Here is a 57,671-nt window from a genome sequence, read left to right as displayed (position 1 = left end):
CGATCCTCGCCGTAGCAAACTCGGCGATTCGCTACATTGCTGGCAGAACGTGGGAACATGATCAGGGGCTGGCGACCATCGGAGCACGTGAAATCGATGGCCCCGGAGACGACGCCAGCGCCAAGGAAACCCGTCTGCCGGACACGGGAGCCACATCCGCCAAAGGAGAATAGTTCGTGAATAACCCTGAGAGTCTGCCTGTCACGCTGGACGATGTCCTGGAGGCACAGACCCTGCTCGAAGGGATTATTACGCGGACCCCGGTGGAGTCTTCGCGCGCTTTGGGCGCCATGGTGGGCGGCGAGGTTTTTTTCAAATGCGAGAACCTCCAGCGGGCCGGATCGTTTAAGGTCCGCGGTGCATACGTGCGGATGGCCCGCCTCTCTGACGAAGAGAAAAAGCGTGGAGTTGTGGCGGCCTCGGCCGGCAACCACGCGCAGGGGGTCGCCGTAGCCGCCAAGAGCCTGGGCATCACCGCCCGGATCTATATGCCGCTGGGCGTGGCGCTTCCCAAGCTTGCTGCCACCCGCAGCCACGGCGCCGAGGTAATCCTTCACGGCCACAACGTTGACGAAGCACTCGCCGAAGCCCAGCGCTACGCCAATGAGACCGGGGCTGTTTTTGTACACCCCTTCGACAACGTGGATGTGGTGGCGGGCCAGGGCACTGTGGGGCTGGAAATCCTGGAACAGATTCCACATGTGGACACCATCCTGATGGGCGTCGGCGGAGGTGGCCTGCTGGCCGGTGTGGCCGTGGCCATCAAGGCCCGGGCCAAGGAACTCGGCCGCGAGATCCGCATCATCGGGGTCCAGGCCGAAAACGCGGCCGCCTACCCGCCGTCGCTCGCCGCCGATGCGCTGGTGCCCCTCAAGAAGGTTTCCACCATGGCCGACGGCATCGCCGTGGGGCGTCCTGGCCAGTTGCCCTTCAGTATCATCCGCGAACTGGTGGATGACGTTGTCACCGTCAGCGAGGACTCGCTGGCACGGGCACTGATCTTCCTGCTGGAACGCGCCAAGCTGGTGGTGGAGCCTGCCGGAGCAGTTGGCGTTGCCGCTCTGATGGACGGCAAGATCGAGAATCCCGGAACCACCGCCGTTATTCTTTCCGGCGGCAACATCGATCCCATGCTGATGCTCAAGGTCATCCAGCGGGGGCTGTCCGCAGCCGGCCGCTACATGACCGTGCGTATGATGCTTGATGACCGTCCGGGTTCGCTGGCCACCATAGCCCGCATCATCGCGGAAAACGACGCCAACGTCACAGGCCTGGACCACACAAGGGTGGGCGGGTCCATCAGCATGGGCGACGTCTCCATCACCGTCAACCTGGAAACCAAGGGCCACGAGCACTGCGAACAGGTGCTGGGTGCGCTTCGTGCTGAAGGTTTCCAGCCGATCGTGGTCCACTAGGAGCCAGAATGCTGGAATCATCCGGGGGACAGGGACAGGCCGCCAGGGACACCACGGCCTCGCGGGCCAAGGGCGGACTGCTGGTGGTGGGCTCGTTTGTGCTACTGCTGTTTGTCATCGAGCTGGTCAACGTGCTCACCCTCCACTCGCTGAACAGGACGTTCGGCCTGCGTCCGCGCAGCCTGGACGGCTTTCTGGACATCTTTACGTTCCCGCTGCTGCACGCCAACCTCAACCACCTGCTTTCGAACACCCTGCCGCTGATCGTCTTCGGTTTCCTGGTGTTCCTGTCCGGGCTCCGGGTCTTTATCACCGCCTTGGCCTCCAGCTGGCTGGGTTCCGGGCTCGTGGTCTGGCTGATCGGCGGCGGCATCACGGTGGGCGCATCAGGGCTTGTCTTCGGGTTGTTCGCGTTCCTGCTGGTCCGTGGCTTCTTCAACCGCAGCTGGTGGCAGATCCTGCTCTCCATTGTGCTGTTTATGGTCTACGGCGGCATTCTTTTCGGTGTGCTTCCTACCCTGGCCGGTTTCGTTTCGTGGCAGGCCCACCTCGGCGGTGCCGTGGGCGGCGTCTTCGCCGCAGTGCTGCTCCGGCCCCGGGGGAGCAAAACGCCGGCCGCCCCGTAAACGGGACGGCCGGCGTCGGACAATAATTCCTGTGTTGCTGCCTAGGCGGCGTAGGGCTTGGCGGAGAGGATCTCCACCGTGATTTCCTTGCCGTTCGGGGCGGTGTAGCTGAGCTGGTCGCCCTCTTTATGACTTACGATGGCGGCGCCCAGCGGAGACTTCTCGCTGAAGACGTCAAGATCGGAGTCGCCGGCGATTTCGCGGGATCCGAGCAGGAAGGTCACTTTGTCGCCGGCGATCCTGGCCACTACGATCATTCCCGCTTCCACGATGCCGTCATCAGCCGGGGCAGCACCGACCTGGGCATCACGAAGCAACGCGGTGAGCTGGCGGATGCGGGCTTCGATCTTGCCCTGCTCCTCCTTGGCGGCGTGGTAGCCGCCGTTCTCCTTGAGGTCGCCCTCCTGACGCGCAGCTTCGATCTTCTGAACGATTTCCGCCCGGCCCGGGCCGGAAAGGTGGTCCAGTTCTGCCTTCAGGCGGTCAAAAGCTTCCTGGGTAAGCCAGGCTGCAGGCGCGCTGTTGGTGGTAGACACGGACATCTCCTCTTGTGGGTCAAACAATCTGGTCAAACAAATAAAGACCCCGCCACGGTGGCCACTTGTGGAGCTCAGTAACCAACTCAGCGGGGTAAAGGTATTGATCCATTGTAGTCAATCCTGTGGATAAACCCAACAACGAAGCGGTGTGGGTCACATGCAGCTATTTGGCGGTGTCCGGAATCCAGCAGTTGTCCACCACGCCGGAGACGGAGAGGGATTCGGTGCGGAGTACCTCGCGCCGGGCCGTGGTGCGGCCGCCGTCGGCAGTCTGCTCCGGCCGGCCGGGCGGAATGTCCACAACTTTCCAGCCCACCACAGCGAATTTGGAGTCAAGCGCCTTAACCGCACACTTCACGGCGGTGCCGGGTTCCCGGGTGACCTGGAAATCGACCTCGACCTGCGTGGCATCAGTGGTGCTGTAGCCGATGTCCTTGAACGTGACGGAGTCCGTGGCGGCAGATGTGGAAACCCACGCCATAAAGCCGATTCCGGCAACCAGTGCAACGATTCCGACGGTGCGTTTGGTTTTCCCTTGCAGCGCACGCTTTTGGCCGCCGTAGCGATTGGCTAGGCTGGTGTCTGCTGGCAGGGAAGCGGCCGGCTGATCCTCGGAAGTCACCAGTCCAGTTTAGTGTGGTTCGGGAAGGTAATTTTCCGCGCCCTGGAATCCGACAGTAGAAAGAGGAGCCGTCCCAGATGACAGCGTCCACCAGCCCGTCAACTCCGCTACGCCTGCTGGCCGTCCACGCCCATCCCGACGACGAATCGAGCAAGGGCGCGGCCACGATGGCCATGTATGCCACTGCCGGCGTGGAAGTCATGGTTGCTACCTGCACCGATGGTTCCCGGGGCGACATCCAGAATCCGGCGATGGAAACAGAGCCGCACCCCAAGAGGGACATGGCAGGCGCCCGGCGGCTCGAGATGAACCTGGCTGCCAAGGTGCTCGGTGTGAAGCAGCGGTGGCTGGGATTTGTTGATTCCGGGCTGCCGGAAGGGGACCCGCTGCCTGCGCTGCCTGCCGGTTCCTTTGCCGTCCAGCCGCTGGAGCGTGCCGCCGCGCCGCTGGTGCGGCTGGTCCGGGACTTCAAGCCGCAGGTAATAGTCAGCTACGACGAGAACGGCGGGTACCCGCATCCGGACCACATCATGGCGCACCGGGTGGCCGTTGAAGCATTCGAGGCGGCAGGGGATCCTGACCGCTACCCGGGTACGGGCGAAGCATGGGAGCCCAGCAAGCTTTACTACGACCGTGCCTTCAGCCCTGACCGCTTCAGGGCCCTTCACTTCGCGCTGGAGGAAGCGGGCCTGCAATCTCCCTATGCTGAGCGGCTTGCTGCGTGGCTTGAGACAGATGCCGAAGGGCACACCCCGCCACCGGCCACGCACCAGACCACAACCCAGGTGGACTGCGGCGATTATTTCGAGGCCCGCGACGACGCACTCCGGGCGCACCGCACCCAGGTGGACCCGCTGGGGTTCTTCTTTGCTGTCTCTCCGGAAATGCAGCGGCGTGCCTGGCCCTGGGAGGACTACACGCTGATCCACTCCAGGGTGCCTGCCGAACTGCCGGAGAAGGACCTCTTCGCCGGGCTAAGATAGAGGCAGCAGGCAAATTCTATGCCGTGTAGAAGAAGATTGCCCTGAAGTTGATAGACCTGTAGAAGATTGCCGCGCAGAAGTTTGCCGGCAATGCCTGAACGGCCGTCCTGAACGCCCCACACGCCGGCCCGCAAGCTCCCATAGAAGGTTTGAACCGTGCATCATTTGCTCCTCGCCCTGGCAACCACGCCTACCCCCAACCCCACACCGTCACTGCGCCCCGGCGTTTCCCAGGACCAGGTGACTCCCGGGTTGCTGGGCTTTCTGCTAACGGCGTTTATCGTGGTGCTTACCGCACTGCTGATCGTGGACATGGTGCGCCGAATCCGGCGGGTGCGGTACCGCGCCCAGGTTGAAGAAGAGCGCATGGCCGCGGCAGAAGCCGCCGACATGGAAGCCGAGGATGCCGCAAACGGTGCCGTTGATCCCGAACCCGAACCGAATGCTGTAGGGCCAGACGCCCTCGCACCTGATCCCGACGTGCCCACGGAATCCAACGGCGATGCAGGCCGCCCAGAACGCTGACACCGGTTCCCAGGGGGGCCGGCCCGGAGCCGAAAACGCGCTGGGCCACGAGCCCTCTGCCTACCTGCGTCAACATGCGCACAATCCCGTCCACTGGCGGCCCTTCGGCGACGAAGCCTTCGCTTTCGCGGCGACACGTGACGTCCCCGTATTTCTCTCGATCGGTTATGCGGCGTGCCACTGGTGCCACGTCATGGCCCACGAATCCTTTGAAGACCAGGAAACCGCTGACTATCTGAACGCCCATTTCGTGGCAGTCAAGGTGGACCGGGAGGAACGCCCCGATGTCGATTCCGTGTACATGGCCGCCACGCAGGCCATCAGCGGCGAGGGCGGCTGGCCCATGTCCGTTTTCCTCACTCCTGACGGGCAGGCGTTCCATGCCGGGACGTACTTTCCGCCGGCCCCGATGCCCGGCCGGCCGTCGTTCCGTCAGGTTCTCGAGGCAGTCCAGGACGCCTGGCTGGGACGCCGGAACGCCGTCGAACAAAATGCGCGCTCGCTTGCGCAGGGCATGGCGGAGGCGCAGCTTTCCGCTGCGGTGATGCTGACGGGCCCGCCGCCGCTGATTGACGACGGACTGCTCCCGGAGGCCGTGCAGTCGCTGGCGCGTTCGGAGGATGACGACGGCGGCTTCGGCGCCGCCCCCAAGTTCCCGCCGTCGGCGGTGCTTGAGTTCCTGATCCGCCACGCCGCAGTTACGTCGGACACAGCGGACGCGGCCCGGGACATGGCAGGACGCACGCTCGCGGCGATGTCGCGCTCGGCGCTTTTCGACCAGCTCGACGGCGGCTTTGCCCGGTATTCCGTCACCCGTGACTGGTCCGTTCCGCACTTCGAGAAAATGTTGTACGACAACGCCCAGCTGTTGCGCGTCTACCTCCACTGGGTGCGACTCGGCGGCAATGAGGTGTACCCGGCCGCGGAGGCCGCTGAGATGGCGGGCCGGACTGCTGACTGGATGCTGGACTCGCTGGGCCTCCCGGCATCGGCATCTCCGGAAGACGACGAGGGCTACGCCAGCGGGGGCGTCGTCAGCGACGATGTTGTGGCCCTGGCGTCATCGCTGGATGCTGACTCCGTGGTGGACGGCGAACATCACGAGGGGGCAACGTACCTCTGGACCGTGGCCGAACTGGAGGAGCTGCTGGGCAGTGACCGGGGCGCCGCCGTCGCACGCCTGATGAACGTGGCTGCAGAGGGAACGGTCTCCCGGTTCGGCTCGCCGCCGCATCCGGCCCGGGTCTTCGACGCCGGAGAATCTGCCCTGTGGGCCGTGGCAAGGCCCCTGCTGCTGGCCGCGCGGTCCGCGCGCGTCCAGCCTGCACGGGACAACAAGGTGGTGGCCGGGTGGAACGGGCTGGCCGTGGCGGCCCTGGCCGAAGCAGGTGCCCTCCTGCAGCGGCCGGAGCTGGTAGTGGCGGCCGAGAGGATAGCTGCCTACCTTGAACGGGTCCACTGGAGCGCGGCAACGGCGGACACAGACGGCCAGCTGCGGCGGGTTTCGCATGCGGGCACAGCACGCGGGATCGGCGGGCTGCTGGAGGACTACGCATTCTGCGCCGAGGGATTGTTTGCGCTTTATTCAGTGACGGGCAGGGTGCACTGGTACGGACTCGCGGAAGATCTGGTGAATGCCGCCGTCCGGAGATTCGTGGTTGACGGCCGGCTGGTGGATTCCGCCGGTGAGTCAGGGCAGGTGCTGAATGCCCAGGGCCGGCAGCCAGGGCTCGATCCCTTCGACAACGCCACACCAAGCGGTGCTGCAGCTTTCGCGGGCGTTCTGCTCAGCTATTCGGCGCTGTCCGGATCATCGGACCACCGGATCATGGCCGGCAACATCCTCGCGCTTCTGCCGCCGATCGCAGGCAGGGCACCCCGCGTTGCGGGCTGGCTACTGGCCACGGCGCAGGCCGCGCTGGCAGGCCCGGTCGAAGCCGCCGTCGTGGGACCTGACAGTCCCGGGAGGACCGCACTCCATCGGGCGCTGCTCACGTCCGGCAGTCCGGGGCTGGTGATCGCGGTGGGGCACGACGGCGGGACGTCAGGACAGTCGTCGCCGGTACCGCTGCTGCACGGCAGGCCGGCGGCCGCAGACGGTTCCCCGCTCGCATACCTTTGCCGGGATATGGTGTGCGGGCGTCCCGTGGGCACCGTGCCTGAGCTGCTGGAGCGACTGGTTTCAATGGCGGGATGAATCAGCCCCATTCGGCCGGGCACCCTGGCATGACGAAGCGGCCCTTCGGGCTGCGATCTTCGACTGCGACTGCCCGGGTTCAGCTCAGTCCAGGACAGCGATGGCAATCGCGGCGAAGTGGGCTGCGAAGGCGAGCACGGTGAACGCGTGGAACAGCTCATGGAAGCCGAAATGCTCGTAACTGAAGTTCGGCTTCTTGAGGGCGTAGAACACTGCGCCGGCAATGTAAAGGCCGCCGCCCACGCAGATCAGGATGGCGGCCGGAAGGCTGGCCGCGAAGAACTCCGGCAGGTAGAAGAGCGAACCGCAACCCAGGGCGATGTAGATGGGCACATAGAGCCACCGGGGCGCATGTGTCCACAGGAGCCGGAAGAGCACGCCGAGGATGGCCCCGGACCAGATGATCCAGAGCAGCAGCACAGCATTGGGGCGCTCCAGGAGCGACCAGGCCAAGGGTGTGTAACTGCCGGCGATCACCAGCATGATGTTGGTGTGGTCCAGGCGTTTGAGGACAATCTTGACGCCGGGGGACCAGTTCCCGCGATGGTAGACGGCGCTCACGCCGAACAGCAGGACGCCGGTCAGTGCGTAGATGGCGGAGGTGATTTTGCGGTCCGCCGTCGGCGCCAGAACAACCAGCACGACTCCCGCTGCCAGGGCAAGCGGGGCGGTCACTGTGTGGATCCAGCCGCGCCACATCGGTTTGATCATGAGGAGTTCGGCGATCCGCACCGCGGCGTCGTCCACAGCGCTCGGCAGCGGCTCTCCGGCCGGTCCGGGACGGGGCTCCGGGGTGTTCCTGTTCATGCCCCCAGAATAACCTACGCATCAGTAAGTTACCCACGGGTAACATTCTGATGCGGGCAAAATTCTGTCCGGGTGCGCATCCTGCCGCGTTCCGGACGGTAGCCTAGGATTTGCACTCCCCGCCGTACATCAAGGAAGCCAGGTGAATCCCCGGATGGAAATGCCCGGATTCCTCTATGGCTTCTACGAGCGCAAGCTCCTCCGTTCGCTGGAGGCGGACCGCATCCCCAAACATATCGGCGTGATGGTGGACGGCAACCGGCGCTGGGCCAAGCAGTTCAACGCACCCACCAGTCAGGGCCACCAGGCCGGTGCGGACAAAATCCATGAGTTCCTTGGCTGGTGCCAGGAACTTGGCGTCAAAGTGGTGACGCTTTACATGCTCTCCACAGACAATATGAGCCGCTCTGGCGAAGAGCTGGACCTCCTGATGGGAATCATCGCCAACACACTGGACCGTCTGGACGGGGACGCGGACATCTCGGTGCATGCCATGGGTGCTCCGGAGCTCCTTCCGGACTATCTCGCAGACCGGCTGAACAAGCTGACTGCCCGCACCCCGGCGCACGAGAAAATCCATGTCAACGTGGCCGTGGGATACGGTGGCCGCCGTGAAATCGTTGACGCCGTGCGTGAGCTCCTGCACGACGCCGTGGCCCGGAACGTGGACATCGGCCAGCTGGCCGACGACCTCTGTGTGGATGATATTTCCCGGTTCCTGTACACGCGCGGCCAGCCCGATCCGGACCTCGTGATCCGCACCTCCGGCGAACAGAGGCTGTCAGGCTTCCTGATGTGGCAGAGCGCCTACAGCGAGTTCTATTTCTGCGAAGCGCTGTGGCCGGCCTTCCGGAAAGTGGACTTCCTCCGCGCCCTGCGCGACTACGCCGGCAGGCAGCGGCGCTTCGGTTCGTAGATGTGCGCGGAGGTGAACTCCGGTTCATCGGGAATTCACGCCGTCGCAATAAGAATCGCCGACGGATAACACGGGAAATTACCTCCGGCGGATTTACGTTATACCCATCAGCAGGCAAACCGCCGGCTGATCGGGGAGGCCAGTACATGGAGCGGATGTTCGCACCGGTGGTATGGGAGGCCGCGCCCGGCCTCCAGGCCGAGCCGCCTCACCAATACTAATTCCGGGCGTGCGCCCCGGGACTGGAGTCGATGTGGCTATTTCTGAACAACTGCCCGAAGTCATTTCCGACCAGGGAGAGAAAGCTACCTCTCGCGCCAAGCGAGCTACCTCAAAGACCGGTGCAGCGAAGAAAGACGCTGCAGCCGGTCTTGCTGTTTCCGGAGCCAAACCCGGAAAGGACACCGCCGTCCGGAGCTACGTGATTGACACTTCGGTGCTGCTCTCGGACCCCCACGCCCTGCTGCGCTTCGCAGAGCACGAGGTCATTGTGCCGATCGTTGTCATCACCGAGCTTGAAGCCAAGCGCCATGACCCCGAGCTGGGCTACTTTGCCCGCAAGGCGCTGAGGCTCCTTGACGATCTGCGGATCAAGCACGGCGGCCTGAACCGGCCCCTTCCGATAGGCAACGACGGCGGCACCCTGCAGGTGGAGATGAACCACATCTCCGCGGAGGTGCTTCCGGCAGGCTTCCGGGGCGGTGACAACGACAGCCGCATCCTGGCCGTCGCCAAGAACCTCTCCAACGAGGGCCGCGACGTCACCGTGGTGTCCAAGGACCTGCCCATGCGCGTCAAAGCCTCGGCCATGGGGCTGCTGGCCGATGAGTACCGCAATGAACTGGTCCAGGATTCCGGCTGGACTGGCATCGCCGAAGTGGACGCCAGCGACGAGGAAATCTCGACGCTGTACGGCCATGAGCCAGTCTTTATCCCGGCCGCCGCCGAGATGCCGGTCAACACCGGCCTGGTGCTGCTCTCCAACAGGGGATCAGCGCTTGGCCGGGTCGGTGCGGACAAGCAGGTACGGCTGGTCAAAGGCGACCGCGACGTCTTCGGGCTGCACGGGCGCTCCGCGGAACAACGGTTGGCCATCGACATGCTGATGGATCCCGCCGTCGGAATCGTGTCCATCGGCGGACGCGCCGGCACCGGAAAGTCCGCGCTCGCCCTGTGCGCCGGCCTGGAAGCCGTGCTGGAGCGCCGCGAACATCGGAAAGTGATCGTGTTCCGGCCCCTCTACGCAGTGGGCGGCCAAGAGCTCGGCTATCTGCCCGGTTCCGAGTCCGAGAAGATGAACCCCTGGGCGCAGGCAGTCTTCGATACCCTCGGAGCTCTGGTCAGTCAGGAAGTGGTGGAGGAAGTGATGGACCGCGGCATGCTGGAAGTCATGCCGCTGACCCACATCCGCGGCCGCTCCCTGCACGACGCCTTTGTGATCGTGGACGAGGCCCAGTCACTGGAGAAAAACGTCCTGCTCACTGTGATGAGCCGCATCGGACAGAACTCGAAGATCGTCCTTACCCATGACGTCGCCCAGCGCGATAACCTCCGCGTGGGTCGGCACGACGGTGTTGCCGCCGTCGTCGAAACCCTCAAAGGACACCCGCTCTTCGGCCATATCACCCTCACCCGCTCCGAGCGCTCGCCGATCGCGGCGCTGGTGACGGAACTGCTTGAAGGGGCAGAGATCTAACCCAAACCGCTGGTTGAGCTTGTCGAAACCTGGATCTCGACAAGCTCGATCACCGGAGCACCCTTCAGAGCCCCAGATATTTGGCGGTGGGTTCGTGGCCTTCCACGTTCAGGGTCCAGTCGGGGCGTTTGAACGATTCCGGGGTGAGTCGGACGTTCTGCACGTCGTTTGCCTTGCCGCCCCAGGACATTCGGGTGACGCCATTGAGGTCGTAGCCGAGCGAGCGGGAGACTCCAAGGGATTTTTCATTCCACGCGGCGGCTTCGGATTCCGCAACTTCCGCTTTGAGCCAGTCAAAGGCATAAAGCGCGACGGCGGCACGCATCTCCTTGCCAAAGCCCCGGCCGTGGACGGACTGCTTGAGCCACGAGCCCGTGGTGACCGTTTTCAGCGTGGCGAAATCCTTTGCTTCGACGTCCTGGCATCCGAGGAACTCGCCGTTGTGCCAGATTCCCAGCAATACTGTCCAGGATTCCGGCGACACGCCTGCCCTGCAGCGCCAGTACCACTGCGCCATGTTGGGGCCCAGGACATCCGGCGGAAATTCGTTCCATGGTGTGCTGAAGGGGCTCCGTCCCGGTTCACTGACGCCGGAAAGCGCCGCTTCCACGGCCGCAGGGATATCCTCGTCGCGGATTGGCCTCAGCACCAGCCGGGGTGTGGTCAGTGAGAGTCCGAAGAGGGGCCAGATGGTGGATAGCTCAGTCATCCCGGAAGCTTACCGACCCGAGGGGCCCCGAGCCAGTCAAAGGGCCATGACCGCAATCCGATGCCGACGACGGTGGCTCGCGATCACAGCGCTCAGGCGGGATTCGGCCGGAGCGGCCATTGGATGTGATCGCGTACGTCCGTGAGATTCATGGACTTCTCAACGAACAGATCATCCAGCATGTATTCGTCCACTGCCAGAATACGCAGCCAGTGGCCCTGCCCGGAGGTTGTGCCGTCCAATGACTCGCTGGCCACACACACACCCGTTCCGGCGTCGATCCGCACCATGGTCCGTCCGGGCTGGCACAGCGGGGCTGAAGGATCCGCTGCGCTGTAACCGGGGTTCGGCGTGACAATCGCCTCCAGAGACGGACGGCCCTCATGATCCACTTCCAGCACCGGGCCCAGATCCACGGCATTCGCGTTCGGGAACTCCATGGGAACTGGCGCGTTTCCGGCCAGTTCCACCGGATCAAGCGCGGCAGCGAAGCGGCCGTTCCCGAACGAAGGTTCGCCGTACGCCGCTTCCGGACGGCGCCGGACCAGTCCGCCGTCGTCGTACACGGGAGTGACCAGATGCGCGGGCAAGAGCCACGACCGCCGGGTGGCGCTGACATACAGGCCGTCGCGGGAGTCATTGATGCCGGTGGTGCTGTGCAGCAGCTTACCGTCGGCGGTTTCGAGGCGCAGGGCGCCGGGGCGTCGCAACCACGCGCGGACCGCCCCCGGCCCGCTGCCCGGGCGTTCCTGGTATTCAAAGCGCAGGGACTGCCACTTCCAGGGCGAGGAACGGCACAGGTTCCTGAACGTCGTAGCCAGCTCTGCAGGCGTGATGGCCTCGCCGTGTTCCGGCCGGCGGTTTGCGTCCCAGATCCCCATATCCACAGTTTACGCGCGGGTCCAGCTGCGGGCCGGATAAATCCAGTAGCATCCGAGAGTGATCCGACGACTTGGCGAACTCTGGGAAGGCACCCCGCTGGCCTTTTGGCTGGCGCTGGCTGCGTGCGCATACTTTGCGGTGACGGCGGTGCGTCTCACCGTTGTTGACGTGCGACACCATCTGCTGCCCAACCGCATCGTTTTCCCGTCCTATGCCGTGGCTGGTGCGCTCCTGCTGGGAGCTGCAGGGACCGTTTGGGTGTCCGGTTCCGCTGCACTTGAAGCAGCGCCCGACGGCGGGGCGCAGCTTCTGGGGGTTCCGGGACTGCGGGTTCCGGCAGGGGGCGCGGTGCTGTGGGTCTTCTACTTTGTCCTGCGGCTGGTGTATCCGCCGGGGATGGGATTCGGCGATGTGAAGCTGGCGGGGGTGCTTGGCCTGTATCTGGGGTACCTGGGCTGGGCGCACGTGTTTGCGGGAACATTCGCCGCGTTTCTGTTCGGCGGGCTGTGGAGCGTGGCGCTGCTCGCCGCCCGGCGGGGAACGCTCAAATCGGCCATACCCTTCGGCCCGTTTATGCTGGCCGGCACTGCTGCGGCGATGCTGGTGTTGCCGGCCTGAACACGGCGCCCCGCCACGGGCACCGCTGGCGCTGAAGCCGAAACGGAACAGGACTGTGCTTCCCTGCGGACGATTCCCGGCGCAGAATAGACGAACGGCACCTGCCGATCCAGCTCCGTATTCTTTCGATGGGGGCTCCAATGACTGACCGTAGCCGGCTGCTGAGGCTCCTCACTCTTTCGCTGTTTGCGGTAGCGCTGGGAGGTTGCAGCGGAATACCGGCCCCGCCCGAGCCATCTGATGCGCCTCAGGATTCCAGCGGCGCGGCGATCCCACAGCCCGCCACATCGTCCCTGCAGGGTCCGGTATGCGCGGGCGGGCCGTTCGGATGCCGTACGTACAGCTCAGTCAGCGGCCGTGATTCGTCCGGGGAACTCGCGTGGCTGCAGACGCAGCCGCTCGTGGTGTCAACGGCCTTCGTGAACGGAACCTGGGCTGTTGGCGTCAAGACCCCCTGCAACGGCCTGAGTGTGGAGGTGGACGTTAGAAAGGACAAGCTGATCCCCGGTGAGATTAGTGCTAAGCCCAAGGGCTGCCTTGGGCCGGCAAGCGGCTACCAAAACTGGGCCTGCGCGCTTTTCAAGCAAACGGTCACCTGGAGACTGGTTGCCCGGTCTCTGGTCCTGCGGAACAGCCATGGCACCGTGGAATTCCAGGATTCTGGGCCGAATCCCAATTACTAGACCAGGCATCCGGCGGCCCAGCGGAAGCAGCGGGCGCCGGGTGTCAGGGCGCGCGGGTAAGTCAGTTCCTCTCACGCATGGCACGGATTGCCTTTGCGGCGAGAGCGGCAGCCGTGGCCAGGCAGGCGCACCCGCCGGTGACAGCCAGCCAGCCGCCGTCGGCGACGAGCAGGGCAACCCCAAGCAGCGCCAGCAGTACCGCACCCAGACCCCATCGGACGGCCGGGCTGGTGGTGTTGTTATCAGACTCGACGCTCATAGCTACAGCCTATGCCCGGAAAAATCCGCCTTGGACGCGGAAGGCGCCGCAACCCCCAAGGTTGCGGCGTCTTCCCGCAGATGACCAGATGCCCGGGGTCAGCGGGGATGGTTGGCCAATCCGCCGTCGTCGTTCTTCACAGCGTCAGTAGCCGCATCAGCAGCGGCCGCGCCAGGAATTGCCACCCCCGCGCCTTCCGGAGTCGCAACGGACTCAGCCACGGCGGTGCGCCGAGCCTTGGCCTGGCGCTCGGCTTCAAGGCGCTCAGCCTCTTCGCCGCCCACAGCCTCGCCGCGTGCCACCATGCCGGCGGTATCGGAGAGCGGGATCTGCTTCAGTGTCAGGGCAAGGATCAGTGCTATGCCCAGGAAAGACAGCAGATACCAGAACACAGGTGCCAGGGAATCGGCATAGGCGTTCACAATCGCGTCCTTGAGCTGTTCCGGCAGCTGGCTCAGGGCCTTCGGGTCAAGTGTCTTGGTGGACTGTGAGGCCTGATCAGCCGATGCGCCTGCGCCAGTGAATGCCTTGGTCAGGGACTCGGCCAGGCGGGACGTGAAGATGGAGCCGAAGACGGCGACACCCAGTGATGCGCCGACTTCGCGGAAGTAGTTGTTGGTGCTGGTTGCGGTACCGATCTGCTCAGCCGGAACGGAGTTCTGCACCACCAGGACGATGACCTGCATGATCGAGCCCAGGCCGGCACCAAACACAAACAGCTGGACGCAGATGATCCAGACAGGGGTGTCCGCGGTCAGTGTGGTGAGGCCTGTGATGTGGCTGACGGCTGCCCCTCCGGTTTTTGTCGGTGCCCGGACTTACTCTGATTCGGTCCAGTCCACCGCTGGCAGGAGTTGGCTCCGGGACGTCCCGGGAGCTGGAAATGGGGAAGAATGACTGATTCAGCGCTGACACACGTGTATGTCCTGCTGGACCGATCCGGGTCCATGCTCAGCATCGTTGAGGACACCGTGGGAGGCTTTGCCGCTTTCGTCAAAGACCAGCAGTCCGTGGCCGGGCGTTGCCGCCTGTCCCTGGCGCAGTTCGATGACAGCTACGAGCAGGTCTATGCATCTGTGGACATCCAGGATGTTCCTCCGCTTCTACTGATTCCGCGGGGCTCGACAGCCCTGCATGATGCAATGGTGAGGCTTATCGGAGACGCCGGTGCAGAGCTGGCCGCACTTTCGGAACGCGATCGCCCGGGAACGGTGCTCGTGGCGGTCTTGACCGACGGCCACGAAAATTCATCGCACGAGGCCACCGGAGCTGTTGTCAAGGCACTTGTGGAGCGGCAACAGTCCCAGTGGGGTTGGCAGTTCACCTATCTGGGTGCCAACCAGGACGCGGTCCTGACCGCGCAGGGCCTTGGGATCCGGGCAGAAGATGCCCTCACCTACGGAAGCGCGCATGTTGAGGCTGCCTTCACCGTCCAGTCGGCCAAAACCCGCAGACTCCGGGAGGCCAGACTTGGGGGCGCCACAATTGCAGAGGCTGCAGTGCAGGCGGCATTTACGCAGGATGAACGCGATACTGCGGGGATGTAGCCTGCGGGTTTCGATGCCGGCCTTTGGCTGCGCTTAACTCAAACGGCGGCCGGCACCTTTCCTTCGAAAGGTGCCGGCCGCCGGCTGATGTTCGCTTGAGCTCTGTGGCTTATGCCTCGTGGATCCTATGCCTTGTGCGGCGGGCGTGTCATGGACATAACGTCCAGGGCGGTGTCCAGCTGCTCTTCGGTCAGTTCGCCGCGCTCCAGGAAGCCCATGGCAACCACGGTTTCGCGGATGGTCAGGCCCTCGGCCACTGCCTTCTTGGCGATCTTCGCGGCGTTCTCGTAGCCGATGTACTTGTTCAGCGGCGTAACGATGGAAGGTGAAGCCTCGGCCAGGAAGCGGGCGCGCTCCACATTGGCGGTGATGCCGTCGATCATCTTGTCGGCCATCACACGGCTCGTGTTGGACAGCAGGCGCACGGACTCGAGCAGGTTGGCGGCCATCACCGGGATACCGACGTTAAGTTCAAATGCGCCATTCGTGCCGGACCAGGCGATGGCGGTGTCGTTGCCGATCACCTGGGCGCACACCATGATGGACGCTTCGCAGATCACGGGATTGACCTTGCCCGGCATGATCGAGGAGCCCGGCTGCAGGTCCGGAATCGAGATTTCGCCCAGGCCGGTGTTGGGGCCCGAACCCATCCAGCGCAGGTCATTGTTGATCTTCATGAAGGAGATGGCAATGTTTCGCAGCTGGCTGGAGGCCTCGATCAGGCCGTCGCGGTTGGCCTGGGCCTCGAAGTGGTCGCGGGCCTCCGTCAGCGGCAGGCCGGTGTCTGCTGCGAGGAGCTCGATAACGCGCTCCGGGAATCCCGCCGGGGTGTTGATGCCGGTGCCTACCGCGGTGCCGCCGAGCGGAACCTCGGCAACGCGGGGGAGGGCGGCATTGATGCGCTCCACGCCGTAGCGGACCTGCGCTGCGTAACCGCCGAACTCCTGGCCCAGGGTCACCGGGGTGGCGTCCATCAGGTGCGTGCGGCCGGACTTCACAACGTCCTTGAACTCAACGGCTTTGCGTTCCAGCGACTCCGCCAGGTAGCCAAGTGCCGGGATGAGGTCATTGATCAACGCGGAGGTGGCGGCGACGTGGACGGAGGTGGGAAACACATCGTTGGAGGACTGCGAGGCGTTGACGTGGTCGTTCGGGTGGACCACCTTGTCGCTGCCGGCGGCCTTGAGCGCGCGCGTTGCAAGTTCTGCCAGCACCTCATTGGTGTTCATGTTCGAGGACGTGCCGGAGCCGGTCTGGAAAACATCGATGGGGAAGTCGCCGTCGTACTTGCCCGTTGCTACCTCATCGGCAGCGTCAGCGATCGCCTGGGCCAGCTCGCCGTCGAGCACTCCCAGTTCTGCGTTGGCCTGCGCAGCGGCCTTCTTGACCCGTGCAAGGGCCTCGATGTGCGCACGCTCCAGGGTCTTTCCGGAGATGGGGAAGTTTTCAACTGCACGCTGCGTCTGCGCACGGTACAGGGCGTTCACGGGGACGCGGACTTCGCCCATCGTGTCATGTTCAATGCGGAACTCTTCGGTGTGCAACTCTTCTGTGGAAGTCATGGGGCTAGCTTATTGGGCGGCGCCGCTTCCCCGAAAACCGTGGACGGCTTGCTACACGCCACGCGGCGGGCCCGTGGAGCCGCCGCCTAGAGTTCGCCGATGCCGGAAACCACTTCCGCACGGCCTTGCGCCAGGCTGTACGACAGGCCGATCACGGCGGCCCGGCCGTTTTCGATTGCGGCGGAAATCACACGCGAGCTGTCCACGAGGCGCTGCGAGGTCTGCTTGACGTGTTCCACCACCATGTCGTTGACCTCGTGCTGGTCGTTGCGCAGCGACGCAAGCACAGACGGCGTGATGCGTTCCACGAGGTCGCGCATGAAGCCGATAGGCATCAGCCCGGTTTCCACGGCGGTCTTGGTGGCGCTGACGGCGCCGCAGCTGTCATGGCCCAGCACCACAATCAGCGGTACGCCAAGCTCACTGATGCTGTATTCGAGCGAGCCCAGCACGGCGTCGTCGATCACCTGGCCTGCAGTTCGCACAACAAAGGCATCCCCGAGGCCGAGGTCGAAAATGATCTCGGCGGCGAGCCGGGAGTCCGAGCAGCCGAAGATCACCGCAAAAGGATGCTGGTCCTCCAGCAGCGAGGACCGTCGCGAGGCGTCCTGGTTGGGGTGCGAGGATTCGCCGGCAACAAAGCGATCGTTGCCTTCGCGCATGCGGCGCCAAGCCAGCGCGGGAGTCAGATAAGTGGCCACGACCTTACCTTACGGTGTGGGGGTGGCTGAGGGTGAAACGGTGACTGCAGGGTTGCCGTCAAGAGACTTTACGACGGCGGAGGCCAGAGCCGTGAACTCTTCCAGCTGCGCCGTGCCGGTCAGGACAACGGTGGTGCCGCGATAGTGCAGCACCATGCTTTTCTCGCCGTTTCCGGTGTCGCGCAACTCCCAGTCCTTGCCGCCGGCGCTGCGTGTACCAGTGACCGGGGCGTTGTTGGTCTGCTGCAGAAGCCAGGTGGGGTTGCCCTGCCGCGTCTGGACAAGACCGATGAAGGATTCCTTGGGCGTCAGGTATCCGACTTCCCAGGTGGCGACGCCACTGGCTGCGCCTGACTTCCACCGTGCGTAATTGGAACTGAATGTGTCGCCGATGTCCGGGGCCACCGGTGTGAATCCCGCCACATCCGTGGCGTTTTTTGCCACCGCGCCGACGTTGATGTCCGGACGGAAGCCGTCTGTCTTCGGAGCGGGGTTCATCAGGACGATCGGCAGGAAGGCCGCGATGCTCACCACGAGGGCAATAATCATCCCGATCACGGAGGCATTGGCCCTTTTCGCAGCGGCGGCGGGGATTACCGGCCTGACCGCTGCCGGGTCAGAGACGGCGTCGGCTGGCCTGGCGGCGGTTGCACCATGCGTGGGGGTGGTCTTTTCCTGCATTTCACTCACCCCTCTATAGTCGCCTATGTGAAGGCTGATCTCACATTCTGCACCCGTCGCCGGTGAGGAAGTGGTGCGTTTCACGTGTTGGTCATCCCGTGACCAGCTAAGGGCGCCCCGACTATGATCAGTACCAGAGGAATCACCGCGGCCGCCCGAATCCGGCGGAGCGGGTTCAATGATCGCCACTCGAAGAAGAGGTTCACGTGTCACCAGCGTCCATGACCCAGAAGTATTCAACTCTTTCCCCCTCTCTTGCCGTCGGAATTGACGAGCCTGACCGCAACCTTGCACTGGAACTGGTCCGTGTCACCGAGGCCGCGGCCATTGCCGGCGGGCACTGGGTTGGCTTCGGCGACAAGAACAAAGCAGACGGCGCCGCAGTTGACGCCATGCGTTCATTCCTTCACACGGTCCACTTCAACGGCGTTGTGGTCATCGGCGAAGGCGAGAAGGACGAAGCGCCCATGCTATTCAACGGCGAGCACGTCGGGGACGGCACAGGTCCTGAGTGTGACGTCGCCGTCGATCCCATCGACGGTACCCGCCTGGCCGCCCTCGGCATCAACAACGCCCTGGCCGTCCTGGCCGTAGCCGAACGCGGCTCCATGTTTGACCCCTCAGCCGTGTTCTACATGGAGAAGCTCGTCACCGGGCCCGAAGCTGCGGACATGGTGGACCTGCGTTTGCCCGTCAAGCAGAACCTGCACCTCATCGCCAAGGCCAAGGGCGTCAAGGTCAACCAGCTGAACGTCATGATCCTGGATCGCGACCGTCACCGCCCGCTCGTGGAGGAAATCCGCGAAGCCGGCGCCCGCACCAAGTTCATCATGGATGGCGATGTCGCCGGCGCCATCGCTGCTGCCCGCTCCGGTACTGGCGTCGATGCGCTGATGGGCATCGGCGGAACGCCGGAAGGCATCGTTGCGGCCTGCGCCATCAAATCCCTCGGCGGCGTCATCCAGGGCCGGCTCTGGCCTACCAGCGATGACGAGAAGCAGAAAGCGATAGACGCCGGCCACGACCTCGACCGTGTGCTGTCCACCAATGACCTCGTCTCCAGCGACAACTGTTATTTCGCCGCCACCGGCATCACCGACGGCGACCTCCTCAGGGGCGTGCGCTACTCCAAGGACAAGGTCCTGACACAGTCGATCGTCATGCGGTCCAAGTCCGGCACGATCCGCTTTGTGGACGGCGAGCACCAGGCCAGCAAGTGGGAAGGCTACGCCCGCAAGAACTAGTCTCGCGGATACGCGCCCAAAGGGCGCCGCGATCGCTTTGCGGCTATCTCCTCGTTCCTCGTCGATTTGATGCCGCTCTCGCGATGTGGCGCCCTTTTTGGCGCCCGCGGAAAGTCTTCCGTCGGGCTGTTGAAAAACGTTTTAGCCGCGCCTTCTGCGCCCGCAGGCGTTTGGGGGTTAGGGGCGGCGGAGCGCCTTTATCGTTTCTCGGAGCTTCCGCGCCAGTTGGTAGGCGGCGTAACGCGGTTTGTTGACGGGCAGGTCCCACGTTCCGGGGTAGGCGATTTCGCGCCCGCCGAAGGACTTCTTGAACGCCGTGAATCCGGCCCACTTATGGCCGGGCTGGTTCTCCGGTGCCACACCCCAGAGGTCCACGTGCTTGAGGCCTTTGTCCTTGGCATCGGCCATCAGCGTCACCAGCAAGGGGATACCGGCGCTGAGCTTCCGGTGGGTATCGTCCAAAGCAGCATGGGCGTAGGTCCGGGTGTCTGCGGAATCGTAGGCAAGAGCCGCGGCGATCGGGGACTCCTCCAGCTCGGCCACGAAAAGTGTGGCAGCGCCGGCGGGCATGAGCGACGTGGCTACCTGGGTAAGGTAGTCGTCGCTCTGGGGCTTGAAACCGTTGCGCGCCGCCGTCAGGTGGAGGAACTCCAGCAGGATGCCGATTTCGCTGGGATCCTGCGAGGAGCGAAAGGTGACACCCTTTTTGTGGATATTCCGGTAGAGATTCCGGTTGACGGGCTTCATGCCGGCCAGGACTTCTTTGAATTCAGGCCCCAGGTCAACAATCCGGCTCAGCTCGGGCTGCTGGTTAACGGGGGCAGGCTGCAATCCCCGGCCCCGGAGGGCGTCCGGAGCCCCGGCCGTCTCCAGACCCACGGGCTCGATCCGCACGAAGACAGCGCCGCATGAGGTGGCCACGTCCACCAAAGCTGCCAGCGCGCCGTCGAACGCCTCCAGCGAAGAAGCCGCAGGGCCGTAGGGTGAGTAGAGGACTTTGCCGGCTGGGTTCTTTTCCTCCACCGCGAGGAAGCTCCACCCCGGACCGGAGCGCTGGTGAACGGTACGGCCAAGGGACGCCTGGAAATCTGCCCAGGCCTGCGTCTGAAGAAAGTACTCCACCGGATCAGGCTTTCATTGATGTGGTGACAGCGAACGCTATTGCGGTTTCCGCAGCCCCGGAGACTGGGTGGACGTTCACGGGTGCCTCGGCGGCCGGCAGGAACGCGCTGCCCCCGCGGTCAAGCTGCAGATCGGCCTTGGGGGAATCCAGATAGACCGAACCCGCCACCACAATTATCACGGCGGCTCCGGACTGTGCGAGCGGTACCGGTGCGCCGTCGGGCTCCAGCTCCACACGCTGCAACTGGAATTCGCGGAACGGCGGCTGGTACAGCTCCTGGCCCAGGCCGGAAATCTCCGCGCCGAGCATGGGAACGCCCACGGACTCGAACTCGATGGTTTTGAGCAGCTCGGGAATGTCCACGAACTTCGGCGTCAGGCCGCCCCTCAGCACGTTGTCCGAGGACGCCATGACCTCCACCCCCAGGCCCTGCAGGTAGGCGTGGACGTTGCCTGCCGGGAGGTATACGGCCTCGCCGGGGGCCAGCGAGATTCTGTTCAGGAGCAGCGAAATCAGCACGCCTGGATCGCCGGGGTACTCGCCGTTGAGGTTGACGACCGTGGAAAGTTCGGCCTGGTACGGCGCCATGGGAGCGCCGGAGATCAGAGCCGCTGCGACCATTGCAGTCGCGTGGGAAACGGCTTCGCCGCCAGCTATCAGGCGCTCGAATGCCTTCCTGAGCCCGGTGCTCTCCTCGGGGGCTGAGAGGTCATCCAGCAGGTCCACGACCAGCGGCGGGATTTCCGTTTCCACGAGGTCGAAGCAGGCGGCCACGTGGAGGAAGATCTTCCGCGAAGTGGCCGCCGGGCGGAAGCCGCACAGGGCCTCGAACGGAGTCAGCGCAAAAATCATCTCCGGCTTGTGGTTGTTATCCCGGTAGTTCCTAGTGGACGCGTCAGGGGCAAGGCCCTCGGCATTCTCGCGGGCAAAGCCGGCTCTGGCCTGCTCAAGGCTGGGGTGCACCTGCAGCGACAGCGGCTGCGCCGCGGCCAGGACCTTGGTCAGGAACGGAAGCCTGGGGCCGAATTCAGCCACTGCCGCTTCGCCGAGAAAGTGCTCCGGATCCTCCGCGATCAGTGCGTCCAGCGCCACGGTTGAGCCATCGGCGCGGCGTGCGACTGAAGGCGAGTCAGGATGGGCGCCTATCCAGAGCTCAGCCTCCGGTCCGCCCGACTCCGCCCTGCCCAACAGAGCCGCGATCGCCGTCGTCGATCCCCAGGCGTAGGGGCGGAGGACGTTTTCAATTTCGTACACAGCCGGGTGTCCTTGTCTTGTGCTCAGGTAACTTCTGCTCAGAATCTAGGTTCAGGTTACGACGGTGCCGGGTTACAGCGGGGCGCACTGGCCGTTGGTGGCCACAAGATCCCGGATTGCCTGCTCGTTTCCCTCGCTCTTGAGCTGGTTCAGCATCGCTTCGGTGATCGGCTGGCCGTCGGGCGTTGTGGTCACCGGGGTGAAGTCCGATGACGGCGACGGCGACGGCGTCTGCTGCGCGAATGGCGCCACGGGAAGCTGGCGGGCCGCCATGACATGCACGCCGGCTGACGCCGGCTGGCTGAGGATCTGGTCCGCAGCTCCCGCCGCAGGGGAGGACTGCGCTGCGAGCAGCTGGCTGACCCGCTCGTGGATCACATCGAAATCCGGAACGGTGGAGAACGACGCATCGAAGTCGGGCGGGCCGATGGTGAGCCGGCTGACTGACTGGCCCTTGGCCTTCATGGCGAGGTCCACAAAGCTCCCCAGCTGGCCGGAGGAGATATTTGATTCGACCACTTTGGTGCCGGCGTTGGCGATGTCTTCGAACTTTGCCAGCAAGGTTGCGGGATCCAGCTGCTTGAGCATGGCCTGCTGCACGCACTGCTGCCTCTGGATGCGGGCATAATCATCCACGAATTCACGTGAACGGCCGTACCAGAGGGCGTGGTACCCGTCCAGCTTCTGGTCGCCGGCCGGAATCCAGCCGAGCGGCATGCCGTGAATTCCATTGGCTTCGTCGACCATGTCGCCGCTGATCGGTACCCAGCCGCCGGCTTTGATCCTTATTCCGCCCATGGCATCGATGAGTTTGGCGAATCCGTCCATGTCCACCAGCACGTAGGCCTGGACCGTGATGGCGAGCGTCCCGGACACGGCTTCAAGCGTTGCCTGCGCCCCCGGATCGGCGACGCCCGGGTAGAGGTCCTTGTGCTCGTTGGTGACCTCGGTGTTGATGGCATTGATCAGGCATTCGTCGCCGCAGTTGTACCCATCCGGATAAACCTGGCGCATCGGGGAGCCTTCGCTGAACTGCGCGTTCTGCAGATTGCGGGGTACGGAGATGATGGCAGTCTGCCCGGTGGCTGCATCGACGCTGAGCACCGAGAGGCTGTCCGGGCGCCGGCCGGTTCGGTCCGCACCGGCATCGCCGCCCATCATCAGAAAGTTGTAGCGCCCGTCCACTGGGTCGATCGCAGGCCCGTTGGCGTTGAAGATGCTGCCGATGGCATTTCGGCTGACGTTAAGCAGATAGGCGGTGTAGCCGAGTGAACCGCTGCTCAGCACCATGGCGAGGACCAGTGCGCCGCCCACGACGGGGCGCATGCGTGGAGCCAGCAGCATCGGGCGGATCAGCCGGAAGGTGTTGACAAACACGGCGGCCCAGCCGATTGCGAGGGCTATCAGGATGATGATGATCAGCAATGATGCGAACGGGTTGGCGATGATGTTGATCAGCAGCGAACGGTTGGCGAACAACAACACCAAAGCGAGGATGACCAGCACCCAGACGGTGAGTGTGACTCTCAGCGCTGCCCGGCCGAACTTCCGGTCGCCGGCCACGATCTGGGCGCTTCCGGGCACAAAAAGCGTCATAAGAAGCAGCACGAAGGCGCGTTTGGTCCGGACCGGGGCGGCGGCGCCCGCCGGGTGGCGGACCGGATCCGTCAAAGCGGTCCCGGACGATGGCTGGCGTGATTGGCTCTTGGACATGTCCCGATCCCTAATGGCTTCCCCGGAGTGCCACGTTGCCGTCGGAGAAGACTTCGCTTACCTTCTGGCGCAGATTGGCACCCTTGCGGGTGGCGACGTCGTTGAGCTCCTGGGCGAATTCGACGAGGTCGGACCGGAGACCGGCTGCGAGATCGTCTGTTCCGGAGGCCAGGATCCGCACGGCAAGGAGACCGGCGTTGCGTGCGCCTGCAATCGAAACCGTGGCCACAGGGACCCCCGCCGGCATCTGCACGATAGACAGCAGGGAGTCCATGCCGTCCAGCGTCTTCAGCGGCACCGGCACGCCAATGACTGGCAGGGGAGTGACCGAGGCGAGCATTCCGGGCAGATGGGCCGCACCGCCCGCGCCCGCAATGATGACGCGGAGCCCGCGTTCGTGGGCTGTCTGGCCGTACCGGATCATTTCTATGGGCATACGGTGGGCGGAGACGACGTCGGCCTCAAAGGGTATGCCGAATTCCGCCAGGGCATCGGCTGCTGCTTCCATCACCGGCCAGTCCGAATCCGATCCCATGACCAGACCGACGATGGGGCGGGCAACTGCCCCGGTATCTGTAGCTGACAATTCGGCGCTCATGCGTTCTCCTCGGAAATTCCTGGTGCTGTTTCAACGGGAATCCGGCCGTCACGGATGATGCTGGCCACCCTGGTTGCCCGTCGCCGGACTGATTCGACGTCGGCAGCAGATTCACCCACCAGATTGACGTGGCCGATTTTCCTGCCCGGCCTGACGGACTTTCCGTAGCAGTGGATTTTCGCGGCGGGTTCACTGGCCAGGGCGGTGGGGTAGGCGGAGAACAGATCCTGGTTGTCGCCGCCCAGGAAGTTCTTCATCACCACGAGGGGGCCCAGCACATCCGTGGCACCGAGCGGGAGGTTGAGGACGGCCCGGAGATGCTGTTCGAACTGGCTGGTGACCGACCCGTCCTGGGTCCAGTGTCCGGTGTTGTGCGGACGCATTGCGAGTTCGTTGATGAGGAACCCGGCGCCCACACCGGGCGTTTCGAAAAGCTCCACGGCCATGACACCGGTCACGCCCAGCTCATTCGCGATCCGCAGGGCAGCGTCTTCGGCGGCAGCGGCAACTTCCAGCGGAATGTCCTGCGCCGGGGCGATTACTTCGTCGCAGATCCCGTCCACCTGGATGGTGTGGACCACGGGCCAGGCACGGGATTCACCGTCCGGGGTGCGGGCCACCAGAGCTGACAGTTCCCTGCTGAAATCGACTTTGGCTTCAGCCAGCAAGGGGCTCATGGCCTGAAACCAGTCAGCGGTGTCGGCAGCGTCTTCGGCCGAGTCCACAATCCGCACGCCCTTGCCGTCGTAGCCGCCCCGGGGCATCTTCAATACAACAGGCCAGCCTGTCTCATCGCCAAAGGTGATCAGTTCCGCTATGCCGGATACGGACGCCCACGCGGGGTTCGGCAGTTCAAGGTTGTCGATCGCCGCACGCATCACCAGTTTGTCCTGCGCATTTACGAGGGCGTCCGGACCGGGCTGGACGTTCACTCCGGCAGCCTGGAGCGCCCGCAGGTGTCCGGTGGGGACATGCTCGTGGTCGAATGTCATAACATCAAGACCCTTGGCGAACTCGAGCAGCGCGTCCAGATCTTTGTAGTCGCCGATGGGCGAGGTGGCTACGGCAGAAACGGCAGAAACGTCCTCGCTTTCAGCCAGGACGCGGAGTTCAAAGCCAAGGGCAGTGGCGGCTGGGGCCATCATGCGCGCGAGCTGGCCGCCGCCAACCACGCCGATTACAGGAAAAGTCACATGTGCCAGCCTACAGAAGAGGTGGCAGGTTACCGGCTTTCGCTGTTCGGCGGGCGCGCGCTGGCTTCAATTTTGAGCGGCGGCCCGCCTCATCTGTCCGTCAGTGGGCCAGCTCCTAGGAATGGGGGCTAAAATGGTGCTTTGGCCCAGTGGCCCACAGTTCAGACGGCCATGGAGGGTCATGTTTAACACACTTGCAGAGCGTATCCGGGGGCTTGCCTCGCTTTTTTGGCGCGAGGTAGCCAAGTTCGGGGCTGTGGGCGGTGTGGCGTTCGTCATTGACAACGGCCTGACGTATTACCTGATGCATGGTCCCATGACGGACAGCAATGCCAAGGCCCGGCTCGTCGGTGCCACCATCGCCACGATTTTTTCCTGGATCGCCAACCGGTTGTGGACCTTCCGCCACCGCCGCCAGGACAACGTGATGCGCGAATTCCTGATGTTCGTCCTCATCAACGGCATCGGTATCGGAATATCCACTGGCCTGACCGCGGCAGCCCAGTACGGGCTCAATATCCAAAACAAGAACCTGCTCTTTGGCGCTGGTGTGGTGGGCATCCTGGTGGCAACGGTGGTCAGGTTCTTCGCGTACCGATTCCTGGTTTTCAACAAGGAGCTGGATGCAGAGCCGGAATTCTCACACGACCACGAACTCATCGAGCTGCACCACAACGCGAAGCTGGCAGCTCATGTGCCGGAGGCGGCAGCCCAGGATCCGGAACTGCCGCGGAAGTAGCCGCGCCTTTATATACAGAACGCCCGACGCCGGCCCTTCCGTTTGGTGTGGTCTTTCAGTTCCCGTCGATCCGCTCGGCCGCGAGCAGATTTTCTGTCAGCTCGACGTCGGGGTGCGCCAGCACCACTGATCCGTCGCTTATCCAAGCCCCGATTGAATTGGCCAGGGCAGCTTCCAGACCTTCGGAGGCGCGCACCAAGAGGCGGACTCCGTTGCCGTGGCCCACGGCGAATCCGTCAATCAGGCTGCTGTGCAGGTGGGTGACGCCGTCCAGGGCCCGGACCGCGCACTCAGTATCAGCGGGCTCGCCGTGCACCATGAATACATCGCCGTGGGAGCGGACCTCCGTGGCGTAATCAACCACACCACGGGGCAGCTCGCCTGGCCAGCGCATCGCCAGAGCCGGCAGCGGGACCGCTATGACGGCGTCGAAACTTCCTTCTGCATGGTCCGGATCAGATGTCACCAGCAGATCAGCGGCGCCGCCGTCGAGCACCACTTCCATCCCGAGCTGCCAGGCGGCAAGGGCCCAGATCAGCGATTTCCAGTGGGCCGGCAGGTCCAGCCGGAGGCGCATCCCGGGCTCGGCGTCCAGTTCGTCCTGGAGGAGATTGCTGGTCTTGGCCACCCAGTTGTCCAACACCCGGCCGGAAAGTTCCACGCGCTCGGCGTCGGGACCGTACCAGGTCAGCCGGGGTGACGTTGAGTGGCCGGAGCGCAGGGTTGTCATCAATTGGATCGCCGGGATGCTCATGGCTTCATCTTGCCACGCTCCTGCGTGCAGTGAGGCGGGCCGGTACCGCTGTGATTTCCAACACAGTCATTTAGTAACTTCACTTGCGTTATCTTCGCGTTACCTGTACTTTTCCCGGCAATCCGCTGAATCCATCCAGAAAAGATCAGCCCCCTGTCAAATCTGGGGTGCGTTGCATCCGGCCCGGAAAACTTCCCCGGGCGTGGCGTGACGCCGGATCATCGTTGCGGTTGATTATTATCCCGCCACGGCTTGACTCACCACTACTTACACGCGTGTAATTAGTTATCGAAAGCCACTGCGCAGATATCGGCACACAACCGAGTGTCAAAGTATCCAGGCAAGGGCTGAAACATCAGGAGGGACGCCAATGGGGCAAGCTGAGCGTATCCATGAAGATGCCGTCGTGGCCGTACAGGCAACGGCAAAATACCGTTCACGCGGGGTGCCAGGCGATTGGTATGTTGATCCGGCCGATCCGGACGCCGCGGAACGTTATAACCAGAACACCAAAGAATCACTGCAGGACCAGGCCACCGCATTCCTGGCGGCCCATGAAGCACTCCTCGGGGGCAGCCCTGAGCAGGACAACGAGCTGCTCGATCCACCCATGGAGCTGCGGACACTGACTTCAGGTGCTACTTCCCAGCCAGCGTGGATCGGACTTCCTTTCGAGCAGGACTTCGATGATGAAGGCGAACTCGGATGGCAGACCGACGCACTCTGTGCACAGACGGACCCGGAGGCTTTTTTCCCGGAAAAGGGCGGTTCCACACGGGACGCCAAAAAGGTCTGCGGTGCCTGCAATGTGCGCTCCCAGTGCCTGGAATACGCTTTGGCGAACGATGAACGCTTTGGTATTTGGGGAGGCCTCTCCGAGCGCGAGCGCCGTCGGCTGAGGAAGCGAGCGGTCTAATTCTTCAGGAAGTGCACGTCACCGCCGTTGTGGTTGCCCATGACGGAGGGGACTATCTCCCCAGGACCCTGGCTGCGGTGGCGGATCAGAACCGGCCGGTGGACGCCTTTATCGGGGTGGACACCGGTTCGCGGGATGACTCCGCCGCCCTCCTTGAAAGGGCGTTCGGCACAGCCAACGTCACAGGCTTCAGTAACACCAAAAGCGGGATGGGCGGAGCAGTCAGGGCAGGGCTTGCCGCGCTGGCCCCTTGGAAGCCGGAAACGTCCCGCGCGGCCTCGGAATGGATCTGGCTTCTTCATGACGACGCAGCACCTGCGCCCGAAGCCTTGGCTGAGCTGCTTAACGCCGTCGAACGCGCACCGTCCGTCACGGTTGCCGGCTGTAAACAGCTGGATTGGGATGCCGGGCGGCGGCTGATCGACGTCGGCCTGTCCACGAGCCGTTGGGCAGAACGGCTCACCCTTATTGACGCCGATGAGCTCGACCAGGGTCAGTACGACGGCCGGAGCGATGCCTTCGCTGTGAATTCCGCCGGAATGCTGGTCCGGCGTGACGTGTGGGAGCAGCTCAAGGGCTTTGACCCTGCGCTCCCCGGCACCGGCGACGACGTCGACTTCTGTTGGCGCAACCGCTTGGCCGGACACCGGGTGGTGGTGGTGCCCGGCGCGCGGATGTTCCATGTGGCGCCCAGGCCGCATGGCCTTGGCACCCCTTCCGCCGCACGCAAGGCCCAGGTCCACCTGCGGCTGAAGCACGCACCGCTGTGGAAGGTCCCTTTCCACGCTGTGGGTGCTTTACTCGGAAGCATTTTCAAACTGGTCTTCAGCATCGCGGTTAAGGATCCCGGGCACGGCTTCTCACAACTTCTGGCAACGTTCGCCGCACTGGGACGCCCTCGAGCGGTGGTACGGGGGATACGGACCGCAGCCGGCACCCGCAAGATCCGCCGATCGGTGATCAACGGCCTGCAGACGCCACGGCGCGAGGTCTGGAATCATCGGCGTTCGCTCATGGAAGCGCTGGGTTCAGATGCTTCGCCGCGGGACAGCAGCGAAAATGGTCCGCTCGCGGATCAGCCCAGCGGCGATTCAACCGACGACTTCGCGGCACTGACCACCGCTGAACGCGGGTGGGTGGGTAATGGCGCCCTCTTTGCCGTTATCCTCACGGCGGCGGCTTCACTGGTAGGCCTGTTCGGCCTCTTCCGGGCCGATGCCGTGTCCGGCGGTGCCCTGCTGCCGGTCTCTACGTCCATGAGTGAAATCTGGCATCATGCATCCAGCTGGTGGATCGGCCTTGGAGCTGGTCTGCCCGGCAGGGGAGACCCCTTCGGGTATCTCCTCTGGCTGCTTGGGCTGTTCGGCGGGGGCGACGCCAACGGCGCCATGACCTGGCTCCTGCTGCTGGCCATGCCGTTGTCCGGGCTAGGGGCCTGGTTTGCATCCGGCGCGGTGACGTCCCGGCGCCGGTTCAGGATGGTGGCAGCCCTCATCTGGGCCGGAGCACCGGCCCTGCAAATTGCCCTGAACCAGGGACGGGCCGGGGCGCTCGTGGCCCACATGGTGATGCCGCTGCTGGTCCTCGCCCTGTTGCGGGCCACGGGCACCGCGATCGGTCACGGCCGGTTCACGGCGCCCACGCCGGGCGAACGGCGTTTCACCGAAAAAGCTCCTGCGAAGCCCGGAGTCAACGGGATGCCGTCGTGGACCGCAGCCGCTGCGGCCGGACTTGCTCTGGCAATTGTCACAGCGGCGGCGCCGTCACTGCTGCTGCCGGCCGTTGTTGTCATCGTTTTGTGCGGGCTGATGCCGGGAAAGCGGGGGCGCACGGTGTGGTGGGCGCTGTTACCCACCGCCGCGCTGTTCATTCCCTTCGGGTTCTCGGTCCTGGAGCGTCCACGCGCGCTGTTGGCGGATCCCGGCGTGCCACTGGGCTTTGACGCGGCACCGCTGTGGCAGCAGATCCTTGGCCAGCCGCTTCTCTTTGATGCAGGTGGAGGTGTGGCAGGGCTTCCGGTCTTTTCCGGGCAGGCCGTTCCGTGGGCGCTGCTGCTGGCACTCCTGGTGGGCGTGCCCGTGCTGCTGCTTGCCATTGCGGCGCTCTTCGTCCCTGGTAAGAGGACTCGGGTGTCCCGCGCGTTGTTGGTAGCCGCACTGATCATGATGGCCGGCGGGTGGCTGGCTGGACATGTTGCCACTGGCATGAATGCAGACACCCTGGTGACTCCCTTTACCGGGCCAACCGTCTCAGCGGCCGCATTTGCCCTGCTGGGAGCGGCCATGATCGGCGCCGAGAGCCTCCTCGGATTCGCCGAAAAGCTGACGGGCGCCACCACAAAACGCAAGATCCTGCTTCGCTCGGCATCGGTTCTGGTTATGCTGCTTCTTCTCGCGGGACCGCTGGCCGGACTCACCGCGTGGGCCGCGCAGAATCTGCTCCAGCCGTCCGCAGGGGCCCCGGCTGCCAATGACGGACACGCCCTGGGCACGGCCAGATTGATCCAGGCGAGCAACCCCAGAACCCTTCCGGCTACGGCGATCGACCGCGGCGTAGGGCCTGAACAGACCCGCACGTTATTGATCAGTACCGGAGAAGACGGAGCCTTCGACGCCGCCCTGATGCGAGGAGCGGGGACAACTCTGGACAGCCTGTCCACCGTCGCCGCTGCCCGCAACATCTTGGGTCAGCCCGGCAAGGAAACGGTCAGGGACGACGACGACGTCACTACGGCCATACGCAGTGCGGTGGCCACCGTGGTAGCGGGCCGCGGCGTGGATCCACGACCCGAGCTGGAGCGCCTGGGCGCCGGATTTATTGTCCTCAGGGCGTCGGACACTGCAGCGCAGCTGACGGCCAGCCGTATGGATGCGGTGCCCGGACTCGTTGCGGTAGGACAGACAGATGTCGGTTGGCTGTGGCGGATCACTCCGCTGAACCAGCCCGTCCTTAATCCGGCGGACGTTGCGCACCGGGTTCGGATTGTTGACGGAAAGGGCGCCGCGATTGCTCTCCTGCCGTCGGGGCTCGACGACGTCGACACTTCAGTTCCGAAGGGCCCGGAAGGCCGCCTGATAGTGCTGGCAGAGCGCTCCGATCCGGGCTGGAGCGCCTGGTTTGACGGGCGGAAACTGACGTCCACAACGTCCGGCTGGGCGCAGGCGTTTACCCTGCCGCCGGACGCCGGGCAGCTGACCATCCGCTACGAAAACCCATGGGCGCTGTGGACCGGCATGGCGCAGATAGCTGTCATCGGCCTCACCGTGCTGCTGGCCATCCCTATGCCGGCCCGCCGCCCCAATACCGGCCTCTCCAGGGACGAAGGCTCGTTGCGTAAGGAACACCAGAATGCATAAGGACAAGAACGACGGCGTGACACCGCCGGAGCCTTCAAAGTCACCGGAGGTACCGGGCAGTCGGGCAGCGCCAGAGCTGCCCGGGGCACCGGAGGCACCCCAGGTACCCCAGGTACCGCAGATGCCTGAGGTGCCTGAGGTGCCTGAGGTGCCTGGGGTACCGCAGATGCCTGAGGTACCCCAGGTGCCTGAGGTGCCTGAGGTGCCTGTCACGGCGAAACCGGCAAGGAGAGCATCGCGTGGCGGTCTTCTGGCAGGCCTGGTTTCCGCAGTTGTGATTGTTGCCGCCGGAGGAGGGGTGGTGGCAGCCGCTTCGTTGGGTCCGCAGCCGGCCGGGAGCCGCCCGCTCGAGGCTCCGCTGGCGGCTGTACCGGCAGGGAGCACCGTTGGCGTCTGCCCGGGCCCGGCCAGGCTCCTCGAAGGCGCCCCGGTTGGCACTGATCCGCAGTTCAGTCCCGAGTCTGCGACGGCGCAGACCGCGGTCAGCGCCGCCGTTGTCAGCGCCGCCGGTGGTGTGCTTCCCGGCAGCAGACTTTCTGCGCTGGACGGCAAAACCGCCGTCGAAATTGCAAAGAAACCCGTTACGCCAACTCCGGGCGAAGGGGCGGGCCAGCTGGTGGCCGGCATTGTTCCGCAACGCTTTGTTGACGCCGCCAGTGTGCTGAGCGCGGACGCGCTCGGCAACCAGCAGGCATCTGCGGGGGCAGTGGTGAGCTACACAGCCACGGACGGGGATCTCCAGGGTTCAGCCACCGCTGCATGCCAGCAGCCTTCGAATGATCTCTGGCTGGTGGGCGCCAATACGGCCCTGGGACGTACTTCGGTGCTCAATCTCAGCAACGCCTCCAGCACTCCCGCTACAGTAAGCCTCGAGCTCTATGGCAAAGGGGGGCAGATCCAGGCTCCGGGCAGCCGCGGGCTTCTGGTTGCTCCGGGCACAACACGGTCCGTCATCCTGGCAGGTCTTGCCCCCGGCGAAGAGCAGCTGAGCGTGCATGCCCGCAGTGCCGGTGGACCGGTGTCCGCCGTAATCCAGCAAAGCGTCCTCAGGGGGCTCATACCCGGAGGGGTGGATTTCATCTCTCCCGGAACGTCTCCGGCATCACGCCAGGTGATGACCGGCGTCGACATCCAGGATCCTGCCGCCGTCGAAGAAGTCCTGGCCGAGCCGGGGTTCGCAGATGCGGGGCCCGCACTTCAGCTCACGGTTCCCGGACCCTCGGACGCAGTCGTGGAGATCAAACTGTTCGGCCGGGACGGCCAGAAGGCGCTTCCTGCGGGCGGCGTTGTCACAGCCAAAGCCGGTTCGGTGACTGAGGTGTCCCTTGCCGGCATCCCTGCGGGCCACTACACCGTGGCGACGAGTTCGGATGTATCGTTCGTCGCCGCAACGCGGGTTACCCGCGGGCTCAAGTCCGATCAGGGCTCCGACTTCGCGTGGTCCCCGTCCGGGGCCAGATTGGGCAGCCAGCACGTGGTGCCACTGCCCCACGGCGGCGACAGGATTCTGGTGTTCGGTGCGCTGGAGGACCGTGGCACAATCACCTACACCCCCATTACCGCAGACGGAAAAATCAGAACCGCGGCAACGGCCGACATAGCCGGCGACACTACCTCGTCCATCAACGTCCCGGACAAGGTGGGGGGTTCCGCCGTGGTGGGGTATGTGGTTTCTGCCACGGGTGGCGCTGCCTACGGTGCGCTGTTGCTCCAGAGGGACGGCCGGGATGATGTGTCCACAGTGGCTGTGGCGCCGGGCGCCTCGGGGCAGGAAAAAATAGCGGTCACGCTGGGGTACTAGCCGGATCCGGCCCGGGCACAGCGGGGGAACGGGCTAGTACCGGCGGCGGTAAACGGGGTCCAGGGTTTCCGGTGCCACTCCAAGCATCTCGGCCGTGTGCTCAACCACAACATCGTGAACAAGATCCTGCAGTTCCTCCCGGCTGCCGCAGGCCTGTTCCACCACCCGGCGGTAAAGAGTGATAACCGGTCCTTCATCTTCGGTGGGCGGCGCGTACCTTCCCATGGGCGCGGTTGAGGAGTCAGCCACGAGTTGTTCCAGACCAGGCGGGATCTCATCCACGGCGAAGCGGACGCCGTCCAGCGGCTTCCCCCAGATGTCGTGAAGCCGCTGCGCGGAGTCCACCACCATGTCGTCGAAACGCTCGGATCGCGTCCGGTAGCCGGGCAGAGTGGGGAGCGTCAGTTCGCCGCGCAGGCCACGGCCATGACGGTTCCTGCGACGCAGCGCGAAGCTCTTTCCTGCGGGGCCGGAGCCGGCGTCGCCCGGTGCGGCGTCGGGATCAGCCAACCGGACCGTAAAAGCCGGATCTTGGTGCGATGACTGCATATATCGACTGTAAACCAGCCGAATGATTTACGCGACATAATCGGCACCGGCCTGAGGTGTCGTGGCGCGGCAGGATGCAATGCGGGAAAATGATGCAATCTGGGAGTAGTCTGTGATGTCGTGGGTGCTATTCGTCAATGTTCAAGGTCAGCCTGCCGCCAGTCCGCGGTGGCCACTTTGACGTACGTGTATGCCGACTCCACCGCCGTTCTGGGGCCGCTGGCCACCTATGCCGAGCCGCATTGTTACGATTTGTGCGAACAGCATGCCGGCTCCCTGACCGTCCCGCGTGGCTGGGAAGTGCTGCGGCTGGCCATGCCGGCCAACCCGCCGCAACCCGGACCCGATGATCTCCTGGCGCTGGCCAATGCGGTCCGTGAAGCGGCGTCGCGCCCGGCGTCACCCGGCCCGTCCCAGACCCACCGGAATGCTCACCCCGCGCTCGAAGCCCCTGCCGGCGTGGAAGGTGCCCGCCGCGGTCATCTCCGTGTCCTGCGCGAACCGTCCTGAAGCGCAACTGGCGGTAGGCTGGAAGCTGCAAATCAGTCAGCCACCGGCGCCCGCGCGCCCATCAGGGAGCATCCACCATGCCAAAGATCAGTCCTGAACTGTTGTCCGTCCTGCGGTGCCCGGTCACCGGATCGCCGCTGGTCCAGGAAGGCGAGGAACTCGTCACGACGGCGGCCGCTGAGTCCGGTGACAAGCTGCGGTATGCCATAGAGGACGGTATCCCCCTGCTCCTTCCGCCCGAGCTGTTGCCGGCTGCAAACGCCGCCCGTTCGGACCAGCATGATGCTCCCCTTCCCGCCGCCGAACCCGTTCTCCCCGCCGAAACCGGTTTCCCCGCCGAAACCGTTTAGGCGACACAAGCCGCCACAACGTCCGCAGACGCTACACCGCCGGAAACAGCAAAGGATCCACATGACTCTCGACTTCAAAGTTGCCGACATCTCACTGGCTGAGGCCGGCCGGCACCAGATCCGCCTGGCTGAGCATGAGATGCCCGGACTGATGTCCCTCCGTGAGGAGTTCGGCGCCAGCCAGCCGCTGAAGGGCGCGCGCATTGCCGGTTCGCTGCACATGACAGTCCAGACCGCCGTGCTGATCGAAACGCTCACGGCTCTTGGAGCAGAGGTCCGCTGGGCTTCCTGCAACATCTTCTCCACCCAGGACGAAGCAGCCGCCGCGGTAGTCGTAGGCAACGGCACCGTGGAGGATCCGCAGGGTGTACCGGTATTTGCCTGGAAAGGCGAGACGCTCGAGGAATACTGGTGGACGGCGGAGCAGATCCTGACCTGGCCTGGCGCCGGGGCCAACCCTGAGCTTGGCCCGAACATGATCCTCGACGACGGCGGGGACGCCACAATGCTGGTGCACCGCGGCGTTGAATTCGAAGCTGCCGGTGCGGTTCCCTCCGCCAGCCCGGACGACGCCGAGGAATTCGTCATTTTCCTCGATGTGCTCAGCAAGGCCCTTGCCGGGGACCCGCAGAAGTGGACCAGGCTCGCAGCAGGAATCCATGGAGTCAGCGAAGAGACCACCACAGGTGTGCACCGGCTGTACCAGCTCGCAGAGCAAGGCAAGCTCCTGTTCCCGGCGATCAATGTCAACGACTCCGTGACCAAGAGCAAGTTCGACAACAAATACGGCATCCGCCACTCCCTGCCGGACGGACTGAACCGGGCAACTGACGTGCTCATGGGCGGCAAGGTTGCGGTTGTCTGCGGTTACGGGGACGTCGGCAAGGGGGCTGCGGAAGCACTCCGCGGCCAGGGCTCACGGGTGATCGTCACCGAGATCGATCCCATCTGTGCGCTGCAGGCGGCCATGGACGGCTACCAGGTGGCCAAGCTGGAGTCGGTACTGGCACTGGGTGATATTTTCATCACCACCACGGGAAACAAAGACATCATCATGGCCGATCACATGGCGGGCATGAAGAACAAGGCGATCGTTGGCAATATCGGCCACTTCGACAACGAGATCGATATGGCGGGGCTGGCGAAACTTCCGGGCATCACCAAGGTCGAGATCAAACCGCAGGTCCATGAGTGGGTCTTTGAGGCGGCTGACGCCGATGGGTCTTCCGCGCGGTCCATCATTGTCCTCTCCGAGGGCCGCCTGCTCAATCTCGGCAACGCCACCGGCCACCCTTCCTTCGTGATGAGCAATTCCTTCGCGAACCAGACAATTGCGCAGATTGAGCTGTTCACCAAGAAGGACCAGCCTGAGGGCGAGCGTGAATACGAAAACCAGGTCTATGTGCTGCCCAAGATCCTCGACGAGAAGGTGGCGCGGCTTCACCTCAGCGCCCTGGGCGTGGAGCTGACAGAGCTGTCCAAGGACCAGGCTGAGTACCTGGACGTTGATGTTGCCGGCCCGTATAAGCCGGAACACTACCGTTACTAGCAACACGCCCACCAGCAACGCGCCGCGGCCGGGGTCCGGTGGGTTTTCACCGGAATTTCCAAGCAAGAGAGCCTAGAATCAGCTCATGAAGTCTGTGGCAGCACCGCACCGCCGGGGTAACGGCAGGAAAATAGCGCTCCTGGCTGCGGTCTGCCTCCTGGCCGCCGGCGGTGGCGTTTTCGCCGCTGTCGCGCCGGAATTCGCTCACGCGTCGCTGGATTCCGAAGCCGGATCACCGGTGCGTTCGGCCCCGGGTCTGGCGGAACCGGTAGTGGCGCCGGTGAAGTTGGTCGCGTTGCCGGCCGACGGCGCCAAGCAGGTAAATCCCGCGTCCCCGGTCACACTCAAGGCGGCCAACGGCAGGATCCAACGCGTGGCGCTCACCACCAGCACGGGCGATGCAGTGGACGGCATCCTGGGCGCAGACGGAAGTAGCTGGTCGGCTACCGGCCCCCTGAAGTTCAACACGGACTACAGCTACACCTACGTGGTACAGGATGCAGTGGGCCGGGAGGCCAGCACCACGCGCAACTTCAGCACCGCGTCAACAGCCAATGAGGCGGATGCTGCCATCTATCCGCTGGACGGCATGAAGGTGGGCGTGGCCCAGCCGCTCCAGATCATCTTCAGCGAACCGGTGGTGAACCGTGATGCCGTGGAAAAGGCCATCCGGATCACGTCCACGTCCGGACAGACCGGCGCCTTCCATTGGTTCACGGACACGATGGTCCGCTACCGGCCGAAAGATTTCTGGGCGGCCAACTCAACGGTCACCATGGACATGAAGCTATTCGGCGTGGACCTGGGTAGAGGCCAGATCGGCAACTTCAACAAAAAAGTCACCGTTCATATCGGCGACAAGAAAGTGGCCGTTGCCGATGCCACCGCGCACACGTTCTCGGTCAGCATCAATGACAGGCCAGCCGGCAGTTGGCCCGTAACCATGGGTGACGAGCGTTTTCCCTCCGCCCGGGGATATCTGGTCCTGATGGAGAAACACCGCTACGACCACTTTGTGGCCGCCAGCATAGGCCTTAAGCCAGGCGACCCCGCCAACTACGGCGAACTCGACGTCGAATATGCCACCCGGCTTACTCCAAGCGGTGAATACATCCACCAGGCGCTGGACTCAGCGCTGCCATACATCGGCAATACCAATGTCTCGCACGGCTGCATCGGAATGACAGCGGACCGGGCCGCGTGGGTGTTCAACAACATGACCGCCGGGGACGTTGTCCAGGTGGTGAATACCAAGGGCGAGTTCGCAAACTTTGACGACGGCTATGGCGACTGGAACATTCCGTGGGCCAAGTACGCGAATTAACGCCGTCTCCAGTTGTGCTGGTCCGGAGGAGGGCGGAGAACCCGTTAAGGGCACCGTCAGCGCGGACGGACCACCCTCGATCCGCTGGAATTCAACACCCACTAGCCGATCGAGATCGTTTTCAGCGAGCCTGTCCTGAACAAGGAAGCCATGGAGAAGGCTGTCAAAGTCACAGCATCTTCCGCCCAGGCACTCGCCTGGCGATGGTATTCAGACCAGCGCGTGCGCATCCGTCCGCAAGAGTTCTGGGCATCCAACAGCCAGATCACGGTGGATCTGAAGCTCTTCGGGCTGGACTTCGGCAACAAGATGATCGGCAACTCCAATGCCAGGACCACCTTCAAGGTGGGTCCGCAGCGGGTGGCCGTGGTGGACGATATCACCAAGACCATGAATGTGTACTTTGACGGGAAGCTGGTCAGGACCGCCCCCGTGACGCTGGGTGATGCCGATTGGCTCTCGCCCACGGGCTGCGCCGTCATCATGGAGCAGGAGCGCAATTCCAAGTTCAATGCCGGCAGCATAGGCCTCAAACCGGGGGACAAGGGCTACTTACTACCCGCCGTTGACCGTCGAGTACGCCAACAGGCTGACTTCCTCCGGCGTCTACGTCCACCAGGCGCTGGAGTCGGCGTGGGGTGCAGTAGGCAGGGTCAACGTGTCGCACGGCACCGTAGGCCTGCTGCAGGCAGATGCCGCCTGGTTCTTCAGCAACATGAAAACAGGCGATCTTGTCCAGACCCTCAACGCCGTCAGGCGAAGCCTCAGGACTCGAACGGTAACCGGTGCAGGCGCTCTCCCACGCCGGTGCTGCGCTCCCTGGCACGGAGCAGCCTGCAGAGCTCACGGTGACGCCGCTCTGCCATGACGGCAGCCAGATAGTCGACGGGGGTGGTTCCTGGCGGTGGCGGCGGTGCAACGTTCCTTGCCACCTCGGTGGCAAGGCTGGCGGCCATTCCACTGCGGGACAGCGGCGACATCCGGCCCGCCTGCCTGATGAACTGCGTAGCTCTGCGCGCAGTGGCATCCGGTATCCGCCCGATGTCTGCGGACTTCACCCAGCCAGCCAGATGGGGTGGAATGAAGGCGAGTATCGCCTTTTCAACGGGCACCCTGCTGCGAAGTGAGTAGGTTCCGGCCACGATATCCCCGAGCCTCCGGGACTTGTCGTTGAACAACGCCACGCCAATCGCCAGGCCACCGAAGGTCAGGTAGATCTCCAGAAAGCCAGTCAGGCCGCGGATGACGGCATGGCGGAAGCGGATGGCGCCGCCGTCGTCGCGCACAATCCGCAGCCCGGCGGCAAGTTTTCCCAGAGACAGTCCGCGGGTCAGAGTTTCCACGGCTACGGGGACTATTACAAAGCAGAACACCACACTGACCAGCACCAGCGTGCGCGAAGCCGCTTCGTCGAGCTCCTGGCTGGCCGTTGCCACGGCGAACAGGAGCAGAAGCAGCAGGAGGACGTTCACGGCAACATCCAGCAACAGGCCCAGGGCCCGCGTGGCAAACGATGCGGGTCGCAGCTCCAGGACAACCGCCTCACCGGTGATGATTGAATTCAATGCCGGGTTCCCATCCCTTGCGCGCGATTCTCCGGACGCTCAAAGTCTAATCCGCGGGACGCTAGGCTGGAGCCGTGGATATGGATGCCTTCTCCGCCGTCAACGGGGATAAGTGGTCGAGGCTGCACTTGCTTGCGCACAAGCGGCGCCTCAACGGTGCGGAGGCTGACGAACTCCTGCGTCTGTACCAGACCACCTCGGCGCACCTGTCGCTGCTGCGCTCCCTAGCCCCCGAAAGTGGACTCTCGGCGTCACTGTCAGCCACACTGGCGCAAGCCCGTACCCGGTTCACCGGGGCGAGATCCAACGTCATGGAAGATCTCGCCCGGTTCTTTGTTATTGCACTTCCGGCGGCGCTTTACCGGTTGCGCTGGCTGACGCTCGCCTGTGGAACTGTATTCTGCCTGGTCGCCGGCGCCTACGCGCTGTGGATCGGCACGTCCCCGGAGGCACTAAGGGCCCTGGCGTCCGACGCCACTATCAAGCAGTACGTCGAAGAGGATTTTGTTGACTACTACTCGGAGAATCCTGCCGCTTCATTCGCCGGCGCAGTCTGGACCAACAACGCCTGGATCAGTGCGCAGGCGGTAGCACTGGGCATCACCGGGATCTGGGTGCCGGTGATCCTTTTCAGCAACGCCCAGGGTGTGGGAATCGCTGCGGGCATCTTCGCCGCAGCGGGGCAGCCAGAGGTATTTTTCAGCTACATCCTGCCGCACGGGCTGATGGAGCTGACAGCAGTATTCATCGCCAGCGCGGCTGGTCTCCGGATCTTCTGGGCCATGGTGTCGCCGGGCCCACGCACCAGGGGGCGGGCTGTGGCGGAAGAAGGCCGGTCGCTCATCACCGTAGCGCTGGGCCTGGTGCTGGTGCTGTTCGTCTCCGGGCTGGTGGAAGGCTTTGTGACGCCAAGCCCGCTTCCGGTGTGGGCAAAGATCAGTATTGGTGCCGCGGTTCTCGGGGCTTACTGGGTCTATGTCCTGGTGTGGGGCAGGCGTGCCTACGTGGCGGGTTCCCGCGGCGACCTCGGCAGCCAGGATGCCGGATACGGCGAAATTGCCGCCTGAATCCGGCCGGGACGGGGTGGCATCTCGCGGTGCCGGAGTGCCGGACGGTAGGCTCGTCAAGAGATATGTAGCGTTGCCGGGTCCAGACCAGGGAGCGCGGACGCCTACGGAAGTGAAGCTGCAGTGAACGACAATAGTCTGACCCCTTCGAAACCCCTGGAGCCGCAGCCGGATCCGGCCGCGGCTTCCGCGGCAGATTCCGACGAAGCAACCTTCGATTGGATGAAGCCCGCCGCCGGCAACACCCCCGCAGCCAGGCCGCAGTCCGAGACCCGGAAGTCCCGGGCCCCGGAGCCTGACGGTTCACCGCAGCCCGGCAGCCGCGCCGACCGCAAGGCCGCGGAAGCCGCCGTCGAACCTTCCACACCACGCGATGAGCCGCTCTTCAGCGAGCCGCTGCCCACCTCCGCCTTGCAGGTCCGCCCTCCGAAGGAGGATGTGGAACGCCGGAATGCTGAGCGGGAGAATGCTGCGAACGCGAAGCCTATGGCCCCCCGCGTCATGCAGGTTCTTCTGGCGGTCTTCTACCCCGTGATCCTGCTGGTCGTGGCAGCCCGCGCGGTCACAAGCCCGCTGTTCCTCTGGGTGGAATACAACCGGCCGGGCTTCCCGGGCGACGGCTACGGCTTCAGCGCCGATGACCGCATGACCTATGGCTCCTATGCCGTGGACTATCTCAGCAACTGGTCCGGCCCGCGGTATTTGGGCGAACTCGTCAATCACAGCGGCGAAAAACTGTTCAAAGACGGCGAAGTCAGCCACATGGCGGACGTCAAACTGGTCATTCTGTCCTCCTTCGCAACCGGTGTATTGCTGGTCCTGCTGAGCATGGTGGCCATCATCTTCCTGCGCCGCCGGAGCACCGGGGGGGTCCGCAGGGGCCTTTTCGCCGGCTCCATTGTGACCCTCGTGATCATCCTGGGACTTGGCACGCTGGCCGTGCTGGGCTGGGAACAGTTCTTCACCGAGTTCCACCGGATCTTCTTCGCCAACGGCTCATGGACGTTCTCCCTTGAGGACACGCTAATCCGCCTGTTCCCCGGCCAGTTCTGGATAGACGCGGGGATTGTCATCGGGGCACTTGTACTGGTCGCCTCGCTGGTCACCCTGGTGCTGACCTGGCCCACACGCAGGCGCCGCGGACTTGTCAAGGACAAGGCAGACTCTGCGCCGGACATTGACCGCGCTGGCGCCCCGGATGCAGACAACGCCGGCGGTTCGTCCAGCCAGACGGCAGAGAAGGCAGTTCAGCCGTAGAGGCTGGTGAATTCCGCGTCCAGAACGGTAAAGCGTCGGATTGTCTCGGCCCTGGAAACCAGCGTGATTGCCTGGACAGCCGAGCCCTGGATCGCAGCAGCCACGGGCAGTGTTGTCGAGGGCTTTGGAATGCAGCGGAGGTTCAGCAATCCTGCCCTAGATCCAGGACGGCATCCACATTCTGACGCGCCAGTCCTGGTACGAGATGATTTCGGCAGTCCAGACCGGGTAGAAGAAGGCCGAGAGAAGTATGGCCCCGGCCACGAAAAGTGCAACCAGGTAGAGCCCCGAACGCCTGCGCCAGGGGGCGTCCGTCCTGCGGCCCAGCACGAGCCCCAGGCAATACGCGAGGGCCAGGACCAGGAAGGGCTCGAACGAGATCGCGTAAAAGAAAAAAGTGGTCCGTTCCGGAAACAGGAACCACGGTAGGTATCCTGCTCCCACGGCGGCAAGCACAGCACCGGCCCGCCAGTCGCGGCGTCCTGCCCACCAGAACAGCAGGATGACAAGGGACACGGCCGCCGTCCACCAGATCAGCGGATTTCCCACGGAAAGAATGGCAGAGGTGCAGCTGGAGATGTCGCAGCCTGCGCTTCCTTCCTTGGGGGACTCGTAGAAGAAGGAGGTTGGCCGGCCCATGACCAGCCAGCTCCAGGCGCTTGCCTCATACGGGTGGTCGGAGCTGAGGCCCTGATGGAATTTGTACGCCTCAAGGTGGTAGTGGGCCAGGGATCGCACGGCGTTGGGCAGCCAGCCCCACTCTGCGGACGGATTGGTTTCCGCCCAGCGCCGGTAATAGGCGTCCTGTGAGCGGAACCAGCCTGTCCAGGTGGCCGCATAGACCAGCGCGGCGACCGGAACGATGCTGATGAACGCCGGCAGTCCGTCCCTGATAATGCCGGCGCTTATCCAGCCGCGGATGCCGGCGATCCGGCGCGCGCTGAGATCCCACAACACGGTCATCAGGCCGAAGCCGGCGAGGAAAAACAGCGCCGACCATTTGGTGCCGACGGCGAGGCCGAGACAGACTGCGGCTGCCAGGCGCCACCAGCGGATCCCCAGCCAGGGTCCGGACAGCAGCCGGAGCGCGGCAGGCCGGCCGTCCGGCGATGCCGCTGCCAGCTTGCCGAGCCTGTGCGCGAGACGGCGGCGGCCGTCGTCGCGGTCCATCAGAAGGGCGCCGAAAGCGGCAAGGACCCAGAACATCAGAAAAATATCCAGGAGGGACGTCCGCGACATCACCAGGTGATGGCCGTCTACGGCGAGCAGAAGGCCCGCGGCGGCGCCCAGCGTCAGGGACCGGAACAGTTTTTGCGCTATCAACGCGGTCAGCAGGATGGAAAGCGTGCCCGTCAGGGCGGCGCCGAAGCGCCAGCCGAACGGATTGTCCGCGCCGAACAGCCACATACCGCCCGCGATCATCCACTTGCCCACGGGCGGGTGGACCACATACTCGGGAGTGTCCAGCAGTATTCCCGGACTACCGGAATTGAAGGAATCGTTCGCTTTGTCCGGCCAATTCCGCTCATACCCGCTCATCAGGAACGAATAGCCGTCCTTGACGTAGTAAGTCTCGTCGAAGACCAGGCTGTGCGGGGAGTCAAGGCGGACAAAGCGGAGCACACCCCCGATGACGGCAGTCATAACGGGGATCAGCCAGAACCACAGCCGCAGCGACGGCGGGTAGTCCCGCCAGGAGCGGATCCCGCCGATCAGGCGCTCCTTCAGCGCGTCGGCGGAGAATGCCTCTTCCGGGCGGCTGATCCAGTCGTGGCCTTCCAGATTGCGTCCGTCCATGCTGGCGGTCGATGCCACCGAAGTGGCTGATCCGGCCTCGACGGGCCGCACGGAGGTCTGCGTCACGTGCCCATGCTACCTTTTGCCGCTGGCAGAGCCCGCCAGCAGTAGGCTGGTCCTGTGGACCATGAACCAAGTACCTCCCCGACCAACAGCCCTGAAGATGAGACCCGGACCGGTGTGGCAGCTCTCTCAGCGCCGGCGGCGGGAGGGCCTGGCCGCATTGTGCTTGCCGCGACACCCATCGGAAACGCGGGGGACGCGTCAGCACGGCTGATCGAACTGCTGGCCACGGCGGATATCGTCGCCGCTGAGGACACCCGGCGGCTGCACCGGCTGGTGCAGAACCTGGGCGTCACCGTGGGCGGCAGGGTCATCAGTTATCACGAACACAACGAGGCAACTAAAACGGCTGAACTGCTGGATCATGTACGGGCGGGGAAGACCCTTGTTATGGTGACCGACGCCGGTATGCCGGCGGTCTCGGACCCGGGCTTCCGCCTCGTGGAGGGGGCCGTCGCCGCCGGCCTGACAGTGACGGCGGTGCCTGGCCCGTCCGCAGTCCTGACGGCCCTTGCCCTTTCCGGGCTGCCCACAGACCGTTTCTGCTTCGAGGGGTTCCTGCCGCGCAAGGCCGGTGAACGCGCATCACGCCTTGCAGACCTGGATACGGAACGCCGCACCATGGTGTTCTTCGAGGCTCCGCACCGGCTCGAATCCATGTTGCGGGCGCTCCGCGAACGGTTCGGTCCTGAACGCCGGGTTGCCGTGTGCCGTGAGCTGACCAAGACCTATGAGGAAGTCATCCGCGGAAACCTGCGCGAGCTCCTGGAGTGGGCGGAGACCAACGAAGTCCGCGGCGAGATCGCAGTGGTGGTGGGCGGTGCCCCGGAACAGGCTCCCGGGACTCCAGAGGATCACGTGGCGGCCGTCAATGAACTGATCGCACAGGGGATCCGGCTCAAGGAAGCGGTGGCTGCGGTCGCTGAGGACGTCCGGGTCAGCAAACGTGAACTCTATTCGGCAGTGCTCGCCGCGAGGTAAGCGGCGGTATGTTTACGACCGGCGAGGTGCTTGTGCAGCTGCACAGCAAAACGTCGCAGCTGTAGTGCGCGCATTCGTAGACACCCTTTGGAGACAGGCAGTAGCGTGGCTTTAAACCAGCTGAGCACCAAGCACGGCTGAAACCCACCCTGAACCGAATTGCTGACGAGGGAGTCACCGTGTCTGTAACTGCACAGTCCACTGTTACCGCAGAGCGTGAAAGCGAGCTGCTGGCCTCCGTCCCCACGGGGCTGCTCATCAATGGCCAGTGGCGTCCGGCCGCGTCCGGGAAGACCTTTGATGTTGAGGATCCCTCGACGGGCAAGGTGCTGTTGAGCATTGCCGATGCCTCCGCCGAGGACGGCGCCGCGGCCCTTGATGCCGCGGCCGCCGCCCAGGACTCGTGGGCGAAGGTACCGCCGCGTGAGCGCGGGGAGATCCTGCGCCGCGCCTTCGAACTCGTCACCGAACGCGCCGAGGACTTCGCGCTGCTGATGACCCTGGAGATGGGCAAGCCGCTGGCCGAGGCCCGCGGAGAAGTCGCCTATGGTGCCGAGTTCCTCCGCTGGTTCTCCGAGGAGGCCGTGCGCGCCTTCGGCCGCTACTCCGTCTCTCCGGACGGGAAATCCCGGCTGTTGGTGACCAAGAAGCCCGTGGGCCCGTGCCTGCTGATCACGCCCTGGAACTTCCCGCTTGCCATGGCCACCCGCAAGGTCGCCCCCGCCGTCGCTGCCGGCTGCACCATGGTGCTCAAGCCCGCCAACCTCACGCCCCTGACCTCGCAGCTGTTCGCCGCCGTGATGCAGGAAGCCGGGCTGCCGGCCGGGGTCCTGAACGTCATCCCGACCACGAGCGCCGGCGCAACCACGGGCCCCCTGATCAAGGACACCCGGCTGCGGAAGCTCTCCTTCACCGGCTCCACCGAAGTGGGCCGCCGCCTGCTCGCCGACGCCTCCGAAACAGTGCTGCGGACCTCCATGGAGCTCGGCGGCAACGCACCGTTCGTGGTGTTCGAGGACGCCGACGTCGACGCCGCCGTCGCCGGGGCCATGATCGCGAAGCTGCGGAACATGGGCGAGGCCTGCACCGCAGCGAACCGCTTCCTGGTCCACGAGTCCGTCGCGGACGAGTTTGCGGAGAAGTTTGCCGCGAAGATGGCCGCCATGACCACCGCGCGCGGCACTGAGCCCGAGTCGAAGGTGGGCCCGCTGATCGATGCCAAGAGCCGGGACAAGGTCCACGAGCTCGTCACCGACGCAGTCTCCGCCGGTGCCGTCGCCGTCGTCGGCGGCGCCCCGGTGGACGGACCGGGCTACTTCTACCAGCCCACCATCCTCAAGGGCGTCACCGAGGGCACCCGGATCCTGTCAGAGGAAATCTTCGGACCGGTCGCGCCGATCATCACCTTCGGCACCGAGGACGAGGCCGTCCGGCTGGCCAACAACACCGAGTACGGTCTGGTGGCGTACGTCTTCACCAAGGACCTGAGCCGCGGCATCCGGATGGGTGAGCGGCTCGAGACCGGCATGCTCGGCCTGAACGCCGGCGTCATCTCCAACGCCGCGGCACCGTTCGGCGGCGTCAAGCAGTCCGGGCTGGGACGCGAAGGCGGACTCGAAGGCATCGAGGAATACCTTTACACCCAGTACATCGGCATCGCCGATCCCTACGCTAACTAGCTGAAACCGGCTAGTTTTCACGCACCCGGCGGAGGCCGTCGCGGGTTCTGTTCCAGGAACGCGCGACGGCCCGGGCAACCCTCACGGCAACCCGGCCTGCAGCCCTGAACGGGGCCGAAAGCGTCCGGCTCCAGCGGCCCATGACCGACGGCGGCAGCCAGTCAGCGCGCAGTCGTGCGGCTAGCCTGGAGTTGTCCCGCAGCGCCTGCCTCACCAACGTGATCCGCGCAGCCACTGAACGGTTCGCGGCAGACATTTGTGTGGTTGCGCCCGGGGCAGATCCCTCCGGCGGGCCGTATTGCTGGCGTTCAAAGTCGCCAGTGAGCGAAATGACGGACTGGTGTCCGGCGTCGTCCATTCCTCCGGGTTCGCCGAGCGCCGCAGAGCCGCGGAGGCGTGCGGAAAAACCGCGTGGCGTTTCGCTGGGCCGGGGGGACAACCCATAGTCCGTGGCCAGGTCCTGTAGCTCGCACCAAGCGAGCGGTGCGGCGTCAGCAGCGCTTGCCCCCTTGGCGGGTTCCCTGAGCCTGCGGGCGCGGAGGCTGCTGCGAAAAAGCCGAGGGGATGCGGCGAGCAGCGCCAGCAGGACCAGACCACCGGAACCGTAGAGCCACGGCATCATCTGGCTGCCGGCGTCGGAGGAACCACCGGTTCCTGGCAACGGCGCCAGCCCATTGCCCGGTGCCGGGGTTGCCGAAGCGCCGTCTGTGGGGAGGAGGTCGTTGTTGTTTTCGTTGGTGCTGGCCCCGCCCGGGATGGTTGTCGCCGTTGCATAGTCAGGAACGACGCCCCGTGACGGTGTGGGCTCGAACGGCACCCACCCCAGCCCCTGGAAGTAGAGTTCGGGCCAGGCATGGGCGTCCCGGGAATCGACCTCGTACTCCGGCAAGGCTCCCTGCCCCGCAACCGAGACGGTAGCGCCGGTCAGGCGGCCCGGGGCATATCCCACGGCGATCCGGCTGGGGATGCCTTCAAGCCGCGCCATGACTGCCATGGCCGATGCATAGTGGATGCAGTAGCCGCTCTTCTGTGCCAGGAAATCCGCCAGCACTGACAGCCCGCTGCCGTCGTAGCCGCCCTGGACGGGCGACTGCAGGGAATATGTGAATTCCGGGGAGCGCAGGTAGTTCTGGATGGCCATGGCCTTGGCATAGGAGGTTCTGCCCCCATTGGCCACGGAGTCAGCCGTAGTCCTGACAATTTCAGGCACATTCGACGGCGGCCTGATGAATTCATCCGAAATGCCTCGCACGGGAGCGGACGATTGGGCCAGAAGCTCAGGGGTCAGCTTCGGCACGGTGGACAGCACCAGATACTGCTGATCCGTGGAATTGGTGTCAGTACCCTTGATGCTCAGCGTGGCCGGATCCCAGCTCCATCTGCCGCTCAACCCGTTCACAGCGTCCGGCGCATAGGGCACAGGCAGATAAGGACTGGTGAAGTTCCCGGTATTCACTGCCGTGACCTGGCGGATCTGCTCATCCGCGAGTACTTCGTGCCCGGTGTCCATCCGCCCGGCTCCGGCCCGGCGTATGGTTTCCCGGTCATCCGGAGCCCAGGAATCGCCGTCGAAGCGGTCCACAGTGACGGAGCGAAGGTAGAGCGGATTGGTGGCATTGGTGGCGTAGGTGATCCGGCCGTCGCCGGAAGGAGAGCGGAGACTGTTGCCGAGGCTGATCATCGGATTCAGCCCGTTGGATGCGCCCCAGGGATTGAGCCGGGAGCCCTGCGGAAAAGTACCTTGTTCAAATCCCGGTATGGCCAGCGGCAGCAGCAGGGTGGCGACGAGCGCAACGCTGCCGGTCATGGCGGCCCGCCTGGCCTGGCCAGGATTCCTGGCGGTGTCCGCAGGCGTCCGCGAGTCCGGTGAATACCACTGGCTGCATGCCAGGATCGAGAGATACCCGGCCGCAGCCGCGATGAAGCCCCAAATGCCCACGCTTTGTGGTTTGACCATGGCAGGAACCACCAGCACTGCCAGCAGCCCCAGACCGCTGGTAGCCGGCATCCCAAGAGGGAGCGCCAGGGCATCCACGAGGATCGCCACGAGACCAAGTACTGCGCAAGTGACCAGAACGATGCCTGCGTTCGGAGCCACCGGTGCGCTTTCGGACAGCACAGTTTCGCTTGCCCGCCGCATGTACTGCCCGAGCTGGTCCATGGTGGCTCCGGATGGAATGAATCCGGCGATGCTGCCACGGCGGAAAAACGTGAAAGTCAGGATGAAAAACAGGGATGCAAAGCCGGCAAGAGTGACCAGTATTGGCTGCGCCCGGAGTCCGCGCAATGCCGCCATGGCCAGACACACAACACAAACGGTGGTGAGGGCCGGCAGGTACCAGGCCCAGCCCCTCATGACGCCGTTGAGCGACAGCGCCGCACCGCAAACAGCGAGTGCCACGGCGGCAGCCATGATCCACGGAAAGAGACCCGCCCGGCCCTGCCGGGGGGTCGCGCCTTTGCCAGGGGCCGGAATCACCGGCGTTCCGGTGTGTGCAGAGCGGTGCGGGGTGAGGGTCACCGGGCCACCCCCGCACCGCGCCGGACGTCTGCCGCAGCCGTCAAAACGGCGGCGTCGCCCTCGTCAAAGTACGTCCAGGCAGCGGGTAGCGACGTGGAGGAATCCACGGCCACGGCCCGCCAGCCGCCCGTCCTCAGCGCCTCGAGGACATCGTGGCATTCAGCGGGCTTGTCCGAGACCACCATGGCGAACGCGTTGGCGCCGAACCCGGCGGCAGGTGCCAGGGCCCGTGCCTCGGCGAGCGAGATCCTGCCCAGCACAGCCAGTACCGGGCCCCGGAGCCGATGAGCCGACAGCTTGTCCATCAGATGATCGGCAAACGGCTTGGGGCCTGTTTCCAGGGCGCCGGCGTGGTCCCGCCCCCCGCTGTCCTGGTCCCGGCGCACGTGGTGCGGCCCTGAGAGCTGGATGGCGGCAAGGCTTTCAGCAATCGACTGGAGGCCGCCGGCGCCGTTGTACTCCTCAGACTCAGGTTCGGGGGCCGACGGGGAGTGGAGGAACGCGGGGGCCCCACCAATGTCCAGGAACCGCAAGGAATAATTACGCTCGGACAAATGCGCGCTGATGGACATGGCGGCCACGACCGCCCACTCGAACGTTTCGCTGCTGATGAGCTCGTGGCCGTCCTCGGCTCCGTTACCGCCGAAGACCGATCCGAAGCCGTTGGAAAAAGCCACAAACCGCTGGTCCAGGAGAATGGTGGCTTCCGGTGTGGTGACCGATTCCTCCTGCCTCACCATGAGTGCTCCATGCCGGGCTGTGGCCGCCCAGTGAACCCGGCGCATGGGGTCACCATGCCGGTACTCGCGGGTCATCACATCGTCATCGCTTGGATTCGCCCGGATCCGCGTCGCTGTGATGCCGTCGTTTCCGCGGGCGCCGGCCAGGCCTGTAACCGGAAGCTCGAGGGCGGCCGGTGTCACTGTCAGGGTGTCGCCGTCGTCAATCGAATGCCGGTGAAGGGAAAGGCCGAAGGCGTCGGTGAACTCGGCTGTGACCGGCCCGATGATGAACTGCCCGCGCTTGCCGGACCTGAGGTGGTACTCGTACCGGCTGGTGCCTCCCCTGGCTGACTTTGCCGGGAAACGGAACGCGGGCGACTCACCGAACCTCGGCGGAAGCTGCTCTTCCATAGTGACGCGCCCGGCATCGGCGCTAGTCCGGGCGACAGCCAGTCGGACCGTGGTGGTGGACGAAGTCTCCACCGTTGACGGACTAAATTCGCGGTAGACCCTGAACCGCGGTTTGAGAAGCCTGATTCCTGCCAGCGAAACCAGTGGCAGGACTAGCAGCAGTATCCCGAGGGTGAGCAGGTCACGCCGCCCCATGACCTGGGCACACAACAGAGAGATGATGCCTGCTGCCAGCAGCCCCCAGCCCCGCTTGCTGAAGACGTGTCCCGGGAGTCTGTCAAGCAGTGCCACGGCGGGGGTCCCTGCCTAGCGGCCTTGACGCTGTCCGGCGGCCGGCGCCCTGCCGGCAGCCTGCCCAGCGGTTCGGGTGGAGGCGTTGGACATATCCTGGCTGATCGGCAGTTTGGCAAGAATCCCGCGGATGACGCTGTGCGGGGTTTCTCCGGTGCTGGCGGCCTTTCGGTCCAGGATGATGCGGTGGGCCAGCACCGATTCTGCAACATTCACAACGTCATCGGGGAGAACGAAGTCCCTGCCCTCGAGCGCGGCGGTAGCCTTCGCCGCCCGGAGCAGCTGGAGCATGGAACGCGGGCTGGCACCGAGCCGAAGCATAGCGCTCTCCCGGGTGGCCCGGCCAACGGACACTGTGTATTCCTTGACCGCCTGCGACACATAGACCTGCTGGACAGTGGCGATCATTGCCGCGACATCAGCGGAGGTCGCCACAGCGGAGACTCCGAGGAGCGGCGAGGTGGCCTGATGCGTCTCAAGCATCTCGATCTCGGAATCCTTGTCCGGATAACCCATGGAGATCCGGGCCATAAAGCGGTCCCGCTGCGCCTCCGGCAGCGGGTACGTGCCTTCCATCTCGATCGGATTCTGGGTTGCCACCACCATAAACGGCTCATCCAGCTTGTAGGAGTCACCGTCCACAGTGACCTGATGCTCTTCCATACACTCCAGCAACGCCGACTGCGTTTTGGCCGAGGCACGGTTGATTTCATCACCGATGACGATGTTGGCGAACACGGCACCGGGACGGAACTCGAACAGCCTCGAAGACTGGTTGTAGATGGAGACACCCGTGACGTCGGAGGGCAGGAGATCGGGGGTGAACTGGATCCGGCTTACCGAACAGTCGATGGTCCGCGCGAGTGTCTTGGCCAGAAGAGTCTTGCCGACCCCGGGGACATCTTCGAGGAGGAGATGGCCCTGGGCGAGCAGAACCGTCAGCGCAAGTTTGGCGGCTTCGGCTTTCCCGTCGATGACGGTATTTATCGCATCGAGGATGCGCTCGCTCGCGGCGCGGAAGGCATCCGCATCCATGGCGGCAGGCTTGTGTCCGTTGAACGGGTGCGAGTCAGGGACTGCGGCCGCAGTGAAGCTTTGCCCGGCGGGGGGTGCTTCGTCTACCGTGGTGTGTCGGTGGGAGTCCATCGGCAGCCTTTCAGCCCTGGGTGGTGCCTGAGACGGGACGGCAAGGTCTGCCCGCGCCCGTCGTTGGGCGTTCGCATGTGTTCGTACCAGACTACTAACACAACTGCCATTGCTGACAGAGAGTTCCGGGAATTGCTGGGAACCTGCCGGAGCTAGGCTAGACGGATGTGCAATTCGCTGACCCCAGTGCCCTACAGAGCGTCCGGAAGCGACGGATCCGGGAAGCAGGGGTATCCGCCCGCGCCGGAGCCGCTCCCGGTGCCCGTGATGGACAACCACACCCACCTGGACTTCGCCGGCCTGGATTCCGAACGGGCGCAGGTAGGCGTTACCGCCGCCCTGGACGCGGCTGAAGCGGTAGGTGTGCAGGGTGCAGTGCAGGTTGGCTGCGACCTCGAATCGTCGCGGTTTACCGTCCGGGCCGTGGATCTTGATGCGCGGCTCCTTGGTGCAGTCGCGATTCATCCGAATGACGCCCCGGACTATGCGCGGAGAGGCGAACTGGAGAAAGCGCTCACGGAGATCGAGCGGCTTGCCGGTCATCCCAGAATCCGCGCCATTGGCGAGACGGGCCTGGATTTTTTCCGGACGGAGGGGGAGGGCCTGGCACACCAACGGTATTCGTTCCGCCGGCACATCGACATCGCCAAACGCCTGGATCTGACGCTGCAGATCCATGACCGCGACGCCCACGACGACGTACTTCAGGTTCTCCGGGAAGAGAGAGCGCCGGAGCGCGTGGTCTTCCACTGTTTCTCGGGCGACGAGGAACTCGCCCGGATCTGCAACAGCGAAGGCTGGTACATGTCCTTTGCGGGCACCCTGACCTTCAAGAATGCAGCCAATCTGCGTGCGGCACTTGCCATTGCGGAGCCGGAGCTGGTGCTGGTTGAAACTGACGCGCCGTTTCTCACCCCCCATCCGTACAGGGGGCGCCCGAATGCCAGTTACCTGGTTCCCTATACGGTCCGGGCCATGGCCGAATTGACAGGAACTGACCTGGCAGGCCTCTGCGGGCAGATCAGCGAAAATACGGTGCGGTCGTACGGATCCTGGGACTGAAGCGGCAGAATCACCCCGCGGTCCCGCCGATACCAAGTATGTAAATTTCTTGGCCGCTTTATAACGCTTCGGTTACAGTGGAAAACTATTAGCCGGGGTCGGGGAAGGCCAACGGATAATTTCGCTCCGTATTGCAGCAGGCAGTTCACACATGTCCTGCAACGTGAGTGTGGCGGCGCACATATCTTCTGCAAACCTCCGGGCAAGCCCGGGGCCGCCTCTCCGGGTGTTGTTTGCGTTGGATGGTCCTGTGCGTTTTTCCCCGTGCCCGGACGGTCCAAAAGTTACGGGCAATCGTGGTCAACTTCTTCACATCGGACGGCAAGTTCAGTTTTCTGAAGGTCGGCGCCCAGCTGGTCGTGCTCTCGGCACTCGTGCTGGGGCTAGTCGCCTTCGTCGGAAACAACAAGACAATCACTCTGAATATCGACGGCAAAGTGAGCTCCGTCCAGACCTTCGGCGGAACTGTTGGCCAGGTGGTCAAGAGCGCCAAGCTGGAACTGCAGCCCGCGGACCGGGTATCGCCGTCCGTGGACGCCCGCGTTGAGAACGGCTCCGTGATCAACGTCAACATGGCCAAGGCCGTGAAGGTCAGCCTGGACGGTGCGGAGAAGACGGTCAGCACCACGGCCCAGGACGTGGCCGGGCTGGTGACCGAGCTGGGAGTGGCAAGCGCCTCCGCAGTTTCCGTCCCCAAGGAAGCCCAGCTTTCCGTCGCCGGATCCTTCGTGTCCATCTCGACGCCGAAGACCGTCAGCATTCTTGCCGACGGCAAGGCGTCCAGGACCACCACAACGGCGAGCGACGTTGCGCAGGTGATCAAGGACAAAGGCATCTCGCTGGGCGCGAGCGACCGCATCTCACAGCCGGGAAATGCCCAGGTGGTGAACAACATGGTGATCAAGGTCTCGCGAGTGGCTGGCAAGGCCGCAGGCACCAGCGAAGTGATTCCGTTTGAAACCCTGACCACGGAGAGCCAGACGTTGTTCAAGGGCGAACAGAAAGTCACCCAGGCCGGCGTGCAGGGCAAGGTTGCAAAGAAGTTCAAGCTGGTACTGGTAGACGGCCGTGAAGCCTCCCGGACACTGGTTTCCGAGTCGGTATCGCTGCAGCCCGTGACGGAAAAGATCACCGTGGGAACCAAAGAAAAACCTGCGGCCCAGGCGGCCAACACCGGCGCCGCCGCTCCGGCCATGATGAATGTGGCCATGTGGGACAAGATCGCCCAGTGCGAATCGACTGGCAACTGGTCCATCAACTCAGGTAACGGCTACTACGGTGGACTGCAGTTCGATATCCAGACCTGGCTCGGCTCCGGGGGCGGCGCTTATGCACCCAATGCCAGCCTGGCCAGCAAGGCCCAGCAGATCGACGTCGCCAACCGAATCTACGCCCAGCGTGGCCTCCAGCCCTGGGGTTGTGGTTGGGCCGCGAGCAGCTAGGGCACCATCGCAACCGTCTTTCCGAAGCAGTTGACCACAGCTGAGGTAGGCGGTTTGGGCCGGGTCCGGATTTTCCGGGCCCGGCTTTTGCTTTGCCCCGCAGCCGGGAGCCCTGCATCCGGTGGCCCAGGATGCCCCGAACAGGCGGGATAGGATACCTAGGTGACTGAACCGACTCCCGCCGCGCCCGGTACGGCGCCCGCACCGCTGTTCGGTGCTTCCGACATCCGCAGGCTGGCGGAGGAGATCGGCGTCCGTCCCACCAAGACGCTCGGTCAGAACTTCGTCATTGACGGCAACACCATCCGCAGGATTGTTTCCGTGGCCGGAATCGGCCCCGACGAGACCGTGCTGGAGGTCGGGCCCGGCCTCGGCTCCCTGACGCTGGGACTGCTGGACGCAGCGAAGGCGGTTGTCGCCGTCGAAATTGATCCGGTGCTGGCTGCCAAGCTGCCGGAAACCATCCGCGCGTGGCGTCCCGACGCCGTCGGGGATTTCCATCTGGTGCTGGCCGACGCCATGAGGGTCACGGAGCTCCCTGTGGAGCCCACCGCCATCGTTGCGAATCTGCCGTACAACGTGGCTGTTCCTGTGGTGCTCCATCTCCTGCAGCACTTCCCGAGCCTCCGGCACGGGCTGGTGATGGTGCAGGACGAGGTGGCTGACAGGCTCGCGGCCGGGCCGGGTTCAAAAACCTACGGGGTGCCCTCAGTCAAGGCAGCCTGGTACAGCAGCATGCGCAAGGCCGGTGTGATCGGAATGAACGTGTTCTGGCCGGCGCCCAAGATCAACTCCGGGCTGGTGGCCTTCACCCGCCGCGAACCGCCAGTCACCAGCGCCACCCGTGAACAGGTCTTTGCCGTTATCGACGCGGCCTTCGCGCAGCGCCGCAAGACGCTGCGCGCCGCGCTCGCCGGCTGGGCAGGAAGCGCCGCAGAAGCCGAACGTTGCCTCCTGGCCGCAGGCATAGACCCCACGGCCAGGGGCGAAGTGATTGACATTGCGGCCTTCGCGAAGATCGCCGAAGCGCGCGAGGCAGGGGCGGCTTGAGCATCACCCGCGGGCAGCCATCCGCTGCGCGGATCTGCACCGCGGCGGCGGTCCATGCTTGGATCAGCGGCGTGCCATGCCATAGCTTGTACTCATGAACGCAGTGAGAGGGCGATTTGCAGCCAGGACTGTCCGGGTCAAAGCTCCGGGCAAGGTAAACGTCTCGCTCGATGTGGGGCCGCTGCGACCGGACGGCTACCATTCCGTGGCCAGTGTGTACCTGGCGGTGTCCCTTTATGAGGAAGTGGCAGCCACCAGCACCGAGACGGGCGGCATCACCATCAGCATCAGCCCGTCGAGCACACTGGACCTGGACGGCGTGGACATCCCGCTGGACGGGAACAATCTCGCGTACAAGGCCGCCGCCATCATGGCTGACGTTTCCGAACATTCCACCGGCGTGCACCTGGAAATCACCAAACGCGTACCCGTAGCCGGCGGAATGGGCGGCGGCTCGGCGGATGCCGCCGCCACCCTGCTCGCGTGCGACGCCCTGTGGAACAGCGGATTGTCCCGGGACGAGCTCGCCCACCTGGCCGCTGAACTCGGGGCAGACGTGCCGTTTTCGCTGCTCGGCGGAACGGCCGTTGGCCTGGGCATCGGGGATGAACTCTCGCCTGCCCTGGCCAAGGCCCAGACGGACTGGGTTCTGGTCGCAGCAGATTTCGGGCTGCCGACCCCTGCAGTGTTCCGGGCCTTGGACCGCCTCCGCGACGCAGAAGGCGTGGAGGCCGCCGAACCCACCGCCGTCGATCCGAAGATTCTCAAGGCTCTGCGCAGCGGCGATGCGGATGCCCTGAGCCGTGTGCTGGTCAATGACCTCCAGCGGGCCTCAATAGAGCTGGCGCCCAGTCTCCGCGATACGCTCGGGTTGGGTGAATCGCGGGGAGCCATCGCCGGCATCGTTTCCGGATCCGGACCCACGGTGGCATTGCTGACGCACAATCCCGAGGCGGCCGAAGGGCTGGCAGAGGATCTCCGGCACCACGGCCTGAACGCCATGGCCGTTCACGGCCCGGTGCACGGTGCGCGCATCATCTCCGATACCCTCCTTTAAGAGCTTTACACCCGTATTTGAAGAAAGCAGTTCCCTTTGGCACACCTTCTTGGCGGCGAGAACCTGATGGTCTCGTACGCAACCCGCACCGTCCTTGACGGCGTCACCCTCGGACTTGAGGAGGGCGACCGGATCGGCATGGTGGGCAGGAACGGTGACGGGAAGTCGACGCTGATGCGGTTGCTGTCGTTGCGTGCCACCCCGGATTCGGGCAGGGTGACCAAGCGCGGCGACGTCAATGTGGGCTACCTGGACCAGAGCGACGTGCTCGACGGCGACCTCACCGTCGGCGCCGCCATCGTCGGTGACCAGGCGGACTATGAGTGGGCCCGCAACCCCCAGATCCGCGAGGTCATGGGCGGGCTCGTGTCCGACGTCGACTGGCACGCCAACGTCCATGCCCTCTCCGGCGGGCAGAAGCGGCGTGTTGCGCTGGCCAAGCTCCTCATTGAGGATCACGACGTCATCATGCTTGACGAGCCCACCAACCACCTCGACGTCGAAGGCGTGGCCTGGCTGTCCCGGCACCTTAAGACCCGCTGGCGGGCCAACCAGGGCGCGTTCCTGGTGGTCACCCACGACCGCTGGTTCCTCGATGAGGTCTGCACCAAGACCTGGGAGGTCCACGACGGCATCGTGGACCCGTTCGACGGCGGCTATGCGGCGTACGTGCTGGCGCGCGCCGAGCGCGACCGGAGCGCAAATGTCGTTGAAAGCAAGCGCCAGCAGCTCGTGAAGAAGGAACTCGCCTGGCTGCGCCGCGGTGCCCCTGCCCGCACGGCCAAGCCCAAGTTCCGGATTGAAGCCGCCAATGAGCTGATCGCCGATGTTCCGGAGCCCCGGGATTCCATGGCCCTGAGCAAGATGGCCACCGCGCGGCTGGGCAAGGATGTTCTGGACCTGGAAAACGTCTCGCTGGACTTCCTGGGCGGCGACCCCGGGCAGAAACTCTTCGACAACATCACATTGCGGCTGGCTCCCGGCGAGCGGCTCGGGCTGGTGGGTGTGAACGGCGCAGGCAAGACCACCCTGCTGAAGCTCCTGAACGGTGAGATCAAGCCCAGTTCCGGCAAGGTCAAGCGCGGCAAGACCGTGGTCACCGCTGTCCTGACGCAGGAAGTCAAAGAGCTCGACGACGTCGCCGACCTTCGTGTTATCGAGGTCATCGAGCGCGAAAAACGGTCGTTCAATGTGGGCGGCAAGGAATTCACGGCCGGCCAGCTGGTGGAGCAGCTCGGGTTCACCAACCAGAAGCAGTGGACGCCCGTCAAGGATCTCTCGGGTGGGGAACGCCGGCGCCTGCAGCTCCTGCGCCTGCTGGTGGGGGAGCCCAACGTGCTGATGCTGGATGAACCCACCAACGACCTCGACACGGACACGCTCGCGGCCGTGGAGGACGTCCTGGACGGCTGGCCAGGCACCCTGGTTGTGGTCAGCCACGACCGCTACCTGCTTGAACGCGTGACCGACCACCAGATGGCTCTGCTCGGCGACGCCAAGATCCGCGCCTTGCCCCGCGGAGTTGACCAGTACCTGGAACTGCGCGAGGCGACCATGGCCGGCTCCACCATCACGGGCGGCGGAAGCCCTGTCACAGCCTTAAGCCCGGGGACAGCCGCGGCAACGTCAGGCGCCTCGGAAGCGGAGAAGCGGGACGCCCGCAAGGCCAAGAACAGGATCGAGCGCCAGCTGGGCAAGCTGACGCAGCAAGAAGAAAAGATCCACGCGCAGATGACCGCCGGGGCAGGAGACGCCTCCGCGGGCAAACAGCTCGCGGAGCTCAACAAAAAGCTCAAGGACCTCGCCGGAGAACGCGAAGCCCTGGAACTCGAATGGCTGGGCGCACTGGAGGTCCTGGGGGAGTAGCTCGCGCTTGCCGGCTAGTCCTCGCCGCGCAGCTCGGGTTCCTTTTTCAGTCCTGTCAGCCCGTTCCACGCCAGGTTCACCAGGTGTGCAGCCACATCCCGTTTGTCGGGCTGCCGGCTGTCCTGCCACCACTGGCCGGTCATGGCCACCATGCCCACGAGCATCTGCGCGTACATGGCGCCGTCGGCTGCGCTGAAGCCGCGGCGGGCGAACTCATCGGACAGAATGTGCTCCACCCGGGCAGCGACGTGCGAGAGCAGGGTGGAAAAGGCGCCTTCAGGCTGTGACGGCGGGGCATCACGCATGAGGATCCGGAAGCCGTCCGTCCGCTCCTCAATGTAGGTCAGGAGCGCAAGCGCGGCGCGTTCCACCAGGACCCGGGGCTTGGCCTCTTCGGTCAGTGCAGCGTTGATGGAGGCCAGCAGAATCCTGAACTCGAATTCCACCACCTGCGTGTAGAGGCCTTCCTTGGAACCGAAGTGTTCGTAAATCACCGGTTTGGAGACGCCCGCGGAAGCGGCGATTTCCTCGATGGTGGTGCCATCCAGGCCGCGGACGGCGAAGAGCGTACGGCCCACTTCGATGAGCTGTGAGCGTCGCTGCGGCCCGGTCATCCGTGAGCGTGGAATATGGCCCGGTTCCCTTACCGGCCTGCCGTTCCGGCTGCCCGGCCTATCGGATAATCCTGCATTCTTGCTCACGGTTCCATCATGCCTTATGTCAAGCACCCGGCCATGTCGCAGGAGCAACACT

51 protein-coding genes and 2 pseudogenes (1 of these 53 cut by a window edge) are annotated in these 57,671 nt (G+C 64.4%); 30 read left to right on the top strand and 23 right to left on the bottom strand.

Features of this window, described 5'->3' with window-relative positions; all coding sequences use genetic code 11:
* The 3 genes in view from V3C33_01245 to V3C33_01235 are tightly spaced (at most 8 nt apart) and all read left to right on the top strand, a layout consistent with a single transcriptional unit that may run on beyond the window.
* Positions 1 to 173: the 3' portion of an AI-2E family transporter gene (locus tag V3C33_01245; protein ID XAS67986.1), read on the top strand. 1,138 nt of this gene lie to the left of the window's left edge; the window shows 173 of its 1,311 coding nt (coding positions 1,139-1,311); its start codon lies off the left edge, out of view; the stop codon is at positions 171 to 173.
* A 3-nt stretch (positions 174 to 176) separates the two neighbouring features.
* The gene (gene ilvA / locus V3C33_01240) at positions 177 to 1,415 is read left to right on the top strand and encodes a threonine ammonia-lyase (GenBank protein ID XAS67985.1); all 1,239 of its coding nucleotides are present in this window, start codon (positions 177 to 179) and stop codon (positions 1,413 to 1,415) included.
* A gap of 8 nt (positions 1,416 to 1,423) precedes the next feature.
* Positions 1,424 to 2,041, top strand: coding sequence for a rhomboid family intramembrane serine protease (locus V3C33_01235; GenBank protein ID XAS67984.1), 618 nt, complete (start codon positions 1,424 to 1,426; stop codon positions 2,039 to 2,041).
* Between the two features lie 41 nt (positions 2,042 to 2,082).
* Here V3C33_01235 and greA read toward each other — a convergent pair whose 3' ends face one another.
* Together greA and V3C33_01225 are read right to left on the bottom strand one after the other, a co-directional pair.
* A complete protein-coding gene (gene greA, locus V3C33_01230; protein ID XAS67983.1) occupies positions 2,083 to 2,577 on the bottom strand; it encodes a transcription elongation factor GreA in 495 nt (164 codons plus the stop codon).
* A gap of 166 nt (positions 2,578 to 2,743) precedes the next feature.
* The gene (locus V3C33_01225; protein ID XAS67982.1) at positions 2,744 to 3,202 is read right to left on the bottom strand and encodes a DUF4307 domain-containing protein; all 459 of its coding nucleotides are present in this window, start codon (positions 3,200 to 3,202) and stop codon (positions 2,744 to 2,746) included.
* A gap of 77 nt (positions 3,203 to 3,279) precedes the next feature.
* Between V3C33_01225 and mca the strand changes: the two genes are divergently transcribed.
* From mca to V3C33_01210, 3 genes are all read left to right on the top strand, one after another.
* The gene (gene mca, locus V3C33_01220; GenBank protein XAS67981.1) at positions 3,280 to 4,185 is read left to right on the top strand and encodes a mycothiol conjugate amidase Mca; all 906 of its coding nucleotides are present in this window, start codon (positions 3,280 to 3,282) and stop codon (positions 4,183 to 4,185) included.
* A gap of 156 nt (positions 4,186 to 4,341) precedes the next feature.
* Complete coding sequence (locus V3C33_01215) at positions 4,342 to 4,710, top strand: hypothetical protein (GenBank protein ID XAS67980.1); 369 nt, start codon at positions 4,342 to 4,344, stop codon at positions 4,708 to 4,710.
* A complete protein-coding gene (locus V3C33_01210) occupies positions 4,688 to 6,907 on the top strand; it encodes a thioredoxin domain-containing protein (GenBank protein XAS67979.1) in 2,220 nt (739 codons plus the stop codon). The genes V3C33_01215 and V3C33_01210 overlap by 23 nt, the downstream gene beginning before the upstream one ends.
* Positions 6,908 to 6,991: 84 nt before the next feature.
* On the opposite strand, the gene V3C33_01205 is transcribed toward V3C33_01210, so the two are convergent.
* Complete coding sequence (locus V3C33_01205; GenBank protein ID XAS69611.1) at positions 6,992 to 7,633, bottom strand: hemolysin III family protein; 642 nt, start codon at positions 7,631 to 7,633, stop codon at positions 6,992 to 6,994.
* 235 nt (positions 7,634 to 7,868) lie between these two features.
* Here V3C33_01205 and V3C33_01200 point away from each other — a divergent pair, with 235 nt between their 5' ends.
* Together V3C33_01200 and V3C33_01195 are read left to right on the top strand one after the other, a co-directional pair.
* Positions 7,869 to 8,630 (top strand): isoprenyl transferase, encoded by a 762-nt coding sequence (locus V3C33_01200; GenBank protein ID XAS69610.1) that lies wholly within the window; start codon positions 7,869 to 7,871, stop codon positions 8,628 to 8,630.
* Between the two features lie 253 nt (positions 8,631 to 8,883).
* Positions 8,884 to 10,326, top strand: a complete 1,443-nt coding sequence (locus tag V3C33_01195; GenBank protein ID XAS67978.1) for a PhoH family protein — start codon at positions 8,884 to 8,886, stop codon at positions 10,324 to 10,326.
* A gap of 64 nt (positions 10,327 to 10,390) precedes the next feature.
* Here V3C33_01195 and V3C33_01190 read toward each other — a convergent pair whose 3' ends face one another.
* A complete protein-coding gene (locus tag V3C33_01190) occupies positions 10,391 to 11,035 on the bottom strand; it encodes a GNAT family protein (protein XAS67977.1) in 645 nt (214 codons plus the stop codon).
* Between the two features lie 92 nt (positions 11,036 to 11,127).
* The gene (locus V3C33_01185) at positions 11,128 to 11,916 is read right to left on the bottom strand and encodes a hypothetical protein (GenBank protein XAS67976.1); all 789 of its coding nucleotides are present in this window, start codon (positions 11,914 to 11,916) and stop codon (positions 11,128 to 11,130) included.
* A gap of 58 nt (positions 11,917 to 11,974) precedes the next feature.
* On the opposite strand from V3C33_01185, the gene V3C33_01180 reads away from it, so the two are divergent.
* The gene (locus tag V3C33_01180; GenBank protein ID XAS67975.1) at positions 11,975 to 12,535 is read left to right on the top strand and encodes an A24 family peptidase; all 561 of its coding nucleotides are present in this window, start codon (positions 11,975 to 11,977) and stop codon (positions 12,533 to 12,535) included.
* A gap of 744 nt (positions 12,536 to 13,279) precedes the next feature.
* Here the strand turns inward: V3C33_01180 and V3C33_01175 are convergent.
* Positions 13,280 to 13,477, bottom strand: a complete 198-nt coding sequence (locus V3C33_01175) for a hypothetical protein (GenBank protein XAS67974.1) — start codon at positions 13,475 to 13,477, stop codon at positions 13,280 to 13,282.
* A 98-nt stretch (positions 13,478 to 13,575) separates the two neighbouring features.
* A pseudogene (locus V3C33_01170) lies at positions 13,576 to 14,271 on the bottom strand (MFS transporter).
* A gap of 99 nt (positions 14,272 to 14,370) precedes the next feature.
* Between V3C33_01170 and V3C33_01165 the strand changes: the two are divergent.
* Entirely contained in the window at positions 14,371 to 15,024 is a 654-nt protein-coding gene (locus tag V3C33_01165; protein XAS67973.1) for a vWA domain-containing protein, read from the top strand.
* Positions 15,025 to 15,149: 125 nt separating this feature from the next.
* On the opposite strand, the gene V3C33_01160 is transcribed toward V3C33_01165, so the two are convergent.
* The 3 genes from V3C33_01160 to V3C33_01150 form a co-directional block, all read right to left on the bottom strand.
* The gene (locus V3C33_01160; protein ID XAS67972.1) at positions 15,150 to 16,586 is read right to left on the bottom strand and encodes a class II fumarate hydratase; all 1,437 of its coding nucleotides are present in this window, start codon (positions 16,584 to 16,586) and stop codon (positions 15,150 to 15,152) included.
* An 86-nt stretch (positions 16,587 to 16,672) separates the two neighbouring features.
* A complete protein-coding gene (locus tag V3C33_01155; protein ID XAS67971.1) occupies positions 16,673 to 17,287 on the bottom strand; it encodes a carbonic anhydrase in 615 nt (204 codons plus the stop codon).
* Between the two features lie 9 nt (positions 17,288 to 17,296).
* Positions 17,297 to 17,968: a DUF4245 domain-containing protein gene (locus V3C33_01150; GenBank protein XAS69609.1), complete on the bottom strand. Its 672-nt coding sequence runs from the start codon at positions 17,966 to 17,968 to the stop codon at positions 17,297 to 17,299.
* A 221-nt stretch (positions 17,969 to 18,189) separates the two neighbouring features.
* Between V3C33_01150 and glpX the strand changes: the two genes are divergently transcribed.
* Complete coding sequence (gene glpX, locus V3C33_01145) at positions 18,190 to 19,212, top strand: class II fructose-bisphosphatase (GenBank protein ID XAS67970.1); 1,023 nt, start codon at positions 18,190 to 18,192, stop codon at positions 19,210 to 19,212.
* Between the two features lie 177 nt (positions 19,213 to 19,389).
* Here the strand turns inward: glpX and V3C33_01140 are convergent, their stop codons facing one another.
* The 5 genes from V3C33_01140 to V3C33_01120 form a co-directional block, all read right to left on the bottom strand.
* On the bottom strand, positions 19,390 to 20,334 hold the full coding sequence (locus V3C33_01140; protein XAS67969.1) for a peptidoglycan bridge formation glycyltransferase FemA/FemB family protein: 945 nt from the start codon (positions 20,332 to 20,334) through the stop codon (positions 19,390 to 19,392).
* Between the two features lie 4 nt (positions 20,335 to 20,338).
* Entirely contained in the window at positions 20,339 to 21,589 is a 1,251-nt protein-coding gene (gene manA, locus V3C33_01135) for a mannose-6-phosphate isomerase, class I (protein XAS67968.1), read from the bottom strand.
* Between the two features lie 72 nt (positions 21,590 to 21,661).
* Complete coding sequence (locus V3C33_01130; GenBank protein ID XAS67967.1) at positions 21,662 to 23,302, bottom strand: LCP family protein; 1,641 nt, start codon at positions 23,300 to 23,302, stop codon at positions 21,662 to 21,664.
* 10 nt (positions 23,303 to 23,312) lie between these two features.
* Positions 23,313 to 23,900, bottom strand: coding sequence for a 5-(carboxyamino)imidazole ribonucleotide mutase (gene purE, locus V3C33_01125; GenBank protein XAS67966.1), 588 nt, complete (start codon positions 23,898 to 23,900; stop codon positions 23,313 to 23,315).
* Entirely contained in the window at positions 23,897 to 25,093 is a 1,197-nt protein-coding gene (locus V3C33_01120; protein ID XAS67965.1) for a 5-(carboxyamino)imidazole ribonucleotide synthase, read from the bottom strand. Before V3C33_01120 ends, purE begins: the two co-directional genes overlap by 4 nt.
* A 181-nt stretch (positions 25,094 to 25,274) precedes the next feature.
* Between V3C33_01120 and V3C33_01115 the strand changes: the two genes are divergently transcribed.
* Positions 25,275 to 25,832, top strand: coding sequence for a GtrA family protein (locus tag V3C33_01115; protein ID XAS67964.1), 558 nt, complete (start codon positions 25,275 to 25,277; stop codon positions 25,830 to 25,832).
* Positions 25,833 to 25,887: 55 nt separating this feature from the next.
* On the opposite strand, the gene V3C33_01110 is transcribed toward V3C33_01115, so the two are convergent.
* A complete protein-coding gene (locus V3C33_01110) occupies positions 25,888 to 26,586 on the bottom strand; it encodes a TIGR03089 family protein (protein ID XAS67963.1) in 699 nt (232 codons plus the stop codon).
* 370 nt (positions 26,587 to 26,956) lie between these two features.
* On the opposite strand from V3C33_01110, the gene V3C33_01105 reads away from it, so the two are divergent.
* Genes V3C33_01105 through V3C33_01095 form a run of 3 tightly spaced genes read left to right on the top strand, consistent with a single transcriptional unit; the run spans position 26,957 to position 32,659 of the window.
* Positions 26,957 to 27,502: a WhiB family transcriptional regulator gene (locus V3C33_01105; GenBank protein XAS67962.1), complete on the top strand. Its 546-nt coding sequence runs from the start codon at positions 26,957 to 26,959 to the stop codon at positions 27,500 to 27,502.
* 11 nt (positions 27,503 to 27,513) lie between these two features.
* On the top strand, positions 27,514 to 30,858 hold the full coding sequence (locus tag V3C33_01100) for a glycosyltransferase family 2 protein (GenBank protein XAS67961.1): 3,345 nt from the start codon (positions 27,514 to 27,516) through the stop codon (positions 30,856 to 30,858).
* Positions 30,851 to 32,659, top strand: coding sequence for a DUF5719 family protein (locus tag V3C33_01095; protein XAS67960.1), 1,809 nt, complete (start codon positions 30,851 to 30,853; stop codon positions 32,657 to 32,659). Before V3C33_01100 ends, V3C33_01095 begins: the two co-directional genes overlap by 8 nt.
* A 33-nt stretch (positions 32,660 to 32,692) precedes the next feature.
* Here V3C33_01095 and V3C33_01090 read toward each other — a convergent pair whose 3' ends face one another.
* The gene (locus V3C33_01090; GenBank protein ID XAS67959.1) at positions 32,693 to 33,208 is read right to left on the bottom strand and encodes a metallopeptidase family protein; all 516 of its coding nucleotides are present in this window, start codon (positions 33,206 to 33,208) and stop codon (positions 32,693 to 32,695) included.
* 120 nt (positions 33,209 to 33,328) lie between these two features.
* On the opposite strand from V3C33_01090, the gene V3C33_01085 reads away from it, so the two are divergent.
* The 6 genes and pseudogenes from V3C33_01085 to V3C33_01060 all read left to right on the top strand — a co-directional run bounded on the left by V3C33_01085 (position 33,329) and on the right by V3C33_01060 (position 37,809).
* Complete coding sequence (locus tag V3C33_01085) at positions 33,329 to 33,718, top strand: DUF3499 domain-containing protein (protein XAS67958.1); 390 nt, start codon at positions 33,329 to 33,331, stop codon at positions 33,716 to 33,718.
* A gap of 77 nt (positions 33,719 to 33,795) precedes the next feature.
* Positions 33,796 to 34,068 (top strand): Trm112 family protein, encoded by a 273-nt coding sequence (locus V3C33_01080; GenBank protein XAS67957.1) that lies wholly within the window; start codon positions 33,796 to 33,798, stop codon positions 34,066 to 34,068.
* A 61-nt stretch (positions 34,069 to 34,129) separates the two neighbouring features.
* Positions 34,130 to 35,617 carry an adenosylhomocysteinase gene (ahcY, locus tag V3C33_01075; protein ID XAS67956.1) on the top strand — a complete coding sequence of 496 codons (1,488 nt, stop codon included), beginning with the start codon at positions 34,130 to 34,132 and terminating at the stop codon, positions 35,615 to 35,617.
* 85 nt (positions 35,618 to 35,702) lie between these two features.
* Positions 35,703 to 36,941 carry an Ig-like domain-containing protein gene (locus V3C33_01070; GenBank protein XAS67955.1) on the top strand — a complete coding sequence of 413 codons (1,239 nt, stop codon included), beginning with the start codon at positions 35,703 to 35,705 and terminating at the stop codon, positions 36,939 to 36,941.
* A gap of 150 nt (positions 36,942 to 37,091) precedes the next feature.
* Positions 37,092 to 37,175, top strand: a pseudogene (locus tag V3C33_01065) (hypothetical protein).
* A 331-nt stretch (positions 37,176 to 37,506) separates the two neighbouring features.
* The gene (locus V3C33_01060) at positions 37,507 to 37,809 is read left to right on the top strand and encodes a L,D-transpeptidase (protein ID XAS69608.1); all 303 of its coding nucleotides are present in this window, start codon (positions 37,507 to 37,509) and stop codon (positions 37,807 to 37,809) included.
* Here V3C33_01060 and V3C33_01055 read toward each other — a convergent pair.
* Entirely contained in the window at positions 37,706 to 38,506 is an 801-nt protein-coding gene (locus V3C33_01055; protein ID XAS67954.1) for an RDD family protein, read from the bottom strand. The genes V3C33_01060 and V3C33_01055 overlap by 104 nt on opposite strands.
* Before the next feature lie 74 nt (positions 38,507 to 38,580).
* Between V3C33_01055 and V3C33_01050 the strand changes: the two genes are divergently transcribed.
* Together V3C33_01050 and V3C33_01045 are read left to right on the top strand one after the other, a co-directional pair.
* On the top strand, positions 38,581 to 39,573 hold the full coding sequence (locus V3C33_01050) for a stage II sporulation protein M (protein ID XAS67953.1): 993 nt from the start codon (positions 38,581 to 38,583) through the stop codon (positions 39,571 to 39,573).
* 123 nt (positions 39,574 to 39,696) lie between these two features.
* Complete coding sequence (locus V3C33_01045; GenBank protein XAS67952.1) at positions 39,697 to 40,830, top strand: TIGR01906 family membrane protein; 1,134 nt, start codon at positions 39,697 to 39,699, stop codon at positions 40,828 to 40,830.
* Between the two features lie 156 nt (positions 40,831 to 40,986).
* Here the strand turns inward: V3C33_01045 and V3C33_01040 are convergent, their stop codons facing one another.
* Positions 40,987 to 42,645 carry a phospholipid carrier-dependent glycosyltransferase gene (locus V3C33_01040; GenBank protein ID XAS69607.1) on the bottom strand — a complete coding sequence of 553 codons (1,659 nt, stop codon included), beginning with the start codon at positions 42,643 to 42,645 and terminating at the stop codon, positions 40,987 to 40,989.
* 162 nt (positions 42,646 to 42,807) lie between these two features.
* Here V3C33_01040 and rsmI point away from each other — a divergent pair, with 162 nt between their 5' ends.
* Both rsmI and V3C33_01030 read left to right on the top strand, forming a co-directional pair.
* Positions 42,808 to 43,671: a 16S rRNA (cytidine(1402)-2'-O)-methyltransferase gene (gene rsmI, locus V3C33_01035; GenBank protein ID XAS69606.1), complete on the top strand. Its 864-nt coding sequence runs from the start codon at positions 42,808 to 42,810 to the stop codon at positions 43,669 to 43,671.
* 179 nt (positions 43,672 to 43,850) lie between these two features.
* A complete protein-coding gene (locus V3C33_01030) occupies positions 43,851 to 45,350 on the top strand; it encodes an NAD-dependent succinate-semialdehyde dehydrogenase (protein ID XAS67951.1) in 1,500 nt (499 codons plus the stop codon).
* Between the two features lie 10 nt (positions 45,351 to 45,360).
* Here V3C33_01030 and V3C33_01025 read toward each other — a convergent pair whose 3' ends face one another.
* Genes V3C33_01025 through V3C33_01015 form a run of 3 tightly spaced genes read right to left on the bottom strand, consistent with a single transcriptional unit; the run spans position 45,361 to position 50,441 of the window.
* Positions 45,361 to 47,829, bottom strand: a complete 2,469-nt coding sequence (locus V3C33_01025) for a DUF3488 and transglutaminase-like domain-containing protein (GenBank protein ID XAS69605.1) — start codon at positions 47,827 to 47,829, stop codon at positions 45,361 to 45,363.
* Positions 47,830 to 47,867: 38 nt separating this feature from the next.
* The gene (locus tag V3C33_01020; GenBank protein XAS67950.1) at positions 47,868 to 49,295 is read right to left on the bottom strand and encodes a DUF58 domain-containing protein; all 1,428 of its coding nucleotides are present in this window, start codon (positions 49,293 to 49,295) and stop codon (positions 47,868 to 47,870) included.
* 15 nt (positions 49,296 to 49,310) lie between these two features.
* Positions 49,311 to 50,441 (bottom strand): MoxR family ATPase, encoded by a 1,131-nt coding sequence (locus tag V3C33_01015; GenBank protein XAS67949.1) that lies wholly within the window; start codon positions 50,439 to 50,441, stop codon positions 49,311 to 49,313.
* A 165-nt stretch (positions 50,442 to 50,606) separates the two neighbouring features.
* Between V3C33_01015 and V3C33_01010 the strand changes: the two genes are divergently transcribed.
* The 5 genes from V3C33_01010 (at position 50,607) to V3C33_00990 (ending at position 56,918) form a co-directional block, all read left to right on the top strand.
* Positions 50,607 to 51,503 carry a TatD family hydrolase gene (locus tag V3C33_01010; GenBank protein ID XAS67948.1) on the top strand — a complete coding sequence of 299 codons (897 nt, stop codon included), beginning with the start codon at positions 50,607 to 50,609 and terminating at the stop codon, positions 51,501 to 51,503.
* A 296-nt stretch (positions 51,504 to 51,799) separates the two neighbouring features.
* A complete protein-coding gene (locus V3C33_01005) occupies positions 51,800 to 52,945 on the top strand; it encodes a transglycosylase family protein (protein ID XAS67947.1) in 1,146 nt (381 codons plus the stop codon).
* Positions 52,946 to 53,107: 162 nt separating this feature from the next.
* Positions 53,108 to 53,995 carry a 16S rRNA (adenine(1518)-N(6)/adenine(1519)-N(6))-dimethyltransferase RsmA gene (rsmA, locus tag V3C33_01000; GenBank protein ID XAS67946.1) on the top strand — a complete coding sequence of 296 codons (888 nt, stop codon included), beginning with the start codon at positions 53,108 to 53,110 and terminating at the stop codon, positions 53,993 to 53,995.
* A 94-nt stretch (positions 53,996 to 54,089) separates the two neighbouring features.
* A complete protein-coding gene (locus V3C33_00995) occupies positions 54,090 to 55,052 on the top strand; it encodes a 4-(cytidine 5'-diphospho)-2-C-methyl-D-erythritol kinase (protein ID XAS67945.1) in 963 nt (320 codons plus the stop codon).
* Positions 55,053 to 55,088: 36 nt separating this feature from the next.
* Positions 55,089 to 56,918 carry an ABC-F family ATP-binding cassette domain-containing protein gene (locus V3C33_00990; GenBank protein ID XAS67944.1) on the top strand — a complete coding sequence of 610 codons (1,830 nt, stop codon included), beginning with the start codon at positions 55,089 to 55,091 and terminating at the stop codon, positions 56,916 to 56,918.
* A gap of 14 nt (positions 56,919 to 56,932) precedes the next feature.
* Here V3C33_00990 and V3C33_00985 read toward each other — a convergent pair whose 3' ends face one another.
* Positions 56,933 to 57,532: a TetR/AcrR family transcriptional regulator gene (locus V3C33_00985; protein ID XAS69604.1), complete on the bottom strand. Its 600-nt coding sequence runs from the start codon at positions 57,530 to 57,532 to the stop codon at positions 56,933 to 56,935.
* Positions 57,533 to 57,671 lie beyond the last annotated feature (139 nt).

The sequence above is a fragment of the Micrococcaceae bacterium Sec5.7 genome (genome assembly GCA_039636785.1).
Classification (GTDB): domain Bacteria; phylum Actinomycetota; class Actinomycetes; order Actinomycetales; family Micrococcaceae; genus Arthrobacter.
This window is presented reverse-complemented; position numbering and strand designations above follow the sequence as displayed.

What these genes read in the sequence shown, in the direction of transcription:
- V3C33_01115 (XAS67964.1), top strand. Translation starts at nt 25,275, where the DNA reads ATGTTTAACACACTTGCAGAGCGTATCCGGGGGCTTGCCTCGCTTTTT.
- purE (XAS67966.1), bottom strand. Translation starts at nt 23,900, where the DNA reads ATGAGCGCCGAATTGTCAGCTACAGATACCGGGGCAGTTGCCCGCCCC.
- V3C33_01190 (XAS67977.1), bottom strand. Translation starts at nt 11,035, where the DNA reads ATGACTGAGCTATCCACCATCTGGCCCCTCTTCGGACTCTCACTGACC.
- V3C33_00985 (XAS69604.1), bottom strand. Translation starts at nt 57,532, where the DNA reads ATGACCGGGCCGCAGCGACGCTCACAGCTCATCGAAGTGGGCCGTACG.
- V3C33_01210 (XAS67979.1), top strand. Translation starts at nt 4,688, where the DNA reads ATGCAGGCCGCCCAGAACGCTGACACCGGTTCCCAGGGGGGCCGGCCC.
- V3C33_01070 (XAS67955.1), top strand. Translation starts at nt 35,703, where the DNA reads ATGAAGTCTGTGGCAGCACCGCACCGCCGGGGTAACGGCAGGAAAATA.
- V3C33_01080 (XAS67957.1), top strand. Translation starts at nt 33,796, where the DNA reads ATGCCAAAGATCAGTCCTGAACTGTTGTCCGTCCTGCGGTGCCCGGTC.
- V3C33_01105 (XAS67962.1), top strand. Translation starts at nt 26,957, where the DNA reads ATGGGGCAAGCTGAGCGTATCCATGAAGATGCCGTCGTGGCCGTACAG.
- ahcY (XAS67956.1), top strand. Translation starts at nt 34,130, where the DNA reads ATGACTCTCGACTTCAAAGTTGCCGACATCTCACTGGCTGAGGCCGGC.
- V3C33_01010 (XAS67948.1), top strand. Translation starts at nt 50,607, where the DNA reads ATGTGCAATTCGCTGACCCCAGTGCCCTACAGAGCGTCCGGAAGCGAC.
- V3C33_01165 (XAS67973.1), top strand. Translation starts at nt 14,371, where the DNA reads ATGACTGATTCAGCGCTGACACACGTGTATGTCCTGCTGGACCGATCC.
- mca (XAS67981.1), top strand. Translation starts at nt 3,280, where the DNA reads ATGACAGCGTCCACCAGCCCGTCAACTCCGCTACGCCTGCTGGCCGTC.
- V3C33_01235 (XAS67984.1), top strand. Translation starts at nt 1,424, where the DNA reads ATGCTGGAATCATCCGGGGGACAGGGACAGGCCGCCAGGGACACCACG.
- V3C33_01090 (XAS67959.1), bottom strand. Translation starts at nt 33,208, where the DNA reads ATGCAGTCATCGCACCAAGATCCGGCTTTTACGGTCCGGTTGGCTGAT.
- V3C33_00995 (XAS67945.1), top strand. Translation starts at nt 54,090, where the DNA reads ATGAACGCAGTGAGAGGGCGATTTGCAGCCAGGACTGTCCGGGTCAAA.
- V3C33_01095 (XAS67960.1), top strand. Translation starts at nt 30,851, where the DNA reads ATGCATAAGGACAAGAACGACGGCGTGACACCGCCGGAGCCTTCAAAG.
- V3C33_01175 (XAS67974.1), bottom strand. Translation starts at nt 13,477, where the DNA reads ATGAGCGTCGAGTCTGATAACAACACCACCAGCCCGGCCGTCCGATGG.
- V3C33_01015 (XAS67949.1), bottom strand. Translation starts at nt 50,441, where the DNA reads ATGGACTCCCACCGACACACCACGGTAGACGAAGCACCCCCCGCCGGG.
- V3C33_01110 (XAS67963.1), bottom strand. Translation starts at nt 26,586, where the DNA reads ATGAGCATCCCGGCGATCCAATTGATGACAACCCTGCGCTCCGGCCAC.
- V3C33_01150 (XAS69609.1), bottom strand. Translation starts at nt 17,968, where the DNA reads ATGCAGGAAAAGACCACCCCCACGCATGGTGCAACCGCCGCCAGGCCA.
- V3C33_01160 (XAS67972.1), bottom strand. Translation starts at nt 16,586, where the DNA reads ATGACTTCCACAGAAGAGTTGCACACCGAAGAGTTCCGCATTGAACAT.
- V3C33_01185 (XAS67976.1), bottom strand. Translation starts at nt 11,916, where the DNA reads ATGGGGATCTGGGACGCAAACCGCCGGCCGGAACACGGCGAGGCCATC.
- V3C33_01200 (XAS69610.1), top strand. Translation starts at nt 7,869, where the DNA reads ATGGAAATGCCCGGATTCCTCTATGGCTTCTACGAGCGCAAGCTCCTC.
- V3C33_01130 (XAS67967.1), bottom strand. Translation starts at nt 23,302, where the DNA reads ATGTCCAAGAGCCAATCACGCCAGCCATCGTCCGGGACCGCTTTGACG.
- glpX (XAS67970.1), top strand. Translation starts at nt 18,190, where the DNA reads ATGACCCAGAAGTATTCAACTCTTTCCCCCTCTCTTGCCGTCGGAATT.